The sequence below is a fragment of the Polaromonas aquatica genome, assembly GCF_050626995.1.
Taxonomy (GTDB): domain Bacteria; phylum Pseudomonadota; class Gammaproteobacteria; order Burkholderiales; family Burkholderiaceae_C; genus Polaromonas; species Polaromonas aquatica_A.
The window spans coordinates 2,729,321-2,784,626 of record NZ_CP192467.1 but is presented as its reverse complement, the minus strand read 5'-3'; the positions used below and the strand labels follow the sequence as shown (position 1 = coordinate 2,784,626).

Annotated in this window: 53 protein-coding genes (2 of these 53 cut by a window edge); 19 read left to right on the top strand and 34 right to left on the bottom strand. The window is 64.3% G+C overall.

What is annotated here, in order from left to right; translation table 11 throughout:
* Positions 1-511 carry the 5' portion of a 7-cyano-7-deazaguanine synthase QueC gene (gene queC, locus ACQ4MS_RS13250; protein WP_431095077.1) on the bottom strand. The gene continues 230 nt to the left of window position 1, outside the view, so 511 of the gene's 741 nt are visible here — the first part of the coding sequence; the start codon lies at positions 509-511; its stop codon lies beyond the left edge, outside the window.
* A gap of 15 nt (positions 512-526) precedes the next feature.
* A complete protein-coding gene (locus ACQ4MS_RS13245; RefSeq protein ID WP_431095076.1) occupies positions 527-1,705 on the bottom strand; it encodes a fumarylacetoacetate hydrolase family protein in 1,179 nt (392 codons plus the stop codon).
* A 238-nt stretch (positions 1,706-1,943) separates the two neighbouring features.
* Here ACQ4MS_RS13245 and ACQ4MS_RS13240 point away from each other — a divergent pair, with 238 nt between their 5' ends.
* The 4 genes from ACQ4MS_RS13240 to ACQ4MS_RS13225 all read left to right on the top strand — a co-directional run bounded on the left by ACQ4MS_RS13240 (position 1,944) and on the right by ACQ4MS_RS13225 (position 5,220).
* Positions 1,944-2,711: a fumarylacetoacetate hydrolase family protein gene (locus tag ACQ4MS_RS13240; RefSeq protein ID WP_431095075.1), complete on the top strand. Its 768-nt coding sequence runs from the start codon at positions 1,944-1,946 to the stop codon at positions 2,709-2,711.
* 152 nt (positions 2,712-2,863) lie between these two features.
* The gene (locus tag ACQ4MS_RS13235) at positions 2,864-3,670 is read left to right on the top strand and encodes an isocitrate lyase/PEP mutase family protein (RefSeq protein WP_431095074.1); all 807 of its coding nucleotides are present in this window, start codon (positions 2,864-2,866) and stop codon (positions 3,668-3,670) included.
* A gap of 179 nt (positions 3,671-3,849) precedes the next feature.
* Positions 3,850-4,305, top strand: coding sequence for a carboxymuconolactone decarboxylase family protein (locus tag ACQ4MS_RS13230; protein ID WP_431095073.1), 456 nt, complete (start codon positions 3,850-3,852; stop codon positions 4,303-4,305).
* A gap of 21 nt (positions 4,306-4,326) precedes the next feature.
* Entirely contained in the window at positions 4,327-5,220 is an 894-nt protein-coding gene (locus ACQ4MS_RS13225) for a sigma-70 family RNA polymerase sigma factor (protein ID WP_431095072.1), read from the top strand.
* Between the two features lie 115 nt (positions 5,221-5,335).
* Here the strand turns inward: ACQ4MS_RS13225 and ACQ4MS_RS13220 are convergent, their stop codons facing one another.
* Positions 5,336-5,740, bottom strand: coding sequence for a DoxX family protein (locus ACQ4MS_RS13220; protein ID WP_431095071.1), 405 nt, complete (start codon positions 5,738-5,740; stop codon positions 5,336-5,338).
* Between the two features lie 49 nt (positions 5,741-5,789).
* Entirely contained in the window at positions 5,790-6,740 is a 951-nt protein-coding gene (locus ACQ4MS_RS13215; RefSeq protein ID WP_431095070.1) for a LysR family transcriptional regulator, read from the bottom strand.
* A 188-nt stretch (positions 6,741-6,928) separates the two neighbouring features.
* Between ACQ4MS_RS13215 and ACQ4MS_RS13210 the strand changes: the two genes are divergently transcribed.
* The 8 genes from ACQ4MS_RS13210 to ACQ4MS_RS13175 all read left to right on the top strand — a co-directional run bounded on the left by ACQ4MS_RS13210 (position 6,929) and on the right by ACQ4MS_RS13175 (position 15,498).
* Positions 6,929-7,840, top strand: a complete 912-nt coding sequence (locus ACQ4MS_RS13210) for an alpha/beta hydrolase (RefSeq protein WP_431095069.1) — start codon at positions 6,929-6,931, stop codon at positions 7,838-7,840.
* Positions 7,841-7,876: 36 nt separating this feature from the next.
* A complete protein-coding gene (locus ACQ4MS_RS13205) occupies positions 7,877-8,821 on the top strand; it encodes an ABC transporter permease (RefSeq protein ID WP_431095068.1) in 945 nt (314 codons plus the stop codon).
* Positions 8,818-9,639: an ABC transporter permease gene (locus tag ACQ4MS_RS13200; RefSeq protein ID WP_431095067.1), complete on the top strand. Its 822-nt coding sequence runs from the start codon at positions 8,818-8,820 to the stop codon at positions 9,637-9,639. The genes ACQ4MS_RS13205 and ACQ4MS_RS13200 overlap by 4 nt, the downstream gene beginning before the upstream one ends.
* Positions 9,636-11,315, top strand: coding sequence for an ABC transporter ATP-binding protein (locus ACQ4MS_RS13195; RefSeq protein ID WP_431095066.1), 1,680 nt, complete (start codon positions 9,636-9,638; stop codon positions 11,313-11,315). The genes ACQ4MS_RS13200 and ACQ4MS_RS13195 overlap by 4 nt, the downstream gene beginning before the upstream one ends.
* A 17-nt stretch (positions 11,316-11,332) precedes the next feature.
* Positions 11,333-12,892 carry an ABC transporter substrate-binding protein gene (locus tag ACQ4MS_RS13190; protein ID WP_431095065.1) on the top strand — a complete coding sequence of 520 codons (1,560 nt, stop codon included), beginning with the start codon at positions 11,333-11,335 and terminating at the stop codon, positions 12,890-12,892.
* A 130-nt stretch (positions 12,893-13,022) separates the two neighbouring features.
* Positions 13,023-14,162, top strand: a complete 1,140-nt coding sequence (locus tag ACQ4MS_RS13185) for a C45 family autoproteolytic acyltransferase/hydolase (RefSeq protein ID WP_431095064.1) — start codon at positions 13,023-13,025, stop codon at positions 14,160-14,162.
* A gap of 113 nt (positions 14,163-14,275) precedes the next feature.
* Positions 14,276-15,103: a hypothetical protein gene (locus tag ACQ4MS_RS13180; protein WP_431095063.1), complete on the top strand. Its 828-nt coding sequence runs from the start codon at positions 14,276-14,278 to the stop codon at positions 15,101-15,103.
* Positions 15,103-15,498: a hypothetical protein gene (locus ACQ4MS_RS13175; RefSeq protein ID WP_431095062.1), complete on the top strand. Its 396-nt coding sequence runs from the start codon at positions 15,103-15,105 to the stop codon at positions 15,496-15,498. Before ACQ4MS_RS13180 ends, ACQ4MS_RS13175 begins: the two co-directional genes overlap by 1 nt.
* Before the next feature lie 286 nt (positions 15,499-15,784).
* Here the strand turns inward: ACQ4MS_RS13175 and ACQ4MS_RS13170 are convergent, their stop codons facing one another.
* From ACQ4MS_RS13170 to ACQ4MS_RS13160, 3 genes are all read right to left on the bottom strand, one after another.
* On the bottom strand, positions 15,785-17,038 hold the full coding sequence (locus ACQ4MS_RS13170; RefSeq protein ID WP_431095061.1) for an ABC transporter substrate-binding protein: 1,254 nt from the start codon (positions 17,036-17,038) through the stop codon (positions 15,785-15,787).
* A 74-nt stretch (positions 17,039-17,112) separates the two neighbouring features.
* Positions 17,113-18,984 (bottom strand): hypothetical protein, encoded by a 1,872-nt coding sequence (locus tag ACQ4MS_RS13165; protein WP_431095060.1) that lies wholly within the window; start codon positions 18,982-18,984, stop codon positions 17,113-17,115.
* A gap of 390 nt (positions 18,985-19,374) precedes the next feature.
* On the bottom strand, positions 19,375-20,280 hold the full coding sequence (locus tag ACQ4MS_RS13160; protein ID WP_431095059.1) for a LysR substrate-binding domain-containing protein: 906 nt from the start codon (positions 20,278-20,280) through the stop codon (positions 19,375-19,377).
* A 130-nt stretch (positions 20,281-20,410) separates the two neighbouring features.
* Between ACQ4MS_RS13160 and ACQ4MS_RS13155 the strand changes: the two genes are divergently transcribed.
* Positions 20,411-20,857, top strand: coding sequence for a VOC family protein (locus ACQ4MS_RS13155; RefSeq protein WP_431095058.1), 447 nt, complete (start codon positions 20,411-20,413; stop codon positions 20,855-20,857).
* A 39-nt stretch (positions 20,858-20,896) separates the two neighbouring features.
* On the opposite strand, the gene ACQ4MS_RS13150 is transcribed toward ACQ4MS_RS13155, so the two are convergent.
* On the bottom strand, positions 20,897-21,742 hold the full coding sequence (locus ACQ4MS_RS13150; protein WP_431095057.1) for a YhjD/YihY/BrkB family envelope integrity protein: 846 nt from the start codon (positions 21,740-21,742) through the stop codon (positions 20,897-20,899).
* 258 nt (positions 21,743-22,000) lie between these two features.
* On the opposite strand from ACQ4MS_RS13150, the gene ACQ4MS_RS13145 reads away from it, so the two are divergent.
* Both ACQ4MS_RS13145 and ACQ4MS_RS13140 read left to right on the top strand, forming a co-directional pair.
* Entirely contained in the window at positions 22,001-22,285 is a 285-nt protein-coding gene (locus tag ACQ4MS_RS13145) for a hypothetical protein (protein WP_431095056.1), read from the top strand.
* 282 nt (positions 22,286-22,567) lie between these two features.
* Positions 22,568-26,854 (top strand): Lhr family helicase, encoded by a 4,287-nt coding sequence (locus ACQ4MS_RS13140; RefSeq protein WP_431095055.1) that lies wholly within the window; start codon positions 22,568-22,570, stop codon positions 26,852-26,854.
* Positions 26,855-26,934: 80 nt separating this feature from the next.
* Here the strand turns inward: ACQ4MS_RS13140 and ACQ4MS_RS13135 are convergent, their stop codons facing one another.
* Together ACQ4MS_RS13135 and hemN are read right to left on the bottom strand one after the other, a co-directional pair.
* Positions 26,935-27,615, bottom strand: a complete 681-nt coding sequence (locus ACQ4MS_RS13135) for a sulfite exporter TauE/SafE family protein (RefSeq protein ID WP_431095054.1) — start codon at positions 27,613-27,615, stop codon at positions 26,935-26,937.
* Positions 27,616-27,639: 24 nt separating this feature from the next.
* Positions 27,640-29,022, bottom strand: a complete 1,383-nt coding sequence (gene hemN / locus ACQ4MS_RS13130) for an oxygen-independent coproporphyrinogen III oxidase (RefSeq protein ID WP_431095053.1) — start codon at positions 29,020-29,022, stop codon at positions 27,640-27,642.
* Positions 29,023-29,220: 198 nt separating this feature from the next.
* On the opposite strand from hemN, the gene ACQ4MS_RS13125 reads away from it, so the two are divergent.
* Complete coding sequence (locus ACQ4MS_RS13125) at positions 29,221-30,324, top strand: fatty acid desaturase (protein ID WP_431095052.1); 1,104 nt, start codon at positions 29,221-29,223, stop codon at positions 30,322-30,324.
* Here ACQ4MS_RS13125 and ACQ4MS_RS13120 read toward each other — a convergent pair.
* The 14 genes from ACQ4MS_RS13120 to ACQ4MS_RS13055 form a co-directional block, all read right to left on the bottom strand.
* Positions 30,318-31,073: a helix-turn-helix domain-containing protein gene (locus ACQ4MS_RS13120; RefSeq protein ID WP_431095051.1), complete on the bottom strand. Its 756-nt coding sequence runs from the start codon at positions 31,071-31,073 to the stop codon at positions 30,318-30,320. The two genes, ACQ4MS_RS13125 and ACQ4MS_RS13120, sit on opposite strands and share 7 nt — an antisense overlap.
* Before the next feature lie 17 nt (positions 31,074-31,090).
* Positions 31,091-31,510, bottom strand: a complete 420-nt coding sequence (locus tag ACQ4MS_RS13115) for a response regulator (RefSeq protein ID WP_431095050.1) — start codon at positions 31,508-31,510, stop codon at positions 31,091-31,093.
* A gap of 128 nt (positions 31,511-31,638) precedes the next feature.
* On the bottom strand, positions 31,639-32,472 hold the full coding sequence (locus ACQ4MS_RS13110; RefSeq protein ID WP_431095049.1) for a universal stress protein: 834 nt from the start codon (positions 32,470-32,472) through the stop codon (positions 31,639-31,641).
* Positions 32,473-32,575: 103 nt separating this feature from the next.
* Complete coding sequence (locus ACQ4MS_RS13105) at positions 32,576-33,211, bottom strand: response regulator (protein WP_431095048.1); 636 nt, start codon at positions 33,209-33,211, stop codon at positions 32,576-32,578.
* Positions 33,208-34,482: a PAS domain-containing sensor histidine kinase gene (locus ACQ4MS_RS13100; RefSeq protein ID WP_431095047.1), complete on the bottom strand. Its 1,275-nt coding sequence runs from the start codon at positions 34,480-34,482 to the stop codon at positions 33,208-33,210. The genes ACQ4MS_RS13105 and ACQ4MS_RS13100 overlap by 4 nt, the downstream gene beginning before the upstream one ends.
* A 28-nt stretch (positions 34,483-34,510) precedes the next feature.
* A complete protein-coding gene (locus ACQ4MS_RS13095) occupies positions 34,511-34,762 on the bottom strand; it encodes a hypothetical protein (RefSeq protein ID WP_431095046.1) in 252 nt (83 codons plus the stop codon).
* A gap of 36 nt (positions 34,763-34,798) precedes the next feature.
* Entirely contained in the window at positions 34,799-35,068 is a 270-nt protein-coding gene (locus ACQ4MS_RS13090) for a nitrogen fixation protein FixH (RefSeq protein ID WP_431095045.1), read from the bottom strand.
* 10 nt (positions 35,069-35,078) lie between these two features.
* Entirely contained in the window at positions 35,079-36,539 is a 1,461-nt protein-coding gene (ccoG, locus tag ACQ4MS_RS13085; protein ID WP_431099589.1) for a cytochrome c oxidase accessory protein CcoG, read from the bottom strand.
* Entirely contained in the window at positions 36,514-37,431 is a 918-nt protein-coding gene (gene ccoP, locus ACQ4MS_RS13080) for a cytochrome-c oxidase, cbb3-type subunit III (protein WP_431095044.1), read from the bottom strand. Before ccoP ends, ccoG begins: the two co-directional genes overlap by 26 nt.
* A 60-nt stretch (positions 37,432-37,491) precedes the next feature.
* Positions 37,492-37,629, bottom strand: a complete 138-nt coding sequence (locus tag ACQ4MS_RS13075; RefSeq protein ID WP_431095043.1) for a cbb3-type cytochrome oxidase subunit 3 — start codon at positions 37,627-37,629, stop codon at positions 37,492-37,494.
* Positions 37,630-37,640: 11 nt separating this feature from the next.
* Positions 37,641-38,270 carry a cytochrome-c oxidase, cbb3-type subunit II gene (gene ccoO / locus ACQ4MS_RS13070; RefSeq protein ID WP_431095042.1) on the bottom strand — a complete coding sequence of 210 codons (630 nt, stop codon included), beginning with the start codon at positions 38,268-38,270 and terminating at the stop codon, positions 37,641-37,643.
* 18 nt (positions 38,271-38,288) lie between these two features.
* Positions 38,289-39,722: a cytochrome-c oxidase, cbb3-type subunit I gene (ccoN, locus tag ACQ4MS_RS13065; protein ID WP_431095041.1), complete on the bottom strand. Its 1,434-nt coding sequence runs from the start codon at positions 39,720-39,722 to the stop codon at positions 38,289-38,291.
* A gap of 65 nt (positions 39,723-39,787) precedes the next feature.
* The gene (gene ccoS / locus ACQ4MS_RS13060; RefSeq protein ID WP_431095040.1) at positions 39,788-39,925 is read right to left on the bottom strand and encodes a cbb3-type cytochrome oxidase assembly protein CcoS; all 138 of its coding nucleotides are present in this window, start codon (positions 39,923-39,925) and stop codon (positions 39,788-39,790) included.
* Between the two features lie 15 nt (positions 39,926-39,940).
* A complete protein-coding gene (locus ACQ4MS_RS13055; protein WP_431095039.1) occupies positions 39,941-42,241 on the bottom strand; it encodes a heavy metal translocating P-type ATPase in 2,301 nt (766 codons plus the stop codon).
* A 102-nt stretch (positions 42,242-42,343) separates the two neighbouring features.
* On the opposite strand from ACQ4MS_RS13055, the gene ACQ4MS_RS13050 reads away from it, so the two are divergent.
* Positions 42,344-42,787, top strand: coding sequence for a universal stress protein (locus tag ACQ4MS_RS13050; RefSeq protein ID WP_431095038.1), 444 nt, complete (start codon positions 42,344-42,346; stop codon positions 42,785-42,787).
* 36 nt (positions 42,788-42,823) lie between these two features.
* Positions 42,824-43,246, top strand: a complete 423-nt coding sequence (locus ACQ4MS_RS13045) for a universal stress protein (protein WP_431095037.1) — start codon at positions 42,824-42,826, stop codon at positions 43,244-43,246.
* A gap of 55 nt (positions 43,247-43,301) precedes the next feature.
* Here the strand turns inward: ACQ4MS_RS13045 and ACQ4MS_RS13040 are convergent, their stop codons facing one another.
* The 3 genes from ACQ4MS_RS13040 to ACQ4MS_RS13030 form a co-directional block, all read right to left on the bottom strand.
* Entirely contained in the window at positions 43,302-43,691 is a 390-nt protein-coding gene (locus ACQ4MS_RS13040) for a nuclear transport factor 2 family protein (protein WP_431095036.1), read from the bottom strand.
* A gap of 4 nt (positions 43,692-43,695) precedes the next feature.
* Positions 43,696-44,595 carry an MBL fold metallo-hydrolase gene (locus tag ACQ4MS_RS13035; RefSeq protein WP_431095034.1) on the bottom strand — a complete coding sequence of 300 codons (900 nt, stop codon included), beginning with the start codon at positions 44,593-44,595 and terminating at the stop codon, positions 43,696-43,698.
* A gap of 61 nt (positions 44,596-44,656) precedes the next feature.
* Positions 44,657-45,295 carry a DsbA family protein gene (locus ACQ4MS_RS13030; protein WP_431095033.1) on the bottom strand — a complete coding sequence of 213 codons (639 nt, stop codon included), beginning with the start codon at positions 45,293-45,295 and terminating at the stop codon, positions 44,657-44,659.
* Positions 45,296-45,392: 97 nt separating this feature from the next.
* Between ACQ4MS_RS13030 and ACQ4MS_RS13025 the strand changes: the two genes are divergently transcribed.
* Positions 45,393-46,334 carry a LysR family transcriptional regulator gene (locus tag ACQ4MS_RS13025; protein ID WP_431095032.1) on the top strand — a complete coding sequence of 314 codons (942 nt, stop codon included), beginning with the start codon at positions 45,393-45,395 and terminating at the stop codon, positions 46,332-46,334.
* 87 nt (positions 46,335-46,421) lie between these two features.
* On the opposite strand, the gene ACQ4MS_RS13020 is transcribed toward ACQ4MS_RS13025, so the two are convergent.
* From ACQ4MS_RS13020 to ACQ4MS_RS12990, 7 genes are all read right to left on the bottom strand, one after another.
* Positions 46,422-47,138 (bottom strand): enoyl-CoA hydratase/isomerase family protein, encoded by a 717-nt coding sequence (locus ACQ4MS_RS13020; protein ID WP_431095031.1) that lies wholly within the window; start codon positions 47,136-47,138, stop codon positions 46,422-46,424.
* Between the two features lie 115 nt (positions 47,139-47,253).
* A complete protein-coding gene (locus ACQ4MS_RS13015; protein WP_431099588.1) occupies positions 47,254-48,603 on the bottom strand; it encodes a D-amino acid dehydrogenase in 1,350 nt (449 codons plus the stop codon).
* 55 nt (positions 48,604-48,658) lie between these two features.
* Complete coding sequence (locus ACQ4MS_RS13010) at positions 48,659-50,110, bottom strand: NAD-dependent succinate-semialdehyde dehydrogenase (protein ID WP_431095029.1); 1,452 nt, start codon at positions 50,108-50,110, stop codon at positions 48,659-48,661.
* Between the two features lie 130 nt (positions 50,111-50,240).
* Positions 50,241-52,079 (bottom strand): ABC transporter ATP-binding protein, encoded by a 1,839-nt coding sequence (locus ACQ4MS_RS13005; protein ID WP_431095028.1) that lies wholly within the window; start codon positions 52,077-52,079, stop codon positions 50,241-50,243.
* Positions 52,079-52,948: an ABC transporter permease gene (locus tag ACQ4MS_RS13000; RefSeq protein WP_431095026.1), complete on the bottom strand. Its 870-nt coding sequence runs from the start codon at positions 52,946-52,948 to the stop codon at positions 52,079-52,081. The genes ACQ4MS_RS13005 and ACQ4MS_RS13000 overlap by 1 nt, the downstream gene beginning before the upstream one ends.
* 58 nt (positions 52,949-53,006) lie before the next feature.
* Positions 53,007-53,963 (bottom strand): ABC transporter permease, encoded by a 957-nt coding sequence (locus ACQ4MS_RS12995; protein WP_431095025.1) that lies wholly within the window; start codon positions 53,961-53,963, stop codon positions 53,007-53,009.
* Positions 53,964-54,063: 100 nt separating this feature from the next.
* Positions 54,064-55,306 carry the 3' portion of an ABC transporter substrate-binding protein gene (locus ACQ4MS_RS12990; RefSeq protein WP_431095024.1) on the bottom strand. It continues 383 nt past the right edge of the window, so 1,243 of the gene's 1,626 nt are visible here — the last part of the coding sequence; its start codon lies beyond the right edge, outside the window — the gene reads right to left on this strand; the stop codon is at positions 54,064-54,066.

The following is a 55,306-nucleotide window of genomic DNA, read 5'->3' as shown; positions in this document are numbered from 1 at the left end:
TGTCGATCCACATCAACGGCGTCTCGATCAAAAAGCGTTTGTCCATGCCCAGCGACAGCGCCAGCTGCATGGCTTTCATGGTGTCGTCGCGGCAATCGGGGTAGCCCGAAAAATCGGTTTCGCACACGCCCGTGACCAGCACCTGCAAGTCGCGCCGATAGGCCAGTGCGGCCGCGAGTGTGAGAAACAGCAGGTTGCGGCCCGGCACAAACGTATTGGGCAGGCCCGAGCTTTCCATCTTGAAGGCGACGTCACGCGTCAATGACGTGTCGCTCACCTGCCCCAGCACCGCCAGGTCCAGCAAATGGTCTTCGCCGATCTTGTGGGCCCACTGTGGAAACTGCGCCTTGATCTCGCGTAGCACATTCAGGCGCGCGTCCAGTTCCACCTTGTGGCGTTGGCCGTAGTCGAAGGCGACCGTCTCGACGCGTTCGTATTTCGACAGCGCCTGTGCGAGGCACGTGGTCGAATCCTGCCCGCCGGAGAACAGCACCAATGCAGAGGTATGCATTCGCCTTATCCCTTCCTACAGCAGCTTGCGTTTGGCCAGGCTTTGCATCAAGGCCGAGATGCCAAACGTCCACGGCGCAGCCTTGTCGGAAGTGGTGATGCGGTTCACCAGGCTGCCCAGCTGCGGCGTGGCCACCGTCACGATGTCACCCACGACATGGGTAAAGCCCTGGCCCGGACCGTGGCGGTCTTGCGTGGGGGCAAACATGGTGCCCAGGAAAAGCATGAAGCCGTCCGGGTACTGGTGGTTGGGGCCAATGGCTTGCGCCACCAGGTCCAGCGGGTCGCGACTGATCTTTTTCAGGGAGCTGCCGCCCTTCATCACAAAACCTTCAGGGCCCGTCACGGTGATGCTCAGGTCGCTGCTGCGCACATGGTCGATGGTGAAGCGTTCGTCAAGCAGGCGAATGAAGGGGCCAATCGCGCACGAGGCGTTGTTGTCCTTGGCCTTGCCCAGCAGCAGTGCGCTGCGGCCTTCAAAGTCGCGCAGGTTCACGTCGTTGCCCAACGCCGCACCCACCGTCTCGCCGCGCGAGTTCACGGCCAGCACGACCTCGGGTTCCGGATTGTTCCAGTCGCTGCCCGGGTGTATGCCCACTTCGGCGCCCGTGCCCACCGCACTCATCGGCTGGCTCTTGGTAAAAATTTCCGCGTCGGGGCCAATGCCTACTTCCAGGTATTGCGACCACATTCCCTGGGCGATCAGCACGTCTTTGAGTTGAGCAGCTTCGGGCGAGCCCGGCTTGATGCTGCCCAGGTTTTCGCCGATCACGGCGATCACCGTCTTGCGCGCTCCATCGGCCTTGCTGGCGTCGCCGCCCGCGTGTTCTTCAATTACGCGCTCGAGCATCGACTCGACAAACGTCACGCCCGAGGCTTTCAGCGCCTGCAGGTCGCAAGGCGCCAGCAGCCACGGCAGTTTGGGGTCCTGCGCGTCGGCCGAGGAATTGGCCAGCACTTCGGCCGTGCCCGCCAGGCGCGGCAGCTTGGCCGCAGCAGCGCGCACCACCTTGGCAACGCCCGGCAGCTCCAGCAGCTGGCTGGCCGTCGGCGCAACGCTGGAAAGGTCATACACACCGTCGGGCGTGACCAGGACCAGCACGGGGCCGGTGCCTTCCATCCAGACACGCCCCACCAGCAAGGCGTCAGCGGCATCAACAGGCAGGGTGGAAGCGGGGCTCAGGGTATTTTTCATGGTGTTGGAATGTTGCAGGAGTGACAGCGCACAAAACGCACAAAGCGGGTTGAAGCTGTCAATAGTACAAGGAAGTACGAGGAGCCCAGCGGTCCTGCAGAGGGTTGAAGAGAAGCGCATGCACGCGCCGGTTTCAGGCAAGACCGCTACACTGAAACACACCCGCTTGCGGCTACCACCCTCAAGCAATCGCGCGGGTGGCCAGGCCCTTCACCCATCCCTGCTTTTTAAGCCAAATATGCCTCTAGCCCCTGAACAACGTGCGCAAGCAGCTATCGAATTGATAGCAAGACGAACCACGGGCAAGCCAGGCCCGCGCCTGCATGAGAGCTGCCGTCCTGTCGACCTGGAAGACGGCTGGTGGATACAACAGGAAGTCACCCGCCGGCTCGGCCTGTCCGTGGCCGGCTGGAAGGCCTCACCGCCCAGCCCCGGCAAGCTGGTGGCCGCGCCCATTTACCAGCCGGCCCTCAGCCGCGCGGCGGCCTGCGCCGTGCCCTTTCCCGCAGGTTCCGGCACCGTGGTGGTTGAGCCGGAACTGGCCTTCGTGCTGGCCAAGGACCTGCCCCCGCGCCAGCAGCCCTACACCGGGGTCGAGGTCGATGCGGCGATTGGCTCTGTCCATGCCGCACTGGAAATATGCGCCAGCCGCTACACCGATCACAGCAGCCTGCCCTTTCCCGAACTTCTGGCCGACGGCATTGTCAACAACGGCCTGTGGCTGGGACCTGAACTGGGCGCCCCCGACGTCGCCACGTTCCAGCTGACCTGGCAAATCGCCGGAGAAACCACGCAAACCGCCGAAGCCAGACACCCGAACGGCGACCCGCGCACGCCGCTATATTGGCTCGCCAATTTCCTGCGCGAACGCGGCATCGGACTGCTGGCCGGCCAGGCGGTGATCACAGGCTCCTACGCCGGCGTGCTGAAGCTGCCCCTCGGAAAGCGCACGCAGTTTGACTACGCGGGCCTCGCCCGGTTTGAGGTGGAATTTCGCGGCGCGTAAGGCCAGGTAACGCCAGGTAAATAGGGCAGGAAAGGTCCGGAACCGGCCAGCCATGTCAGCCCAGATTGCTAAGCTGATGCCTTCACGGTTTCCGCGCAGCCCTGCGCACCCAGCCCTGCATCACCCTGAATGATTCAACGGAGCCACGCACCATGCCCAACCTTCACCATCCACAGTTCCTGCAACTCCACCAGTCGCCCAGCAGCATCCTGCTGTTGCCCAACGCCTGGGATGCCGCCAGCGCCAAGCTCTTTGAAGCCTCCGGCGCCGCAGCCGTGGCCACCAGCAGCGCGTCGCTGGCCTGGGCGAGCGGCTATGCCGACGGTGGCGCCCTGCCGCCCGATGAACTGCTGCATGCCGTCAGCAACATCACCCGCGTCCTGAAGGTACCGCTCACGGTCGACATGGAGGACGGTTACAGCGACGACCCGGCCGAGGTGGGCCGCCTGGCCGCCGCGGTGGCGTCGGCCGGCGCCGTGGGCATCAACCTTGAAGACGGCAGCGGTGCACCCGCACTGCTCATTGAAAAAATCCACGCCATCCGCGCGGCGCTCAAGGGCACGCCGCTTTTCATCAACGCCCGCACCGACGTCTACCTGCGCAAGCTGAAAGTCGATAGCACCCCGGCCCACGCCAGCATCGCCCGCCTGAAGCTGTACCAGCAGGCTGGGGCAGACGGCGTCTTTGTGCCCGGCCTGACCGCCTTGCCTGACGTGCGGGATATCTGCGAGGCTGTCGCCTTGCCGCTGAACCTGATGGCCATGCCTGGGCTGCCGCCCATTGCCGAGCTGCAGGCTGCCGGTGTGCGGCGCCTCAGCGTGGGGCCGGCGCCTTTCCAGGTGGCGTATGAACACGCCCGGACCAGCGTCGAGGCCTTGCTGAAACAGGACCTGTCGCCGCTACTCGGCCCCAAGCTGGACTATTCGGCGATGAATGCCTTGCTGGGCAGCAAGTCCTGACGCGCACCGGTTTTCGTCCCGCCGTCGCCTGAATCCCTTGAGGATCAGGCGATTTTTCATTTATTCCAGCTTTTTTTTGGAGGCACGCGTCACAACACGTCACAAACGGCAATGCTCAATCGTCAATATGGTGTGACATCCAACTTTTTGAACTTTTGAACCTCTTTCAAGGAAACACCATGACTGCTACGACTGCCGCAAGCACTGCCAACACCGCCCCCGTCCGTGTCGACCGCGCGATCCCCGATGTCTACCCCGCCTTGCTCAAGGTCAGTGAAACCATAGGCGCCCAGGGCCTGGACAAAAAACTGCACCACCTGATTCACCTGCGCGCCTCTCAGATCAACGGCTGCGCCTTCTGCGTGAAGATGCACCTGCGCGAAGCCCGTGAGGACGGCGAAACCCAGGACAGGCTGGACCGCGTCGTCGTCTGGGCACACGTCAACGATTTCACTGAAGCCGAAAAGGCCGCACTGGCCTGGACGGAAGCGCTGACCACGCTCGACCACAAGACTGACTACGCCAACCTGCGCGGCCGCCTGCGTCAGTCATTCAGCGACAAAGAGATTGGCGCACTGACCGCTACCATCGGCATGATCAACCTCTGGAACCGCATCCAGGTTTCGGCACACTGATCCAGACCGAGGCGAACGCACATGACAGGCATCGACCCCACTGCCGTGTTTGAAGAAAGGCGCAGGCATTTGTTCGGCCTTGCCTACCGCATCCTCGGCTCGCGGGCCGATGCCGAAGACGCCGTGCAGGACGTCTTCATCAAATGGCTGGCCGCCGACCACGCCAGCATCGCCACACCGGCCGCCTGGCTCACGGCCATCTGCACGCGCCATTGCATCGACATGTTGCGCGACGCCCAGCGCAGCCGGGTCGACTATGTCGGCACCTGGCTGCCCGAACCCATCCATACCCAGACTGAAGACACGCCCGAAACACACGCTCTGCTGGCCTCATCGCTGAGCATGGCTTTCCTGCTGCTGCTCGAACGCCTCACGCCCAGGGAACGCGCCGCCTACCTGCTGCACGAGATTTTTGAAACGCCTTATGCCGAAGTGGCTGAGATGCTGGACATAAAAGAAGCCGCTTGCCGCAAGCTCGTCTCGCGCGCCAGCACCAGCATCGCCCAGGGCAGGGTCCGGCACGTCACGCCGCCCAAGGTGCAGGACGACCTGCTCACTGCTTTTCGCGAAGCCATCACCGCAGGCAGCACCGAGTCGCTGGCGAATCTGCTCTCGGACGACATCGCCTTGAGCACCGACAGCGGCGGCAAGGTTGCCTCGGTGGAAGGCATCTTCCAGGGCAAGGGCAGCGTACTCACCCTGCTGACGACGCAACTGGCCCGCTACTGGGCCCACTACGAATGGGTGCCCTGCGAGATCAACGGCGGCCGCGCCATCCAGCTGCGCATGAACGGCGAGATCGCCGCCGCCATCACCTTTGCCTACAACGATGAGGGCAAGGCCAACAACATCTTCATCATTCGCAACCCCGACAAACTTGACGGGCTGGCTTTTGGCCCGGAGGCCGTGGCATGAATGCCGCGCCCACAGACAGCGCAACCGACAACACGGCATAAGCCGGAAGGTGAGGCATGAAAAAGCCGGCGTATCCCAAGGATGCACCGGCTTCGCGCTGACGCGGGTATCTTGCTTACTTCCGCGAACGAAGCGCGTCCACGCTCCACACACCACCGCCGGCAGCGGCAAAGAACAAAAACACAAAGCAGAACAGTACGGCCGACTCGCCACCGTTCAGCATGGGCGCCGCCACAAAGCCTTTGGATGCATGGCCGATGAAGTAGGCAAACGCCAGCAGACCCGACAACACAAACGACACAGGACGCGTGAACAGGCCAATCAGCAACAGCGCGCCGCCAACCAGCTCCAGAATGCCGGCAAAGCCGATCAACGACAACACCTGCAGACCGTCGAAATAAGCCACATGGGGGAAACCCAGAAGCTTGGCTGTGCCGTGCTGAATAAGCAAATAAGCGGAAACAATGCGAAGCACTGAGAGTGCGCGTGAAGTCAGTTGGTCGTTTTGGGCAAAAACCATGGGATTCCCTCCGTTAAAAGGAAGTCTGAGATGCCCGCCGTGAAAAAGTTCAGCGGGAGCGCGCAAGTTTCTGCCGGGGCTTGTGCGCCTTCGTCGCAGAGCTTGCGATGTCCACCGAGCTTTTCTCGGCCAGCAGCTGAACCACATGCTGCCGAATCACCGAGGTGATGTGCTCGCGCTTGCCTTGCTCAAGCATGCCGATCAGGCGTGTCGCAGGCCGCCCTGGGAGCGGCAGAACGCGCAGCAAGGCGTCGTTGGCCCAATCGGCGTTCTTGACATGCGGCACGATGGTCACGCCCACGTTCTGGCGCACCAGGTCAATGATGGCCGAGAGCGAGCTGAGTTCGAGGAAGTCCTGCGGAGCCAGACCCAGCTTGCGCAGCGTCTGCTCAATGCGTATGCCGCTGGGCGTGCGCCTGTCGAAGCGAAGGAAAGGTTGCTCGCGCAGCAGTTTTTTGAAATCGCTGCCCGGCAGCGCGACCTGCGAGCTCGCCACCACCGTCAGCGGCTCCGTGTACAGGGGCGTCCAGCGCATGCCCTTGCGCTCCTGCGGCGAGTCGTCGACGAAGATGGCGGCGTCCAGTTCACCGCTCTGTACGCTGCGCGCCAGGCCGCTGGACTCCTGCATGACCAGCCGCACATTGAGGCGCGGGTACAGCGGTTTCATCCTGACCACGGTGTTTGAAAGCAGCCCCATGGCGGTGACGATGGAACCCACCGTCACCGTGCCGGCGATCTCGCCCTCGCCTTCGAGGCCCTCACGCATCTGGTCGTAATAGCCGATGATTTTTTCGGCATGGGCGATCAGCGCGCGGCCGGCGTCCGACAGCACGACCCCGCGCCCTGAGCGCTCGAAGAGTACGGCCTTGAGTTCGGTTTCCAGCGCGCGCATCTGCAACCCGACCGCGGCCTGCGTGAGCGCGACGCGATCAGACGCCGCGGCAAAAGAACCGCCTTGTGCTACAGCGAGAAAGGTCCTCAGAAAGCGGATGGTGCTCACGCGCGATTCGTCTCAATACAAAAGAATAACTTTATCATCTCACAACATAATATAGATATATTTTTTAAACTGGATGGAGAACAATCCGCCCTAACAGGGTTGTGTGACGGACCGATGTCTCTCACCACCACGTGCAACGCGCGGCCTGGAACAAGCCGCTTCGAGTTTTATTTTGTGGGTGGTGACGTATGTCTGAAGTGCTCTCATCGAATGCCGCTACGGCGTCAAACCCGTCTTTCGGCGACAAGCGGGCGGCCGCGATCTACGACCTGGGCCACAGCACGATTTTTGCGTCGCGCACCGACCCGCGCTTTTCCTACTGCACCTATGTTCCGCCGCACCTGGGCAGGGCCAAGCAGCCCATGCAGCTGGTGGTCGTGGTGCACGGCACCGGCCGCGCCTTCACAGAGTACCGCGACGCTTTCGCCGCCTTCGCCAAGTGGAACGACTGCATCGTCCTGTGCCCGCTGTTCCCTGCAGGCCCGCAGGGCGACGGCAACCGCGACGGCTTCAAGCACCTGCGCGAAGCCGACATCCGTTACGACCAGATCCTCCTCAGCATGGTCAATGAGGTGGCCGTCAAGTTCGGGTGCGATTTCTCCAGGTTCGCGCTCTTCGGTTATTCCGGTGGCGGCCAGTTCGTCAACCGCTTCGGCCTGCTGCACCCCGAGCGCCTCTGGGCCTTATCCATAGGCGCGCCGGGCTCGGTCACGCTGCTGGACTTCCAGCAAGACTGGTGGGTGGGCGTGCGCGACTTCGAAAAGCGCTTCGGCAAGCCCCTGAACCTGCCCGCGCTCAAGGCGCTGCCAGTGCACATGGTGGTCGGCAAGGCCGACATGGAAACCTGGGAGATCACCCACCGCGAAGGCGGCAAGTTCTACATGGCCGGCGCCAACGACGCCGGGCGCACACGGCCCGAGCGGCTGGAGACTTTGCGCCAGTCCTTCGTGCAGGCCGGCGTCAGCGTCACCCTGGACCAGGTCGACAACGTCCCGCACGACGGCCTGGCCTGCGTCGGCACGGTGCAGGACTTCTTCGCGGGCGTGCTGGCAGACATGCGCAGCGAGAGCCGCCAGGCGGTCGACCAGGCCCGGTCTTGAGAATGCGTTCCGCGCCCCAGCCCTGAAAGCCCCACCATGCTACGTTTCGCGCTGGCCCGCCTGATGATGGCGATACCGACCCTGCTGATCGTGGCGGTCGCGGTGTTTGTGCTGATCCGGCTGATCCCCGGCGATCCGGCCCAGCTGCTGCTTGGCGACCTCGCCGACCCGGTGCGCCTGGCCGACCTGCGCGCCCAGCTCGGTCTTGATAAAAGCTGGCCGGTGCAATTCGGCATCTGGGGCAGCCACGTGCTGGGCGGCGACCTCGGCGTGTCCATCAACACCGGCGAGCCCGTGCTGCGGCTGGTGCTGGGCCGCTTCCTGGTCAGCGCGCAGATCGTGCTGGTGGCGGTGCTTTTCGCCACCCTGGTCGCGGTGCCGGCCGGCATGATCGCCGCCTGGAAACAAAACCGCCTGCCCGACCTGATGCTGGTCGGCACGGCCACGTTGCTGGTGTCGATCCCGACCTTCTGGCTGGGACTGTTGCTGCTGCTGTTCTTCGGCCTGAAGCTTGAATGGTTGCCGGTGGTCGGTTATGTCTCCATCATGAGCGACTGGAAGTCCGGCCTGCTTTACCTCTTGATGCCCATCCTCACGCTGTTCCTGCACGAGATCGGCGTGCTGATCCGCATGGCCAGGGCCAGCACGCTGGAGGTACTGCGGCTGGACTACATCACCCACGCGCGCGCCAAAGGCCTGTCGGAGCGCGCCGTGCTGGTGCACCACGCGTTCCGCAATTCCTTCGGCCCGACCTGGACCTTGATCGGCCTGGTGCTGGGCAACCTGCTCGGCGGTGTGGCCGTCGTGGAGACCGTGTTCACGATTCCCGGCCTGGGCCGCCTGCTGGTCGACGCGATCTTCGCGCGCGACTATCCGGTCATCCAGGGCTGCCTGCTGCTGGTCGCCGTGATCTACGTCGTCACCAACCTGGTGATCGACCTCTGCTATCCGATCTTTGACCCCAGGGTGCTCGCAGAATGAAAAAGTTTCTCACCCCGCAGGCCCTGATCGGCCTCTTCATCGTGGGCCTGATCCTCGCCGCCGCCGTGCTGGCCTTTTTCTGGACGCCGCACGAGCCGCTCAAGATCAACTTCCTGGCGCGCCTGAAGCCACCCAGCGCCACCTACTGGCTGGGCACCGACGAGTTCGGCCGCGACGAGCTTTCGCGCCTGATGGCCGGCGCCTCCAACAGCGTGTGGATCAGTTTCCTCACGGTACTGTTCTCCATCACGGCAGGCACAGTGATCGGCGTGCTGACCGGCTTTGTGCGCGGCTGGACCGACCGCATCATCATGGCCTTCACCAACGCCTTGCTGGCCTTCCCCGGCCTGCTGCTGGCGCTGGCGCTGCTGGCGGTCTTCGGCGCCAACAAGTACGGCATCATCCTGGCGCTGGGCCTGGCCTACACGCCCTCCGTCACGCGCATCGTGCGCGGCACGGTGCTGTCGCTGCGCGAAAAGGAGTTCATCGAATCCTCGCGCGTGCTCGGCAACTCGGAGCTCTACACCATGTTCCGCCACGTGCTGCCCAACTGCGTGGCGCCGCTCACGGTGCTGGCCACCTCCATGTTCGGCTGGGTGATCCTCGCGGAAAGCTCACTCTCCTTCCTGGGCCTGGGCGTTCCGCCGCCCGCGCCCACCTGGGGCAATATGCTGGCCGCGGCCCGGCCCTTCATGGCGCAGGCGACCTATCTTTCCATCTTCCCGGGCCTGTGCATTGCGCTCACGCTGCTGGGCATCAACTTCCTGGGCGACGCGGTGCGCGACCTGCTGGACCCGCGCATGAGGGGCATCGAATGACACAGCTGGTTGATGTCTCGGCCTTAAGCCTTTCCATCGGCAAGGGCGGCCGCGAAATCGTGCGCAATGTGTCCTTCACCGTTGCGCCGGGCGAAATCGTCGGCATCGTCGGCGAATCCGGCAGCGGCAAGACCCAGGCGGCGCGCGCCATCATGGGCCTTACGCCGCCACCGCTGGTGCGCAGCGCGGGCCGCATCCTGTTTGAAGGCGAAGACATGGCAACGGCCGGCGATGCGCGTTTGCGCAAGCTGCGCGGCGCACGCATTGGCATGGTGTTCCAGGAGCCCATGACCTCGCTCAACCCGTCAATGACGATCGGCCGGCAGCTCGACGAAGGCCTGGCCTTGCACCGGCCCGAGCTCTCGCCAACCGCGCGCCGCGACAAGGCGCTGGCCATGCTGGCGCGCGTCGGCATCACCGACCCGCAGGCCGCGCTGGCTGCCTGGCCGCATGAGTTTTCAGGCGGCATGCGCCAGCGCATGATGCTGGCCTCGGTCATGCTGCTGGAGCCCGCGCTGCTGATCGCCGATGAGCCGACTACGGCTCTGGACGCGCTGGTGCAGCGCGACGTGCTGGAGCTCATGGTTGGCCTCACGCGTGAGCACAACACCGCCGTGCTGCTGATCAGCCACGACCTCCCAATGGTCGCCCGCTACACCCAGCGCATGATCGTCATGCAACAGGGCGAAGTCGTGGAGGCCGGCGACACGGCTTCCCTGCTGGCAGGGCCAAAGCAGGACTACACGCGCAAGCTGCTTGAAGCCATCCCGCGCCGGCAGGCCGCACGCGTGATTGCCGACGGGCAGCCCGTCATCGAAGTGCGCAAGCTGGTCTTCGACTATCCCGGCAAGCGCAGGCTGTTCGCCAGGACCGAGGCCAAGCGTGTGCTGCACGGCATAGACCTGGTGGTGCGTCCGCGCGAGGTCGTCGCGGTGGTGGGTGGCTCCGGTTCGGGCAAGACCACGCTGGGCCGCGCGATTGCCGGCCTGATCAAACCCACCGAAGGCGATATCCGCTTTCGCGGCCATTCGATCGCGCGCAGCGACGCAGGCTGGCTGGACTACCGGCTCAATTGCCAGATGGTGTTCCAGGATCCTTATTCTTCATTGAACCCGCGCATGAGCATTGGCCAGCTGGTTGGCGAAGGCCTGCGGCTGGTGCCCGGCCTCTCATCGGCTGAGCGGCAGACGCGCGTGGCCAGGATGCTGGACGAAGTCGGGCTGGAGCCCCGGCATGCGGCGCGTTATGCGCATGAACTTTCGGGCGGCCAGCGCCAGCGCGTGGCGATTGCCCGCGCACTGATACGCGAACCGGCCTTTGTGATCGCCGACGAGCCGGTGTCTGCCCTTGACGTGACCGTGCGCGCCCAGGTGCTGGCACTGCTGGCCGAGCTGCAGGAGCGCCACGGCTTCGCCTGCCTTTTCATCAGCCATGACCTCGGTGTGGTCGAGCAGGTCGCCGACCGCGTGATCGTGATGCAGGCCGGCCGCATCATCGAGCAAGGCAGCCGCGACGAAGTTTTTGACCACCCGCAGCACGCCTATACACGCAAGCTGCTGTCGGCGATTCCCGCACTGACGCCCACCGGCCAGGGCGGCATGCAGCTCAAGTGGCGTTTTGATGAACCCGATGCGCCGGCCGGCGCGTTCAACCCAGTACACCCCCTTCCAGCCTGATTTTTAAGGAGCCTCCCATGCTTTCGATGCGATTGACATTCCTCAGCGCCGCCGTCATGGCGGCCTGTTCCGCGGCCCAGGCCCAGGCGCCCGCGCAGATCGTGGTCGCGCAGCCGGCCGACATCCGCTCGACCAACCCGGGTGTGAATCGCGACAACACCACCGACGGCGTGATGCTCAACATGGTTGAAGGCCTGGTGGCCTACCACGAGAACGGCACAGTCGGCCCGCTGCTGGCGCGCACCGTCGTCACCAGCCCCGATGGCCTGACGTATATCTTCAAGCTGCGCACCAACGTCAAGTTCCACAACGGCGAGCCCATGACCTCGGCCGATGTGCTCTGGAGCTGGAAGCGTTATACCGATCCCAAGACCGACTGGCGCTGCCTCAGCGAATTCGACGGCCGTTCCGGCGTCAAGGTGACCTCGGTCACGGCGCCCGACGCGCAGACCGTCGTCATGCAGCTGGACCGCCCCTCGGCCGTCTTCCTCGACAACCTGGCGCGCACCGACTGCGGCATGACGGCCATCCTCCACAAAAAATCCGTCAAGGAAGACGGCAGCTGGGACAAGCCCATCGGCACCGGCCCCTTCAAGTTTGAGGAATGGAAGCGCGGCGAGTACGTGACGCTGAGTGCCTTCGCCGATTACCAGTCGCCCCCAGGCACCAAACCCGATGGCTATCTGGGTGTCAAGAAACCGCTGGTCGATCAGGTGAAGTTCCTGACTGTGCCCGACATGTCGACCTCCAAGGCAGGCCTGCTGTCCGGCGCTATCGACGCCAGCCAGATCACCTCGTCCGACGTGCAGGAACTCAAGGCCAACAAAAATCTCAGTGTGGTCGCCGCCGTCGATGCCGGCAAGAATACGCTGCTGATACAAAACAACGACCCGCTGCTCAAGGACGAGCGCATTCGCCAGGCCATCGCACTGTCGCTGGACATGAACCAGCTTGTCGCGGCCGCGTCCGAAGGCCTGGCCCGCGTGAACAACTCGGCCATCCCGGACACCTCGGCCTTCTACACCGCGGCCCAGAAAAAAGGCTACCGCCACGACCCGGCCAAGGCCAAGCAGCTGCTGCGCGAAGCCGGCTACAAGGGCCAGCCCATCGTGATCCAGGCCAACAAGCGCGCCCATGTACCCAGCTTCTCGGTCGCGGTGATGAGCCAGGCCATGATGCAGGCCGTGGGCATCAACGCCCAGATCGAAGTGCTCGAATGGGCAACCCAGCTGGACCGCTACAACAGCGGCAATTACCAGATGAGTTCCTTCACCTATTCCTCGCGGCTTGACCCGGCCTTGAGCTACGAGCAGTTCTCGGGCTCCAAGGCCAAGCAGCCGCGCAAGGTGTGGGACGACCCGGCCGCACAGAAGTTGATCGACCAGAGTTTTACCGAGACCGACCCGAAGAAGCGCCAGGCCCTGTTCGACCAACTGCACGCGTTGATGATCACCAGGACGCCGCTGGTCATCCTCTACAACGTGACCGACTCCTGGGCCGTGCGCAAGCGCGCGTCCGGCTTCACGGTGTGGGAAGGCAAGCCGCTGCTCTGGAATACCAAGCTCGCCGCCAAGTAAGCGGTCTGCGTTTCCTTTTTTCATCGCCTTGGTGCGCAGGCAGCGCACCAAGGCAGGGACAGCCACGCCTTGCGGCGGCCGTCATTTAACTTCCCGGCACCTTTTACTGCCGCCTTCACAGCAACACAGCATGGCAAACATCGAGCAGTTCCCCTTTATCTCGGTTTCCGGCAGCCCGCATGAGCGCGGCCTGCAGTACGGCCGCCAAGCCGCCGACCGCGTGCGGGGCAGCGCGCGCCTGTACGGCCAGACCCTGGTCAACCTGGGCTACGGCGAGCAGGCCCGTGCACGGCTGATCGATTTCTTCGCCAAGGAAATCGGTGACTTCGCACCCCACTACATCGACGAGATGCGCGGCATCGCCGAAGGGGCGGGTGTTGACTTCCAGGACATCGTGATGATCAACGCCCGCACCGAGGTGCTGGCCAAGGCGCGCGCCGAGAAGTCCAAGCAAGCCGACGCGGAGCCGGGCGACGGCTGCACGGGCGCGCTCATCCTGCCCGAGAGATCCGCCAACGGCAACCTGCTGCACGGGCAGAACTGGGACTGGCGCGCCGAGTGCGCCGAGACCTCCGTGGTGCTGCGCGTGCGCAACGACAACGGCCCCGACTTTTTGACCTTTGTCGAGGCCGGCGGCCTGGCCCGCAGCGGCTTCAACAGCGCGGGCGTGTCCATCACCGCCAACTACCTTGAGTCGGACCGCGACTTCAAGCAACTGGGCGTGCCGCTGTCGCTGATACGCCGCAAGGTATTGGAACAAGAGATTTTTTCGCTGGCCATGAAGGCGGTGGCCGCCACACCCAAGTCCTGCTCCAACAACATCATGCTGGGCATGTCACAAGGCTTCGGCATCGATTTTGAATGCACGACGAACGAATCGTTTCCGATCTATCCCGGCGCCGACAACCTCATCGTCCACGCCAACCACTGGATGAGTCCGGTCGCGCTCAGCAAGCTGGTGGACCTGGGCATATCCCAGTCACCTGATAGCCACTATCGCGACTGGCGCGTGCGCAAGCTGCTGAACCAGCAAGACAAGCTCGGCCGCCAGGAATTGAAGAACGCGTTTTTTGACAACTTTGGCCTGCCCTACTCCGTCTGCCGCCCGCCCCGCATCGGCAGCCACGACAACCTGTCGGCCACAGTCGCCATGGTCATCATGGAGCCCGCCGTCGGCGAAATGGAAGTCGCGCCCCTGCCGGCGCTGAACCGCGTGTTCACCTGCTACAGCCTGACAGCGGAGCCGCGGCTGGTGGCAAGCGCCGATTAGGAATCAGTCACCCAAACAGGAGTGCCGCCAAGGCAGGCGCTACTGCTGGAATAGTCCTACAACACGGCGCGCCGGTGCGGCCTACGATGATTCCATCGTCGAACTCCCGGGCCATGAAAGTTCCACCTCGTTTTCTTGTCAAATGGTTTTCCCTGGCGGCCATCTTTTCGGCCGGCATGAACGCGGCCGCGCAAGACAAAAGCATCGGCACGCTGCCGCAAGTCACCGTCTCCGCCCAGGCAAACCGCGACCCGGTCGAAAAGTCCTACCGCAAGATGGTCCGCGGCATGGACCTGTTCGAGAAGCAGCGCGCCGCCATGGCGCCCAACGCATCGCTGCGCTTCAAGCTGTTGCCGCGCAAGCGCGAGACGAACATGAACCGCATCGAGATGGAAGTCATCGGGACGAACGAGGCGTTTGGCGTGGCGGTGGCGCCGGACCATACCTTCACACTGGAGCGCAACCAGAAGGCGTTTGACGAAAACGCGCTGGTGATCCCGAACCGGAAGGCGCAGACCATGACGTGGCGCACCGAAATCCGCACGCCGGGCCTGCCGCCCAACACGCGGCGGCTGGGGGACTTGCGGCTGGAGTGCCAGGTGGGCATGGAGGCGGGCCTGGTCTCGAACACCACCAACGTCGTGGGCCGGCTGGCCCGGGTGATTCTGGATACGCCAGCCTATTGCGACAGGAAGGCGCCGCTGTACCTCTTCTTTGCGGACCGGCCCCTGTTCAGCGTGGCCATGGTCAATGGCCCGCGGCGGCAGATTCTTTCCATTGACAAGCTGTATGCCGCCGCCAGCGACGACCCCAACCTGAACAGCGACCTGCCGTATTGCGACTGTGAGGTGCTGGTGGACCGTACCTATGTGTTGCCGCTGGGTGACCGGAGCTGGCCGGACGACACGCTGGTGGAGTTTGAGTACATGGACGAGCCGTGATGAACACCTTGAGCTTGCGTCAAACCCTGCCGCATGCCGGCATCTTGCTGGCCGCCTGCCTGTGGCTGGCCGGTTGTGCGGGGCCGGGGGGATTGTTTGGCGCACAAGAGGCGCCGCCGCCTTTTCGAGACCCGGCCATGACGATGGAAAGCGCGCAGGGCGCCATCGTGGCCGGGCAGTCCACCAAGGCGGACGTGGCGGCGGCATTGGGTGCTGCCCCGGTGGCAACAGTCGTGAAGTTCGACAGCGGGTGGGAAGTATGGGTCTACCGGAAAAAGGCGCCGCAGCCTGCGGTGACCAACCCGGAGCTGGTGATTCTGTTCACGCCTGACGGAATCGTGAAAAAGACGCGGATTCGCCCGGCGTACCCGGCGGGGGAAGAGCGCAGGGATTGACGGCGCAAGTGCCGGACCCGGCCGGGCGCAGGTCCAGGCGTAGGTATCAAACGCATTTGCTATCAATTAAATAGCAGCTTGCGCCTATTTTTATTGGGCTGAAGCCACTTTTGATGCCTGAAAAGAGCTCTTCAAGGCTGGTTTGACATGCAAGGCGGGCTACGGGGCTGCGAAGGCCCCTGCACCTCCATTTTTTGGCATCAAAAAGGCCTATAGGTCAATAAATATAGGCGCAAGCAGCTATCTTTTTAATAGCACCCTATATCAGCAGCCCGGGCAGCAACCGCTACGTCCTGTCCTTCCAGCGCTGCATCTCCCATGACGGCAGGCCGCGCAGGTCGCCAGCCTTCGCGCTCTGGAATTCGGCGATCGCGGGTTTCGCGCCCAGCCTGTCGTAGGCCTGTTTGGCGATTGGCGCGGTTTTGACGAACACGCTTTTGATCTGCGTCCAGCTCAGCGGCTGCGGGATGATTTTTGCGCCGGCGATCATTTTGGACGTCGCGAGCAGAGCCAGCGCATCGCCCTCGGTCGACCAGGCCCAGCCGCGGCGGAACACCACCTCGTCGCGAACCACCTTGGCGCCGTCCGCCGGTGAGAGGCCCCAATAAGACTTCACCAGCTGCGACACGGTGGTGGGGTCGGCTTCGCTGAGCACACTCACGGCCTCCTGCTGCGCGAGCAGGAAGGCCAGCACGAGGTTGGGGTGTTCGTCCACCAGCTTGTTGTGCACCACCCGGAAGGAGCGGTGCAGGTAGTAGCCGTCCGGATAAAAGGGCGAGTTTTTCACCGAAGGCAGCAAGAGGCCGGCGCCCTTGCCGGCCGGCCCGTCGTAATGGGATTCCGTGTACCCATAAGAATTCATGATGGCGACCGTGCCCGTGCCTTGCGCCTTCAAAAAGGCGGGATAGATGGCCAGGGTGGCATCCACGCCGCTGGGCACCTGCGCGGCCTCCGGCAAGGTCGACAGGTGCACCATCCGGATTCCGTGCGCGGCGGGGTCCGGGTTGCCAAGTTCATAACGCAGGATCTGCGTCAGCGCGTTGTAGGGGTCCGCACCCACCAGGGTGCCGATCACCTTGCCCTTGAGATCCTGCACATTGCGGATGGGCGAGTCTTTGCGGGTGCACAGCAGGAAGCGCAGGCGCCCTTCCGCCACGGAGGCCAGGCTGAACGGCTGCTGCGCGACCAGGGCGCGCAGCGTCGGTGTATTGCCCCACATGGCCATGTCAAGGTCGTTCCGGGCCATGGCCTCGACCTGCGGGGCGGCAGCAGGATAGCCGCGGTAGTCCACCGTGAGGTCGTAGCCGAACTGTGCAGCATGCTTTTCAAACAGCTTTTTGCCGATCATGTATTGGGTAACCGGCGAGTTGCCCGCAGCCAGGGGGACCCAGCCGTAAGAAAGCGTGAAGGGCGTGAGCGGCGTGCCCGCCTGGGCACGGGCGATGCTTACCCCATCCAATCCACCGCCAAGCACGCCGCCGGCCAGGGTGGCGGTTTCGCGGAGCCAATGCCTGCGTGTCAGCGTCGATCTGCCAGTCATGGAGGACCTTCCTTTCGGCCTGGGGTTAACTGAGGATTAACTGAGGACTAACTGAGGGTTAAACGACAAAGCCTTTAAAGGGCCGCCGGCATGCTCACTTTGCTGTGGTGCGCATCGCTCTCATGCGCCAGCCGCTCCACCAGTTCATACACCTCCTGCAGCGCTCCGTTCAAGCTCAGCGGCACCGTGGCGGCCAGCCGAAACCGGAAATACTGCCCAGCCGCAATAGCCACCGCGCGGCTGGTAGCGATGCGGATGTTGAGGGCGTGCGCCTGCTGCGCGAGGGCCCGGGCCTGGTCCAACGGTGCCCCCACCGCCGTGAATGTGAGGTGGTCCCAGGTGCCGAAGTTGCCGACCATGGCGCTGCCCAGGTCCAGGCCAAAGTGCGGCGGCGCGACCATCGCATCGCGCCCTTCCGCGAGGGTCTGCATGGCTTCCAGCGCCCGCAACGCCACATCGCAGGCGTGCCCCGCGGGATTTGAAAGATTCAGGGGCGTGTTCCACAAGGCAACCGCAGTCCGGCTCTCGTAGCGGTCCATCATGCCTTTGCCCTGCGCCACTTCCACGGCCAGTACTTGCAGGTACTGGTCGGCATGGGGTGACCAGGTCACGGCGGTTGCCTGCTGCTCGTCCAGCGCGGCGCACAGCACCGCCAGCTCACGCTTTTCCGCCCCGAGCTGGGGTGTCAGGCGGTTGGCAATAAAGTGCTGCACCAGCGGCCGCGGCACATAGCGGGCAAAGCCCTGCAGAGCGATCCTGGCCAGGGCCAGCGACTCCTGCAGCCGACGGACTTCGGCGATACCGCTGTCCTGCGGGATGTCGCTGTCGAACTCGAACTGGCGGATGTGTCTGGCCGTCCGCACGAGGTTCTTCAGCGGCCTGGCCAGTAAATTGGCCATCCAGAAAAGCATGGGCAAGAGCAGCAGCAGGCCCGCCACGCCCACCCCGAGCAGCATCCAGCGCATTTTTCTTACCTGCGCCAGCAGCAAATTCTGGTCCGACACCAGGGCCACATAAGCCCTGCGGCTGAAGACACCCTCAATAGGCATCACCACGGCCGCAAACTGCTGGCCCGCTGCGCCTTCCACGGAATGGATGGGCGTGTCTTTCAGGGACGCTTGCGCCACCAGCGGCGGTAACGCGGCATAAAGGGGGTCATTCAACGCCGTGAGGCTTACCGGCCTGCCGGACGCCAGCAGGCGGCGCAGCCGGTTTGCGTCAGACCAGCCCCAGATGCGGCCCTGTTCGTCGAAGACGATCAGCTCGGCATGGCTTTCCTCACCCCGCGCATGCAAAAAATCAGACAGGCCTGCGACCGTGAACGTTGCTGCCGCGACGCCGCCTTTCGGGCCGCTCAACGGCCGCGACAACGCCATGCCAAACTCCGCCGGGAGCTGCAGCATAAAGGGATCGGTGGCCTGAAAGGTCCCCAGGTTCAACTCGCTCGCCCCCTCATACCAGGGCCTGCTGCGGGGGTCATAGCGGTTGCCCCAGGGACGCCGCTCACTGGCAATGGCGGTCATCTGCTGGTCGTAAAAAACCCATTCCTCCACCCGCTTTTCGCGTTCATCCACCCGGATGATCTGCTGCGCATAGCGTGCCTCCGGCAGCGACTTGGCCCAGGCGCGGTCGCGCTCGGTCCGCAGCACCATGCTTTGCTGGTAACTGCCGTCGGGATAACCAAATACCAGCGAGCCGATCTGGGGATAGCGGTTTTGCATCGACATCTGCATGCGCAGCACGGAAATGTCGTTCTCTCCTTCAAGGCCGGCGCGTGGGTCATTCCCGGTGGCCTCCAGCCAGGCCCGCGCCGGCTCCTGAAAGCGCAGAAACTGCTCCTGCGTGCGGCGGCCCAACTGCTCCAGCTCACGCTGCGCACCGTCAAAGACGATGCGGCTGGCCGCCATTTCCGCCAGCGACATGAGCGTGATGACCAGCACCGTCACCAAAACGGCGTACGTCCAGAACAGGTGGGCGCGAATCGACCTTGCGCGAAAAGTCAGGGTCTTCAGAGCAGTCTCCCCGCAGTAGTTCTTTTCACTACAAGATACTCTTGGCCCCTATCTTTGACAAGCTGACTGCTACTGCCTCGGGACTTTGTTACCCGGAAAAATTTGCTTCATGCGAGCGAAGAAATACTCCTGTTTTGTAGCGGGAATTGCTATCTTCTATTGACTGTCATCACAAAAAATAAAACCAAAGACATCTAAACGGATCTCACGCAGTGGCATCGCGGCAAAGCTGAAAGTGAAACGAAACGTGTACGCCTTTGTTCAGACGCCAAAGTCCGAGGGGAAAGCTGCAGCGAGTCAGCCGGGATCCAGATCCCCCGGTGTTTACCGGGCGGCCGTGCCTCGGCGCCGAGAGGGCTTAACCTCGCTCGCTGCATCACGCAGGCATTGCGCCAGCTGCTGGACCACGGCCGGACCCTGTTTCTTGCCCCGAAGAAGAAGCCCTATTTCGCGGTAGAAGGTCTGCTCGCCAAGCGCCACGGCCCGAACGGATGGCGGAATGGGCAGGCAAGCCTCGGCCATGGGCACGAGTGCCACACCGAGGCCTTGGGAAACCAGATTCATCAAGCCCGTGATCTCATCGAGTTCAATGGCTTCCTGCACGGTAATGTTCTCGTCGCGCAAAAACCGCGTCACCAGCCGCCCGCCAAATGAGGTGCGCTCATACCTCAGGAAGGGGTGCGACGCCAGCATCCGGCGCCAATCGCGCCCCTTGACGTCCTCTGGCACCAGCAACACGAAAGGCTCGGAAACAAGCGGTTGCCAGGTCATTTCGGGCAAGAGGCCAAACGGTGGCCGGATCATGATGGCGGCATCGATTTCCCCGGCATCCAGTTCATCCATTAGCCGCATGGAAACCCCAGGGACGATGTTCAGGCGCAGCTTCGGGTGTTTTCGGCGCATCGCTGCAAGCGCCCTGGGCAGCAGGGCTGACTGCACCGAAGCAATCGCGCCGATACGCAGTGTGCCGGTGAGGTCTTCATCCACCGGCAGGTCACCCAGCCTCGAATACATCGCCACGATTTCCTCGGCCCGGGCCAGCGTCTGGCTGCCGTGGGTGTTGAGGACCGCAGTCCGCCGCGTCCGGTCGAAAAGCTCGAATCCGAGGGACGCCTCAAGCCGCTTGATCTGGCTGCTCACGGCGGACTGGGTCAGGCCTATCCGGGCGCCGGCGGCAGAAAAGCTGCCGTGGCGGACAACGGCAATGAAGGTTTTCAGTTCAGTGATCAAGACAACTCATCGATTTTATTACTGCTCAGATTCAATATATATCGTTTTTCAGAATCTCCCAAGCATCCTAAAGTAGGGAGATCCTTTCTCCTTTTCTCCTTTTCTCCAGATATTCACCTCCGAGGCCCCGATGAGCACAGCAACCACGACCCCACAAGCCACCATGCCCCCTTTTCACCTCGCCTTCCCCGTCCACGACCTCGCCGCAGCGCGCAGGTTTTATGGCGAATTGCTCGGGTGCGCTGAAGGCCGCAGTTCGCCGGAATGGGTGGATTTCAACTTCTATGGCCACCAGATCGTTGCGCACCTGGCGCCGGACGAATGCGGACATAAGGAAACCAGTGCGGTCGATGGGCACAACGTGCCTGTGCGCCATTTCGGCGCCATTCTTTCACTGGAGCAATGGGAAACGCTCGCCACGCGGCTGAAGGCAGGCGGAACGAAGTTCGTGATCGAGCCCTATGTGCGCTTCAAGGGTGAGCCCGGCGAGCAACGCACCATGTTTTTTCTCGACCCGTCGGGCAACGCCATCGAGTTCAAGGCCTTCGCATCGCTTGACAAGTTGTTCGCCAAGTAAGGTCAGGAACCCAGGGCTACCAGCGAAAGGCTGGATTGGCTAGGCACGCGACAGACGCCGCGCCGGCTGCGCACCGGCACGGGGCAGGCTGGCGCTGACCAGCGCCGCGGCCAATGTGACAAACCACGAGTAGTACACCCACACCAGGAAAGCCAGCAAAGGCGCGAAGGCACCGTAGATCGTGCGATAGGTGGGCACATTGGCGAGATAAATCGCAAAACCGTATTTACCCAGTTCAAACGCGATGCCGCCGAGCAGGCCGCCGGCGATCGCATCGCGCCAGCGTACGACGGTGTGCGGCACAAAACGGAACAGGCAGGCGAAGCCGGCAGCGCTCAGAACCGCAGGCCCCAGGTTCAGCGCATGCGGAAGCCAGGCGGGCCGCGTCCCCATCAGCCCGCTGGAAGCGGCCACCAGATAGGACACAGCCCACAGGCTCGCGCCGATGATCACCGGGCCGGTGAGCAGCATGGAAACATACAGGGCCATCCGTCGCAGCACCGTGCGCGGTTTTTTCACCTGCCATATCCTGTTGAGCGTGTTCTCCACGCTTAGGAGCAGCGTCAGGGCCGATATCAGCAGGATCGCAAAGCCCACCTGGGTGAGTCCGCCGGCATTGCCCGCGAACTGCGCCAGGTGCTTGAGCACCGTCTTGGCGATGTCGGCCGGCAACAGGCCGCGCAGCAGATGCTCGCGAATCGCTTCCCCGGCCCCGCGCAGGGCCGGGATACGCGCGAACAGCGCGAAGCTCACCGCCAGCAGCGGCACCATGGACATCACCATCGTGAACGTGAGCCCACCCGCTGCCTGGGCGAGGCGTTCTTCCCGGCCGCGCCTCAGGATGAGGCCGATCAGGCCGCCCTGGTTTCGACTTGTATTGGCCATGGAAGCAATGAATCTTCGCCCCTGCCGGGACAGCACGGTTCGTATTCAAGCCCGAAGAAAAGCGTTGGCATTTGCCGGGCTCAACCCAACAGACGAACCAGGCCGTAGAGGGAAAGTATTCCCGATAGCACCAGGAACGCGGTCTTTGCTGCGCGAGCTCCGACCAAGGTTCCAATTACGCTGCAGGCCAGGATGGCGCCAAGGATGTAGGTTGTTTTCATAACCCCCAATCGTAAGGCCTGGCTTGACCCAATAGGGATGAATAGTGATGAATTGATACGGGTGATCGGCCGGCTATTCCGGCGGCTCAACCCGGACTCGCGCGCAGCGCGCCTGCTGGCATTTGCACTACTCGTCGAGAAAATCACCCCGGTAGAAACTCCACGCGGTTCCGTCGTGGAGATAAAAATATCCATCGGCACAGAAGTCTTTTCCAGGAAAGAACTCCCGGTACGCCTTGGGAAGGAGCCGGGCCAGCTGAGCGTCGGTGAGTTCGTCGAACTGCTCGGGCGTGATCGGTTGGCCGACTTTGAGTTTGGGTGAGTCCATTGGCAACAGGGAGGCTGGGGATTTGCCTCAGGATACCAGCGTCTCCCAGACCGACGGAGCGGGAATACACGCTGCAGCTTCTTTCCCAATGGGTGGCAGGCTGGTCCAGCTCACCGCTTTTTGAAGAAGGGGCACGATACCCGCATGCCGGGAGGGGGACCTGCCGGCGCCATGTTTGTGCGGGCGCGCCGCGACGCAACCGGGGTTCCCTTTCGTCGTGGCGGGACTATGCAAAACCCCGCCTTGTGCCACATCAAAAACCACGAAAATAAGGAGGTGTCCCACTTACCGTTCCACCCGGCTGTTTCCGCCTGGCTAGAAGGCCGGTTCGGCCGCGCCACCGAGGTCCAGGCCCAGGCGTGGGCCGTGACCTCGCAGCGCCGCCATGCGTTGATCGCCGCGCCCACGGGCTCTGGCAAGACGCTGGCGGCCTTCCTGTCGGCAATTGACGAGCTGGTACGCGAAGGGCTGGACAAAGGACTTTCCGACGAAGTCCATGTGCTCTACGTCTCGCCGCTGAAAGCACTCTCCAACGACATCCGCAAGAACCTGGAGGAGCCCTTGGCCGGCATCCAGGCCGCGCTGGCCGCAATGGGGTTGCCCGACCCCGGCATACGCGCGGCGGTGCGCACGGGCGACACGCCGACAGCCGAGCGCGAACGCATGCGCCGCACGCCGCCGCATATTTTGGTGACCACGCCGGAGTCGCTGTATATCCTGCTTAGCTCCGACTCGGGCCGCGCAATGCTGAAGTCGGTGAAAAGCGTGATCGTCGACGAGCTGCATGCGGTGGCCGGCGTCAAGCGCGGCTCGCACCTGATGCTCTCGCTGGAACGGCTGGAGGCGCTGAGCGAAAAACCCCCGGTGCGCATAGGCCTGTCGGCCACCGTGAAACCACTCGATGAGATGGCGCGTTTCTTGATCGGCCAACGCAGTGAGCCCGTAAAAATCATTGACGCCGGCCACGTGCGCGAGCGCGACCTGGCGATCGAGATGCCGCGCTCGCCGCTGACCGCGGTGATGCCGATCGAGGTCTGGGACGAACTCTACGACCGGCTCACCGAGTTGGTGGCCCAGCACCGCACCACGCTGATCTTCGTGAACCAGCGCCGCATCGCGGAACGGGTAGCGCGCCACCTGGCCGAGCGTCTAGGCGAGGAGCACGTGACCGCGCACCACGGCAGCCTGGCGCGCGAGCACCGCCTGAACGCCGAGCAGCGGCTCAAGCAGGGTGAACTCAAGGCGCTGGTGGCCACCAGTTCGCTGGAGCTGGGCATCGACATCGGCGACATCGACCTGGTGTGCCAGATCGGTTCGCCGCGCGCGATCAATGCCCTGCTGCAGCGTGTGGGCCGTGCCGGTCACGCCATTGGCGCGATCCCCAAGGGGCGGCTGTTCCCGCTGGCGCTCGACGACCTGCTGGAATGCACCGCCCTGCTGGCCGCGGTGGACCGCGGGGAGCTGGACCGCATCCGCGTGCCGGCCAAGCCGCTGGACGCGCTGGCGCAGCACATCATCGCCGAGACCGCCTGCCGCGAATGGCCGCTGGACGCGCTCTACGAATGCCTGCGGCGCGCGCAACCTTACCGCGAGCTCACGCTGCGCGAGTTCGAACAGGTGGTGCAGATGCTGGCCGACGGCTACAGCACGCGCCGGGGCCGGCGCGGCGCCTACCTGCATTACGACGCCGTCAACCGCGTGCTGCGCGCACGCCGCGGCGCGCGCATGGCGGCCGTCACCAATGCAGGCGTGATCCCCGACCAGTTCGATTACGAGGTGGTGCTGCTGCCGGACGGGCACCGCGTGGGCACGCTCAACGAGGACTTCGCCTTCGAAAGCCTGCCGGGCGACATCTTCCAGCTCGGCAACGCGTCCTACCGTATCGCCAAGGTGGAGACCGGCAAGGTGATGGTGGAGGACGCCCGCGGGCAGCCGCCGTCCATGCCCTTCTGGCTGGGCGAAAGCCTGGGCCGCACCGATGAACTGAGCGAAGCGGTGTCGCGCATCTGCGAGACCGCCGACACCCTGCTCGACGACGGCGTGCAGGCCTGCGAGCGCTGGCTGCGCGAAGACCTGCGGCTGCCGGCCGCAGCGGCGCAGCAGCTCGCGCTCTACCTGGCGGCCTCGAAGGCCGCACTCGGCGTGCTGCCGAGCCGGCGGCACATCGTGTTCGAGCGCTTCTTCGACGAGGTGGGCGACACACACCTGGTGATCCACTCGCCCTACGGCTCGCGCATCAACAAAGCCTGGGGCCTGGCGCTGCGCAAACGCATGTGCCGCAAGTTCAACTTCGAGCTGCAGGCCAGCGCGCTGGAGGACAGCATCGTGCTGTCGCTGGGGCCCACGCACAGCTTCGCGCTCGATGAACTGCGGCATTACCTGAAGACGGCCAGCGCGCGCGAGGTGCTGGTGCAGGCGCTGCTGGACGCGCCCATGTTCGGCACGCGCTGGCGCTGGAACGCCACCGCCTCGCTCGCGGTGCGCCGCATGAACGGCGGCCGCAAGGTGCCGCCGCAGTTCCAGCGCTCCGACGCGGAAGACCTGCTGACGGTGGTGTTCCCGGACCAGCTCGCCTGCGCCGAGAACCTGGTGGGCGAGCGCGAGATTCCCGAACACCCGCTGGTGGCGCAGACGCTGCACGACTGCCTGAACGAGACCATGGACGCCGACGGTTTTGTGCGGCTGCTGGCCGGCATCGAGGCCGACGAGGTGCGCATCAGCACGCGCGACCTGGCCTCGCCCTCGCCGCTGGCGCATGCCATCCTGAACGCCAAACCCTATGCCTTCCTGGACGGCGGCGAGGCCGAGGAGCGGCGCACCAAGGCGGTCAGCACCCGGCCGCTGATGGACCCGCAGACCGCGGAAGACCTGGGCAAGCTGGACCCGCAGGTGATCGCGCAAGTCTGCGAGGACGCCAGGCCCGACATCCGCAGCGCCGACGAACTGCACGACGCGCTGGTGGTGCATGGCTTCCTCACCACCGATGAAGTACCCTTCCCCGAATTCATTGCATCACTTGCACAGCAGCAGCGCATAGGCCGGCTCAGCCTGCCCGCGGGCGCAGGGATTTACGTCGCGGCGGAACGCCTGCATGAGTTCCGCGCCGTCTTCCCCGATGCGGTGCTGTCCCCGGCCATAGCCCCGACGTCTGGCATAAAACCCGAAGCCGATGCAGCGCTGCGCGAGATCCTGCGCGGGCGCCTGGACCTGCTCGGCCCCGTGACAGCTCAAGCGCTGGGCGCACCACTTGACATGGACGCTGACGTTGTGCTGCCGGCCTTGCTGCAACTCGAAGCCGAAGGTGCGGTGATGCGCGGCACCTTCACCGCCGCCGGCACGCAGGAGTGGTGTGACCGCCGCCTGCTGGCGCGCATACACCGCGGCACACGCGAGAAGCTGCGCGCCGAGTTCCAGCCGGTGCCGCCGGCGCAGTTCATGCGTTTCCTGTTCCGCTGGCACCAGCTGGGTAGCGACGAGGATGCCGGTGAAGGCGACGAGCGCCGCGAAGGTGAAGGCGGGCTGGCCGAGGTGCTGCGCCAGCTTGAAGGTTATGCGGCGCCGGCCGCGGCCTGGGAAGAAGAACTGCTGGCGGCGCGCGTCAGCCATTACCTGCCCTCCATGCTCGACAAACTCTGCGCCGTGGGCCGCGTGGCCTGGTGGCGGCCGGTGGATGCCGGCGACGCGGCAGGCCGCAAGTCGGGGCCCGTGCGCGGCACGCCGGTGCTGCTGTGCGAACGCGATGCCCTGCCCCACTGGCAGCAGGCGGCCGGCGCGGCGGCGGCAGCCGATGGCACGGTGGGCGCGGAGCCGGTGCTGTCCAGCGCGGCACGCCAGGTATTGGAATCGTTGCGTTCTCATGGGGCCAGCTTTTTTGCAGACCTGCGGCATGACGCCCGGCTGCTGGGCACGCAGGCCGAGCAGGCGCTGGCCGAGCTGGTCGCGCACGGCTTGGCTACGTCCGATTCATTCGCCGGGCTGCGCGCCCTGGTGATGCCGGAAGACAAACGCAACAAGCTGCGGCGCAGGCCCGGCGCACTGGATCCAATGGAGGATGCAGGCCGCTGGTCGCTCACGCGAAGGCCCCGGCCGGTAGAGCCCGTGCCGGGCGCGCTGGCCGAGCCGCATGTGGAGCACATCGCGCGTGTGCTGCTGCGCCGCTACGGCGTGGTGTTCCGCAAGCTGCTCGAACGCGAGGACGGGCTGCCGCCGTGGCGTGAACTGTTTTACGTGCTGCGCCGGCTTGAGGCGCGCGGCGAGGTGCGCGGCGGCCGTTTTGTCAGCGGATTTTCAGGCGAGCAGTTCGCGCTGCCGGAAGCCGCCACAGCCCTGCGCAGGATCGCCAGGGAGCCCGGCGGCGAGCGCGTCGCCATCTCGGCCGTCGACCCCCTGAACCTGGCCGGCATCCTGACGCCGGGCGACAAGGTGGCCCGCCTGCCCGGCAACCGCCTGCTCTTCGAAGGCGGCGTGCCGGTGGCCGTGCAGTGCGGGGGAGAAGTCCGCTACCTGCGGGAGCTGGAAGCTGGCGCGCAGTGGGAAATGAAAAGGCTGCTGATTCGCCGCTAAAGAGTTTTTGAGCCGGGAAATCATGCCGCGCGCAATGCACCCACGCCACCGTAATCGCCACCCGGCTGGCAAAGGCACCATCAGGCAAGACCACACCATTGGGCCAGGCGGTGCGCCATATCGCCCCATAAACCGAACAACGCTGACAGTATCAGCACCACTCCAGCCAACCGCACGCCCAACAGCCCGCCCCAACCGTTTCCGATTTTCCGCACCCCGGCCAGCAGCCGCGGTGCGAGCAGCAAGGAAACGGCGCTACCTGTCGCAAAAGCCGCCATGACGAGCGCTCCCTGCAGCACTCCACCGCTCAGGGACGCCACCAGCAGCGCTGAATACAGCAGACTGCAGGGCATAAAAGCCCAGAGCGCACCGGCCGAGAACATGCCACCTCGCGATGTCGCCAGGGCGCCAATTCTTGACCAAGCCGAACGTCCCGCCGTATCCGCCCAGGCCGGCTGGCTCGCCTTCACCAGCAGCATCAAGCCCCAGCCAAGGACAGCCAGGTGAAACAGCATCCAGATGGGCCGGAATAGGGCCGCCTGCTGCGTCATCCATGCAAAACTTTGTACCGCAGCCGCGGCGGCTGCCCCCGCGATGGAATAGCCGGCCAACCGACCGGCCTGGAAGAGCAGCGGCGAATGCGCCTGCTGCCGGCCACCGATTCGCGCCAGACCGCCGCAGGCCGCGCCGCACATCACGGCGCAATGCGGCCCTCCGGCCAGGCCCATCAACAGGGCCGTTGTAGCAAGTGCATAAGTCATGCTGTCGGGGTGGCCTGAGAAAACCTAGATGATTCGCGAGAAACGACTGCGGTTGAGGTCGGACTGCAGGTAACGGTCAAATACCATGGCGACCGCGCGCAACACGAACCGGCCTTCAGGCGTCACCTCGATGCCGGCTCCCGAAAGTACGACAAGGCCGGCGCTTTCCAGTTCGCGCAGGCGCTCCAGTTCCGCCGCGAAGTAAGCCTTGAAGTCCAGCATCCAGGCGAGTTCTATTGATTCAAACCACACCTGGCCCTGACACATGATGGCCATGATCACCGCGCGGCGCGCCAGGTCGTCCCGACTCAGCGCCAGGCCGCGTGTGACCGGGAAACGCCCCTGGTCCAGCAGGTCGCAGTATTCCTCCAGCGTCTTGGCGTTCTGGCTGTAGCTGGCGCCGACTGCGCCTATGGCTGACACGCCCAGGCCGATCAGGTCGCGATCGGGCTGGGTGCTGTAGCCCTGGAAGTTACGGTGCAGCCGGCCCTCGCGGCAGGCCACGGCCAGCGCATCGTTCTCCAGCGCGAAATGGTCCATGCCGATGTAGCGGTAGCCCGCACCCTGGAAGCGCTGCATGGCTTCGGCCAGCATGGCGGCCTTGTCCACGGCCGCAGGCAGCAACGCCGGCGCGATATGCCGCTGCGGCTTGAAGCGTTCCGGCAGATGCGCATAGGCGTAGAGGGCGATGCGGTCCGGCCTGAGATCCTCGATCTGGCGGATGGTGCGCGCAAAAGACGTCTGCGTCTGCCGCGGCAGGCCGTAGATCAGGTCCACATTGATGGATTCAAAGCCGAGCGCGCGCGCCTGCGCGACCAGCGCGAACACCTGCTCCGCCGGCTGGACGCGGTGCACGGCCTTCTGCACATCGGCATCAAAATCCTGTACTCCGAAGCTCAGGCGGTTAAAGCCCAGGGTTGCCAGCGCGGCCAGACGTTGCTGGTCCACGGTGCGCGGATCCACCTCGATGGACATCTCCGCGCCGGCGACGATGTCGAAGTTGCGCCTGAGCATATCCATCAGTTGTGCGAGCTCCGCGTCGGACAGGAAAGTCGGCGTGCCCCCGCCAAGGTGCAGCTGGCTGACGGGCTGGCCGGGGCCCAGGCGCGCCGTGTACAGGGCCACTTCGCGCTCCAGGTAGCCCAGGTAGGCCGCGGCGCGGCTGTGCTGCTTCGTGATGATCTTGTTGCACGCGCAGTAATAGCACAGCGATTCGCAAAAAGGAATGTGCACGTACAGCGACAGCGGCGCAGCCGACGCGTCGGCCCGGGAACGCCTGTCGTCCAGCGCGCGGCCGTGGTCGCCCGCACTAAAGGCCTCGACAAAGCGGTCCGCTGTGGGGAAGGAGGTATAGCGCGGCCCGGAGATGTCGAAGCGCTTGAGGGCCTGGGGTAATACAGCGGGCATGGAATGGTGGAGAAATGTGAGTCCTCCACTGTGCCGCCCCGCCGCCCCGGCCGCGTTGATATGGATCAACGGGGGCGCTAGGTAGCTGTGTTTGCCTTGTGCTTGACCTGCGTCAAATCGCGGGAAGGGGTGCGCCGTAAGCTGGCGGCTTCGCTATCGCCCTGGGTTCAAGGGCTCCGGCGCCAACCTTCATCCCTCATGTCCATCGCTCAAGCAACCCAAGCAATCCCCACAACACCGGCAAGCGCAGCAGCGCCCCTTCCCCACCGGAAAACTCTCCGTTCCTGGCTTCTTCCCATCTCGGCCAAAAACACCGGCATCGCCCTGCCGCTGGCGCTGATGGACCTTGCCCTGCTCGCCGCCTGCATGGCCGGGGCGATGCTCGCGCGCCATTCCGCCGTGCAAGTGCTCATGTCCGTGCTCGCCGGGTTCATGATCGCCAGGCTGTTCATCCTGGGCCACGACGCCTGCCACCAGAGCTTCACGCCGCACCGCAAGCTCAACCGCTGGCTGGGCCGGCTGCTGTTCCTGCCCTCACTCACGCCCTACAGCCTGTGGGATGTCGGGCACAACATCGTGCACCACGGCTACACCAACCTCAGCGGCTTTGATTTCGTCTGGCAGCCGTCGACTTTGCAAGCCTACGAACGCATGCCCGCCTGGCGGCAATGGCTGGAGCGCGCCTACCGCAGCGGCTGGGCGCCATGGCTTTATTACCTGCTGGAGATCTGGTGGAAGCGGCTGTATTTCCCATCCAAGGCGGTGATGCCCACGCGGCGCGGCATTTTTGTGGCCGACAGCCTGCTGGTCAGCGCGGCGGCCGCGGCCTGGGTCGGCGGACTGCTTGCCGCAGCATCGGCGACCGGCCAATCGGCGCCCTGGCTTCTGGCTGTCGGATTTTTCCTGCCGCTGCTGGTGTGGAACGCCCTCATGGGTTTTGTGGTCTACGTGCACCACACGCACACCCGCATCGCTTGGTACGACAACAAAAAGAGTTGGTCAGACGCCAACCCTTTTGTCTCGACCACCGTGCACCTGAGCTTCAACTCGTTTTTTGGCGCGGCGCTGCACCACATCATGGAGCACACCGCCCACCACGTGGACATGGGCGTGCCGCTGTACCGGCTGAAGCAGGCACAGGCCATGCTGGAAGCCAGGCTGCCTGGGCACATCGTGGTGCAGCCGTTTTCATGGCGCTGGTACTTTGACACCGCGCGCCGCTGCAAGCTGTATGACTTCGAACGGCGGCAGTGGACGGATTTCTCGGGAAACCCAAGCTCCGAGCCGGCAAACGTTCAGTGAACCCGCGTGTCGAAGACGCGCTTGAGCGCCGCGTGGTCGACGATGCGGATATGGCGTTTGTCGACCTCGAGGATGCCCTGCTGCTGGAACGCGGAAAACGTGCGGCTCACGGTTTCCAGTTTCATGCCCAGGTAGCTGCCGATCTCGGCGCGCGACATGCGCAGGTGGAATTCGCCGGCCGCATAGCCGCGCAGCTTGAGCCGCTGCGACAGGTTGAGCAGGAAGGCGGCCAGGCGCTCTTCGGCATTCATGCTGCCCAGCAGCATCATCAAACTGTGTTCCCTGACGATTTCCCGGCTCATCAAACGGCTGACGGCTTGCTGCAGGTCGGTGCTGGTGGCGGCCAGGCCGCTGATCTGGTCGTAGGGAATGGCGCAGACTTCGGTGTCTTCCAGCGCGGTGGAGTTGCTGGCATAGGCGCCGTTGGCGATGCCGTCCAGGCCCATCAGTTCACCGGCCATCTGGAATCCGCTGACCTGCTCGCGCCCGTCGGCCAGTGTCAGGCTGGACTTGAAGGTGCCCATGCGCACCGCGTAGATGTTGCGAAAGGGCTGGCCCTCGTGGTAGAGCGCCTCGCCCGCCTTGACCTTGCTGCGGTTGAAACCGAGCCCGTCCAGTCCGTTTACGTCGGCGGGCGTCATGCCGCAAGGCAGGCAGATGTCGCGCAGGTTGCAGTTCGAGCAGCGCGTCTTCAGCGGCGGGATGGCGGCGGCGGGTGAATGGGCGGCGGATGAACAGGCTGGGGTCATGACGGCTCCTTTTGGAATCAAGAGAAAGAAACGGATTGGCCAACAGGCCGGTAATGCGTGAGCCCGGCCACGGCTTTCACCTGGCCGGCGAGCTGGTAAAACTCGGCGTGTTTGTCGAGAAAGCAGGCGGCGCCCGCGGCCAGGTAGCGCGCGCGATAGGCCGGCTCGGCATGGTTGCTGAGGATGATGAACGGGATGTGCGGCGCGGCCTTGTGCACGGCCTGCAGCACCTGCATGCCGGTGCCCTTGACGAATTGCACGTCGAGCACCACGACGTCGGGCCGGCTCTCCAGGATGTTGCTGGTCGCAGCTTCCGGCGTATCGGCCTGGCCGGCGATCACCATGCCCTGGGCCGTGAGCATCTCGGCCACGCGGCGGCGGCTCAACGCGGAGTCGTCGGCCAGAAAGACCCGGGTGGGTGAAGCGGTGTGTTGCATGCCCCTACTGTCGCGCAGGCGGCGCTTTCGGCACATCGGCTTTTGCTGAAACGCCGGCTCGGATACGGCTGGTTTGCCGGCACCGGCACTCCTAGCCCGGCTCGGAATTTTCCTAGGGTCCCAGACGCCTAGTGCGCCATCAGCACCGGCAGCGTCATGCTTTTGAGCACGGTCCGGGATACTCCGCCCAGCACCCACTCATGCGCGCGGGTACGGCCGTAGCAGCCCATCACCAGCAGGTCCGCCTGCAGGTCGAAGGCGCGCGAGAGCAGCAGTTCGCCGAGCTTTTCGGGTTCCGCATCCTCCCGCTGCCAGCTGGCCTTGACGCCATGGGCCTGCAGGTGGGAAACGATGTTCGGGCCTCCGGCGGTGGCCGCCGCGTCCGCGCCCCAGCTCAGGATGTGCACCGCGCTGGCCTGGCGCAGCAGGGGCAGCGCCGCCGCCACGGCGCGCGCAGCCCCTGGGCTGGGCTTCCATGCGATCACCACACGGCCCGGCAAGCCGGGTCTGGCCGAGGTGTAGGGAAGGACCAGCGCGGGCCGGCCACTCAAGGCGATCACGGTTTCCGGAAAATCCGCCGGCATCAGCGTGGACCAGCCTTCGCCCGGGCCGTGCTGGCCCAGCACCAGCAGGTCCGCGTACAGCGCCTGCTCCGCAAAAGCCGGGGCCAGCGGGAATGAATGGATTTCAGCCCAGGCGGCCGGCTGCCCTGCGGGCCTGAGCTGCTCGAACACCGATTTCGCGCGCGCCAGTTCGGTGTCCTGGGTGTTGTCCCGCCTGACAGCGAGACCCGGTCCCATGCCGGAAGCTACGGGAAGCGCCTCGGAAGCCGAGGGCGAGGCATAGAGCGCCGTGATGCCGGCGCCGTGCAGGGCTGCAAGCCGGCAGGCAAATTCAAGGCGTTGCGCGAATTGCGGCGTGGCATCGGCATGGACCAGCAGTTGTTTGAGTTCATTGCCCATGGCACCCCCGGTTCAGAGTTTCAATGCCCTGACTCTACGGAAATGCCCACCGTCCGTATTGACCCTGGTCAACACCATGCAATTGCGAGGAAGGCTCAGAGTCTCAAGGCTCCGCCAGTCCGTGCTTGAGCGCGTAGCGGATCAGTTCGCTCTGGTTTTGCAGCCCCATTTTTTGCATGAGGTTGGTCTTGTGGGTGCTGACGGTCTTGACCGACAGGTTCAGCCGGGTGGCGATGTCCGTCATGGAAACGCCGGTCACCAGCAGTTGCAGCACCTCGAATTCGCGGTTGGAAAGGCTCTCGTGCGGAACTGCTTCGCTTCCTGGCATCGCGCCCAGTGCCAGTTGCTCAGCCACCTCGGCGCTGATAAAAGCGCCGCCTGAAGCTACCTTGCGTATCGCCTGCTCCAGCTGTGCCGGCGCGCTTTCCTTGGTCAGGTAGCCACTGGCGCCGTTCTTGATGGCGCGTACGGCATATTGCAGTTCCTGATGCATGCTCAGGACCAGGATACGCAGTTGCGGTTTTTCGTTACGGACCAGTTTGATCAGTTCCATGCCGCTGCGCCCCGGCATTGAGAGGTCCAGCACCAGTACATCGAAAGCCAGTTCGCGCACCCGCTGCATGACTTCCGTGCCATTGCCGGCCTCACCTATGACTTCCATGCCCTCAATGGACGACACGATGCGCTTGAGCCCTTCGCGCACGATGGCGTGGTCGTCGGCCATCACAATCTTGATCACTCGATGTCTCCTGTTTCGGGTACCGGGATGCTGACCTTGATATGGGTGCCGCGGTCCGGGGCGGTGGCTATGTCCACCGTCCCCTGCAACAGCCTGGCTCGCTCGCGCAGGCCCATGAGACCAAGCGACCCAGTCTTGCGCGGCGCATCCAGGGAAAAGCCCGAGCCGTTATCTACCACCTCAAGGATCACGGCCGCGGGTGTCCTTTCGATGCGCACATCGACTTGCGATGCACCAGCATGCTTGGCCACATTCACCAGCGACTCCTGGACGATACGAAACACCGCAGTGGCATAGGGTTCGCCGAGTTCCAGTTCCTCATCAAGTGACAGCCGGCACGGCACACCGTGACGCTGGCTGAAATTGTGCGTCAGCCATTCGACGGCCGGCACCAGGCCCAGATCGTCGAGCAGCAACGGCCGCAAGTCCGAGGCGATGCGGCGCGTGGCGGCCACGGTCGTGTCCAGCAATCCCAGCATTTCGTCGAGCTTGGCCCGAACCGCATCCGCATCCCGAGGCATGGCTCCGCGGATCCAGGTGGCGTCCATCTTGATCGCTGTCAGCGACTGCGCGAGTTCATCATGCAGTTCGCGCGCGATCCGTGTCTTCTCGCTTTCACGGATGGCGTGGGCCGCTGAGGCGAAGGCGCTCAGTTCCTCGCTGGCGCGCACACGCTCGGTCACGTCGCGCAGGATGACGGTAAAAAGCTTGCCGTGCGCAGTATCCAGGTGCGAGATCGAGGCTTCCAGCGGGAACTCCTCCCCGCTGGACCTTAGCCCATACAGAACCGTGCCGTCCCCCATGCGCCGCGAGGTCGTTCCAGTCATGCCGAAACGCCTGACCTGCTCGCCGTGCTTGCTCTGGTGACGCGGGGGAATCAGGCGCGTGATAGGTTGGCCCAGCATTTCAGGTGTGGGCCAGCCGAAAATCTTCTCAGCGGCCTTGTTGTAGAGGATCACATTCTGCTCGCTGTCCACGGTGATGATGGCGTCCATGGCGGAATCGAGCAAGCCAGCGAGCCTGGCATCTGCACCTTCAAGAGCTTGCTTGCCTTTCAACTCCCTGGCCGCATCACGCACGGCCAGCACCCACGCAATACCGCAGGTCGCAGCGGCCAGTACCGCGACAAGCTGCGGATCAACCGGGGACTGGGTACTCAATGCAAGATGGACAGCGGCCAGCAATGTCAAGGTCGCCATCGTGGCCAGCACGATGGCCATCGAACGCCGGCCCGTTGGCACAGCGTTGCCGACCTGGGAAAGAAGAGACATGGGGCAGCTTCGGGAGTGAAACCCGATCTTACCGCCCTGCCCTTTCCGCGGAAACCGGCGCAGGCCCCATCAATAGCACCGTCAAAGCACTGGAGGCAGCACAGGCGAGCCAGAACACAAAAAAGGCGATCGTCTGCAGGGCCAACCGGGACAACCCTGCGGGTTGCCCGTAGCGCAGCATTTCCTCAGGATCGAACAACCCGAACAGCAGCAATTCCAGCAGGCAAGCTGACAGGAAAGCAGGCCAGGCAATGCCCAGTATCTTGTTGGCTGAGATCATGAGGCCTCCTTTTTTGTAATGGGCGTGTGGCACTGATCAGGGGCGCCGCACCTTGTCAGGCGTCGCCGCGTGATTGCGGCCTTCCAGGGCCGGAGCCAGCGCCCTGTCCCCAGGCTGGGGCGAAACACCAGCCCGCAATATCCGCGTGGGCTCCTGGCCTCCCAACACGGCATCGGGATAGCGGATGGCGAGAAAGACCGTTGCCACGCTGGCCACCACCACTATCGCTGGCCCCGAAATCACCAGCCAGACGTGGCCATGCGTCCACCACGGAGCCGCTTGGGTTGAAATTGAAGAAGCATTCATGAAGAGCCTTTCATCGCGGAACCAGAAACACGGATTTTTCTTCGACGTGGGCGCGCCCGCTTTCATCACTGACACGGAAAACGATGGCGTGCGAACCGGCAGGCGCCGACCTATAGGGAATCTGCAGACGCACGGCAACCCAGCGCGACTCGGTGGGGCCGACGGTCGCCTCGGCCTCGGAGGCGACCATCAAGCCCTCCAGCCCGTCAGCCGCAATGCTGTAACGCTGCGATTGCTCGGTGGCATTCATGACCTGCAGGCGGTAAACGTTTTCGAGTCGTCCACCGGCCACGATGCGGGAGAGCGCCGCCCTGTCTCGCACGACGTCTACTTTCAACGGCATGCGTGCCATGAGACTCCACAGCAGTGCCAGGCACAACACGCACAGCAGGGTTGTGTAGATCAGCACACGTGGGCGCAGCACCTGGCGGAGCATGCGCGGCGCGCTCCACTTCCCGGCCAGAGCGTTCTGGGTGGTGAAGCGGATCAGGCCGCGTGCGTAACCCATCTTGTCCATCACACCATCGCACACATCCACACAGGCAGCGCAGCCTATGCACTCATATTGCAGCCCCTCCCGGATGTCGATACCGGTCGGGCAAACCTGCACACAGAGCGTGCAGTCCACGCAGGCACCCAGGGATAGCGCGCCGATATCGGCATGGCGCGACCGGGCGCCGCGCGGCTCTCCACGCACAGGGTCGTAGCTCACGATCAGCGTGTCCCTGTCAAACATCGCGCTCTGAAAGCGTGCGTAAGGACACATGTACTTGCACACCTGCTCACGCAGGAAACCGGCATTCCCGTAGGTAGCAAAGCCGTAGAACAAAACCCAGAAGATTTCCCAACCGCCCATTTTGGTCTGCAGGAATTCCATGAACAACTCGCGGGCCGGCACGAAGTAGGCGACAAAAGTGAAACCCGTCCACATTGCCACCCCTATCCAGAGGATGTGCTTGAACCATTTTTTGACCAGCTTTTCCAGTGAGAACGGCGCGCCGTCCAGGCGCAGTCTTGCGGTGCGGTCACCTTCCACCTTGCGCTCTATCCAGAGGAAGATTTCGGTGTAAACCGTCTGCGGGCAGGCAAAGCCGCACCACAAGCGGCCTGCCACCGCCGTGAACAGGAACAGCGACAAGGCGCTGGCCACCAGCAGGCCGGTGAGGTAGATGAAGTCCTGCGGGTACAGCACATAGCCGAAAAGGTAGAACCGCCGCGCGCCAAGGTCAAACAATACAGCCTGGCGCTCGCCCCATTGCAGCCACGGGAGGCCGTAAAAAAACAGCTGGGTCAGGATCACGAAGGCCCAGCGCCAACGCGCGAACAGCCCGCTGACCGAGCGCGGGTAGATCTTCTTCTGCGCCTCGTACAGGGACTCCCCGGCCGGCTGGCCCGCCGGCACGATGGGAATGATTTTGCGCACGGCCGGCTGGGTCACCGCTGTCTCAAAACTTTGCGGCGGCGGCTTTATTGGAAAGCCCCCATGTATAAGCCGTCAACACATGAATCTGCGCTTCTGTGAGTTTGCCGGCCTGCGCTGGCATCTCGCTGGTCTTTCCCTTGTTGACAATGTCCACGATGGCCCGCTCTCCCCAACCGTGAAGCCAGATGTCGTCGGTCAAGTTGGGTGCGCCCATCGCGGCGTTTCCCTTGCCGTCCATGCCGTGGCAGGCCGCACAGGCCGTGAACTTCGATTTTCCGAGCTGGGCCCGCACCGAATCGTGCGGGCCACCCGAAAGGCTCAGCACGTACTGCGCCACATTCTTGACATCGTCAGGCGTACCCACCGCCGCGGCCATAGGCGGCATCTGGCCCTTGCGGCCCATGGTCAGCGTCTCCTTGATCTTGTCGGCTGAGCCGCCGTGTAGCCAGTCGGTGTCGGCGAGATTGGGAAAGCCTTTGCTGCCGCGTGCATCCGAGCCGTGGCACTGGGCGCAGTTATTCATGAAAAGACGCTCGCCCACCGCCATCGCATTGGCGTCGCCCGCGAGCTGCTCGCCGTTTTTGGCGGTGAAGCCGGCATACAAAGGTGCCAGCTCCTTGTCGGCGCTGGACATCGCGGCGTCGTATTCGCCGCGCGTGCTCCAGCCCATTTCCCCCGGGTAAGCCCCCAGCCCCGGATACGCAACCAGATAAAGCAGCGAATAAATCACCGTGAATACAAACAGCCACATCCACCAGCGCGGCATCGGGTTGTTGGACTCACGCAGGTCTTCATCCCAGACGTGGCCCGTCGTGTTGTCGCTGCGTTCGGGCATTTTCTTTCGGGCCGTGGCCCACAACAACACGAGTGCGCCGATGATGCCGATCAACGTCAGCGCGGCCACATACCAGGACCAGAAGTTTTCGGTGAAATCGCTCATATGCCGCACCCGATGCGTTGTGGTTTAAAGAAAGGAACGGTGGAGATGGCGGGCATGGCGCTAGTCCTGAAGGAAGGGGATTTTTGCGTCCTCTTCAAAGCGCGCGCGGTTGCGCCTTGAATAGGCCCACACCATGAGGCAGGTGAAAGTGGCAAAGCACAGCAGGGTGGCGATGATGCGCAGCGTGTTGACGTCCATGGCGCTCTCCTTTATTTCAGGGCCTTGCCCAGCACTTGCAGATACGCCACGAGGGCATCCATTTCCGTTTTCCCCTTCACCTCGGCCGCGGCCTCGGCGATTTCGGCGTCGGTGTAGGGGACGCCCACAGTACGCAGCGCCTTCATGCGCGGCGCCATGTCGGCGGGATTGACCGTCTTCTTCTCAAGCCAGCTGTAGGCCGGCATATTGGATTCGGGAACCAGGTCGCGAGGGTTGTTCAGGTGAATGCGGTGCCATTCGTCCGTGTACTTGCCGCCCACGCGGTGCAGGTCGGGTCCGGTGCGCTTGCTACCCCACTGGAAGGGATGGTCATACACAAATTCGCCTGCCACCGAGTAGTGGCCGTAGCGCAGCGTCTCCGCGCGGAATGGCCGGATCATCTGCGAATGGCAGTTGTAGCAACCTTCGCGCAAGTAGATGTCGCGGCCGGCCAGCTGCAACGCGCCGTAGGGTTTGACGCCTTCCAGCGGCATGGTGGTCGACTTCTGGAAGAACAGCGGCACGATCTCCACCATGCCGCCTACGGCGATCACCAGCAGGATCAGGATGATCATCAAAAAGTTGTTCGTCTCAATCTTCTCGTGCGAGAAGCCGGCCGCCGTTGTGTTGTCGTCTTTCATGGGATCTGCTTTCTCTTGTTAGGCGTGAACCAGCACCGGTACAGGCACGCGGACGGGGCGGCCCTTGGCGACTGTCATGCACACGTTCCAGGCCATCAGCACCATGCCGCCCAGGTACAACAGCCCGCCGAAGAAGCGCACCACGTAGAAGGGATAAGTGGCCTTGACCGATTCAACGAAGGTGTAGGTCAGGGTTCCGTCGGTGTTGATGGCGCGCCACATCAGGCCCTGCATCACGCCGGCGATCCACATGGCCGCGATGTACAGCACGATGCCTACGGTGGCGGTCCAGAAATGCACCTCGATGGCCCGCACCGAATACATCTGTTTTTGCCCGAACAGGCGCGGAATAAGGTAATACAGCGTGCCCATGGAGATCAGCCCCACCCAGCCGAGTGCGCCCGAGTGCACGTGGCCGACGGTCCAGTCTGTGTAGTGCGACAGCGCGTTGACGGTCTTGATGGACATCAGAGGACCCTCAAAAGTGCTCATGCCATAGAAGGACAGCGACACGATCAGGAAACGCAGGATGGGGTCATCGCGCAGCTTGTGCCAGGCGCCCGACAAGGTCATGACGCCGTTGATCATTCCGCCCCAACTCGGCGCGAGAAGGATCAGGGAGAACACCATACCTACCGACTGCGTCCAGTCGGGCAAGGCCGTGTAGTGCAGATGGTGTGGGCCTGCCCACATATAGGTGAAGATCAGCGCCCAGAAGTGGACGATGGACAGGCGGTAGCTGTAAACCGGCCGCTCGGCCTGCTTGGGGATGAAGTAATACATCATGCCCAGGAACCCGGCAGTCAGGAAAAAACCGACGGCGTTATGGCCGTACCACCACTGCACCATGGCATCCTGCACACCGGCGTAGGCCGAATAGGATTTCATCCAGCCGGCCGGCACTTCTGCGCTATTGACCACGTGCAACACCGCGACCGCCAGGATGAAAGCGCCATAAAACCAGTTGGCCACATAGATGTGCCTGACCTTGCGCACGCCCAGCGTGCCGAAAAACACCACGGCGTAAGCCACCCAGACCAGGGTGATCAGGATGTCGATGGGCCATTCCAGCTCCGCGTACTCCTTGCCGGTGGTGTACCCCAGCGGCAGGCTGATCGCTGCCGCCACAATGACCAGTTGCCAGCCCCAGAAGGTAAAGGCCGCCAGCCTGGGCGCAAACAGCGGCACACTGCTGGTGCGCTGGACCACGTAGTAGCTACTGCCGATCAAGGCGCAGCCGCCGAAGGCGAAGATGACTGCATTGGTATGCAGCGGCCGGAGACGGCCATAGCTGAGCCAGGAAATACCGAAATTCAGTTCAGGCCAGGCCAGCTGGGCGGCGATGAACAGGCCCACCAGCATGCCGACTACGCCCCAGAGCACGGCCGCCAGTGAAAACTGGCGAACCACCGTGTCGTGATAGGCGATCCCTCGCGTCGTTTCTTGGTTCATGAAGCACCTTTTGTCTTGATGCTTCAAAGTGTCGGCGCGGAGGCCTCCGCGCTATTTGATACAGATCAATCAGTGTGAAGAATGCGCTCGGCTTCCTGCTCAAGCGCCTCAAACTGCCCGCGCCACACCGCCCAGCCCAGCGCGCCAATGATGAGTAAGGCCAGCACGACAGACAGCGGGATCAGCAGGAAGAGAATGTCCATATCAGAATGTCCACATCAGTTGTCAGGCACAGCGCGCGCCAGCCTCGCGGAATTGGCGACCACCAACAGCGAACTCACCGCCATGCCGAAGCCGGCCAGCCAGATCGGCATATAACCAAAAATTGCCAGCGGTACGCAGGCCGCGTTGTAAATCGCCGCCCACAGCAGGTTCTGGCGGACTACCGTCCTCGTCCGACGGGCTTGCGCCAGTAGCGCTGCCACGGTGAGCAACCGGCTGCCGGTCATGATGAAATCCGCCTTGGCTTGGGCCAACGGGACGGCTTGCCCCATGGCCACGGAGACATCGGCAACGGCCAGCACCGGCCCGTCATTCATGCCGTCGCCCACCATCATGACGCGGTGTCCCTCGCGCTGAAGGCTGCGCACATGCGCCAGCTTGACCTCCGGCGTGCATCCTCCAAAGTGCCATTCAATGCCGGCGCGGCGCGCCAGACGTGCAACGGCCCTGCCGGTATCGCCCGAAAGAATCTGTACGCGAATACCGAGCCCAAGCAAGGCCGTCACCGCCTGCGCCGCGTCGGGTCGCATCGCTTCGTCAAGCTCGAAACCCGCCAGGTAGCGCTCGCCGTCAGACAAGTGCGCTTGCAAAATCGGCATGCCGGGCTCCAGCATTGGCGCGCGGCAAAATACGGCCGAGCCCAGATAAAGGTATTGCCGACCACTCCCATCCAACCTGGAGACCTTGCCGCACAGGCCGCGGCCCGCGATTTCCTCCACCTCACTGGCAACCCAGTCCGCCCCCGGGAAACGCGCGGCGATGGCACGGGAGACCGGATGCAGCGAATGCCTGGCCAGCGCACCCGCCATTTCACAAACCTGGCCCGGGTTTACATTGGCGGGCAGATGGGCCATGACGACTTGCATGCGGTCCTCCGTCAACGTGCCGGTTTTGTCGAACACCACGGTATCTACGGCCGCGCAGCTTTCCAGCGCCTGCAGCTTGCGCACCAGCACACCGCGCCTTGCCAGCGAACCGGCACTGGCAAGCATGGCCGCCGGCGTTGCCAGCGACAAGGCACAGGGGCAAGTCACGATCAATACCGAGATCGCGACTGCCATCGCATGCGCCTGCCCGAAAGGCCACCACCACACGGCTGCGGCGACGCTCGCGACCAGCACAGCCAGCAGGAAAGGGCTGGCGATGCGGTCGACCAGCTGCACCAGGCCAGGTTTTTCAATCGAGGCCTGCTCCATCAAGGCGACAATTTCGGCATAGCGGGTTTGCGGCCCGACGCGCTGCACACGCACGAGCAACACGGCTGTGAGATTGTGGCTCCCGGCAACGACACTCTCGCTTACCCGCCTCAGCAAGGGCTTGGATTCACCGGTCAGCAGTGCCTGGTCGACGCGGCTTTCCCCGGCCTCCACAGCTCCGTCGGCGGGAAACGCCTGGCCGGGCAGGACGCGGATCAGGTCGCCAGGAACCAGGCGGCGCACGGGCACCGGGCGGAAACTGCCGTCTGTCTCCTGACGCTCCACACTGTCCGGAAGCCGCCGCATGAGTGCTTCCAGCGCGCCAGCGGTGCGATCACGCAGGCGCTGCTCCAAAAGGCGGCCCGAGAGCAGGAAAAACACGAACATCGGCACCGAGTCATACGAGGCATACGCGTTCCAGGGACCGGTTGGATCGAAGGTCGCGGCCGTGCTCGCGCCGAAGGCAATCAGCACCCCCAGCGCTACAGGAACGTCCATGCCGATACGCAGGCTTCGTACGTCGCGCAGCGCCGCCGAGAAAAAAGGCCAGCAGGAAAACAGCAGCACCGGCAGCGTCAGCACCCAGGAGGCCCAGCCCAGCAGCGCCTGGATATCGGGGGTAATCTCACCGGCCGGCGCCAGATAGGCCGGTGCCGCATACATCATGACTTGCATCATGCAAAAGCCGGCCACCAGCCAACGCCACAGCATCACGCGCTGGGCCTGAATACGGTGGCCCGCCAACAGCAAGTCGCCCGCCGGCAAAGCGCCGTACCCGGCTTTGCGTAGCGCTGCCATCCATAAAGAAGGCCTCGTAGCCTGCGGATGCCATTGAAGCCGTGCCGTAGCGGTAACGCCGTTGACCTGAACCGTGTCCACACCTGGCAGCTTGCGCAAAACCTCCTCGACCGTGAGGGCACAGGCCGCGCAATGCATACCCTCAAGCGCCAAACATGACTCCCACCAGCCCTCGCGGCCCGCAGCGGGCCGACTAAAGCCTTCCCATTCGCCCGGCTCGTCCAGCGCGCACCATGCGGTGGACTGACCGGCGTCGGATGGCAGAAGACTGGCAGGGGAATCCAGTGCGGTGGCGATTTGCATGACACAAGCGTAGCCAGCACAGAGTGCTACGCCCTTGACATGGATCAATCCCGGGCCTTTACCGCACTCCTAGACTGCGGCTCATCAACACAGGAGAACACCATGTACAAGCGCATTCTTGTTGCCACCGACGGCTCCGCGCTTTCCAGAAAAGCGGTCAAAGAGGCCATCGCCCTTGCGGCGTCGCTGGGAGCCGGCCTGGTGACGCTCAACGTCGTTCCGCGCTATCCCCTGGGTTACTTTGAAGGCGGCTCTTCCGTGTCATCGGAAGACGTCGGGCGCATCGAAAAAGACTGGTCGGACAAGGGGCAGATCATCGCCGACGCTGCAAAAAAACTCGCAGAGACCGCTGGTGTCAATGCCAAGGCGGTGATCGCCAAATCCGACCTCGTCGCCGCCTCCATCCTGGCCGCGGCCAAGAAGAACAAGTGCGACCTCATCGTGATGGCCTCGCACGGCCGCAAGGGGATTTCCCGCATCCTGCTCGGAAGCGAAACCCAGCAAGTGCTCACGCACAGCGGCATTCCCGTCCTGGTCCTGCGCTGAGCACGCACCGTTCACTTTCTTTTTTTGGAGAACAGCATGAGAGTCCTTCTGGCCGTTGACGGCAGCAAATTCACCAAGAAGGCCCTGGCCTTCCTGGCCACCCACGAGACGCTGATGGGGCCCGACGCGGAACTCATCGTGCTCAATGTGCAGATGGCCGTTTCCCCCCGCGTCAAGGCCATGCTGGGCGCCGCCGCCGTGCGCGCCTGGCACCAGGAAGAGGCCGAAAAAGTGCTGCAGCCGATTGAGCGCTTCCTCACGCGCCATGGGGTGCAGTACCGGGCCTCCTGGGTAGCCGGCACGCCGGCCACACAAATCGTTCAGGCGGCGAAGCGCGAAAAAGTTCACATGCTGGTCCTGGGCACCCACGGCCATGGCCTGTTCGGCCGCGCCTTGCTTGGCAGCGTTGCCCAGCGCGTGGTGGCGGATATTGACGTGCCGGTGCTGCTGGTCCAGTAGCTTGGCGCACCTTCTTCCATTACCTCGGGCGTCTTCGTTTGTAGACCTTCGCCGCTCAGCGCATCGCTTGATGAACGAGCAGCGTATCCGTGAACTGCTCGAAGGCCACGATTTTGCCTTCCTGTAACTTCCAGACGTGGGACACGCGGGCCTGCATGTCCTTTCCCGTCGCACGGTACGAGCCGTGATAGGTCCCCACCCCAACGATGTGGTCGCCACCGTCGATGAGGCTTTGCAACTCAAAGCGATAGCCGATCCACTCTTTGCCCAGCACGACAAAGACGTTATCAATCACCGCTTGAGGCCCAACCCACGTACCCGCGCAGGGAAAGCCCGCCATTTCGGTCCAGCGTACCTGGGGCGAGACATGGGCCATCATCCCGTCGACGTCTCCTTGGGCGGATGCCGCGTAGTGGGAACGGACGATGTCGAGATTCGGCGTCATGGCTTCAGCCCCACTTCATCTCGCCCTTGGCGACCTTGGCGCCGATCTGCAATGCCACGCCCATGCCGGCGTTCGGGTAACGCCGGGTCATGGCCGCGATGAGGGCACCGCTGTCAGCGGCCTTGGCCAGCACTTCCTCGAAGGCTATGAGATAGTCGCGGGTGTATTTGATCGCGCTTGCATCCACCGCAGCCGTGGTCGCCATGTGACCGGGGATCACCACGGCGGCTTTACGCGCAGCCATGGCGTCAAGTGCCTTTACCCATGCGGCGCGGGCCTCGGCGCCCTGCGTGTCGGCGGTCCACACATGGACGCCGGAGAACAGCAGCACGCCACCAAAAATGGCATTCAGCGAAGGCACCCAGATGTAGCGGCGATTGGCCAAGCCGTCCGCATCGGCGATCTCGATTGCTTGCCCTTCCAGGCTGAGGCTCCGGCCGTCGAAGGCCTCGGGCATTACGATGTCCGCCAGCGCCTGCGGGCCTTTCTCCTTGAGCTGCGGGCCCCAAGTGGCCAGCTTCTTTTCCACGTTGCCCTTGATGGCCGCGATCGTGGCCGATGCCGCGATCACTTTGGCGTCGGGAAACGCCGCCTTGATGGGCGCCAGGCTGAAGTAGTAGTCAGGATCGCTCTGGCTGATGTAGATGGTCGTCAGCTTTTTGCCGGTGGCCTTGATAGCCTCGGCCAGCGCCTTGCCGTCGGGAAGTGTAAAACCTCCGTCGATCAGCACGGCTTCGCGTTCGCCGGAGATCAGTACTGGTGCACGGAAGAATCCGTGTTCGCCGGCGGGGAAATGTTTCCAGGACAGGTTGGTATTTGCAGCCATAGCGTCTTTCACTCCCAGGATGGCCGTCGCGACAGCCGCGCCGGCTACAGTTTTGATTGCTTCTCTTCGTGTCGTCATGATTTTTCCTTCTTCTTGATGAACAGTTAATTGAAAGGGGTTGCGGGGAAAGTGGTGGGGCTCAAGCCGCCTCAAGCGCGCCGGCCAGCGCGCGCGGGTTGGAATAAAAATCGGTGTGGTTCACGACCCAGCGCTTCGTGCCAGATTCGGCCACCAGGGTGGGCACACCCCGCGCGCCGAACTCCCGCATCAAGGCCTGTGCGCGATCCATGCGAGCCTGGTTGGCGGCGAGAAGATCCTCATCGGGTTGCGCCACCATGGCGGTGGCCTGTTCAAGGCCGAGCCCACGCAGAATGCCGGCCAGCGTTTCCAGCGAGGTCGTGTCCTTGCCGTCCACGTAGCGCGCATGCTGTATCGCCTTGAGGGTTTCCAGTTCCCGGGTCGGTGCTGTCAGTGACACGGCTGTCAGCGCCACCGTGGCCGGGCCGCTGTCAAACAGTCGCTGGCGATCCCCGAGAACCTGCTCGCGGTACCGCTCGCTGAAGCGCTGCCCTGTCAGGCGCTCGATACGCTGGTCGTTGGACCAGGCATAGGCGGCGAATTCAGCATTCATGGGCCGTGCGCCCTCGCCGGCGAACAGCCCGGTCGGCAGCAATGCGATGCTGACAGCGGGAACTTCGCTCAATGCCGAGAGCGCCGGAATGGCGCCGTAGCACCAGCCGCATAGCGGATCGAACAGGTAATGGAGGGTCTTGGGCATAGGGTTCTTTAGGAATTCTTTGCTCACTGGCAGTGAACGTAGGCAATCGTAGGCACTCTGCATTGACTGTTAAAGACATCTCTGATAAACACAATGTATGTTTAAAGCAAACAATCAAGACGAAGGCAGCCTCGGTGGGCTGGGAAACCTGAGGCGCCTGGCCTACTTCGCGGCAGTGGTGGAAACCGGCTCCTTCACCGCGGCGGCGGACCGCCTGGGAATCACCAAGGCGGTGGTCAGCCAGCAGGTGGCCCGGCTGGAGCGCGAGTTCCGGACATCGCTGCTGGTGCGCACCACGCGCAAGGTACAACCCACCGAACTGGGCCAGGCTTTTTACCTGCGTTGCGCGCTGATCCTGCGGGAAGCTGGGAATGCCTTCGACGACCTAGCCGAAACCTCGGCGGAGCCGTCCGGCATGCTGCGGCTCACCGCGCCCTTCGACTACGGTGTCGGCGTGGTGGTGCCGGCCATCGCTGCCTTCACCCGGCGTTATCCCGCGTGCAAGGTCGATGCCGTGCTCACCGACCAGACGCTGGATCTCATGTCGGGCAACATCGAGCTGGCGATCCGCGTCGGCTGGCTGGCGGAGACCAGCCTGCAGGCGCGGAAGATCGGCGCCTTCCGGCAATTGCTCGTCGCGTCGCCGGCCATGAAGGCGCAAGTGGCTCGGCTCAGGGGCCCACAGGACATCGCCGGCCTGCCCTTCATCGCCAACACCGCCTTGCGCGACCACCTGACCTGGAATTTTTCGCGCAACGAAACCGAACGACAGACCGTACATGTGCAGGCCTCGATTTTTCTCGACGCCACGCTCGCCGTGCGCGAAGCCGTGTGCCAGGGCGCGGGGCTGTCGGTGCTGCCGGACTATGCGGCCGCGAGTGATCTCGCGGCCGGCCGCCTCATCGAGGTGCTGCCGCAGTGGCAGCTACCTTCGGGCGGCATCCATGCGGTGTTTCCGGCCGCGCGCTTTCGCCCGGCGAAGGTCCGCGCCTTTGTCGACCTGCTGGCAGAGAGGGAGCAACAAGGGCGGGGTGATTGACGTGTGAATGCCGTCGAAATCCGGCCCGGTGATTAACTAAATACCTTGAGCACAGCCGGCGCCGTCAACACGCTCACCGATAGCTCTTTACAACCGGGTCTCCGTACGGCCCCCCAGCGCTCGCTGGGCCTCGTTTTCAAGCGCGATCGCATCGTCGAAGTGGCGAAGGCCGACTTCGTTGAGGATCCGTTTGAAGCTTGCTGCGACCGCAGACTGAAGCGATGCCAGCCTGGCGCTGATCTGCAGGGACACCGATTCGAGGTCCGGGTCAGGAACAACTTTCCAGAGCAGCCCCCACGCCTGCGCCTGCGCGGGTGAGAATTCTTCGCCCAGAAGCATCAGCGCCTTGGCGCGTGCAACACCCACGTAGGCCGGCAGTGTCGCGCTTAGTCCGCCGGTCACAAAAACCCCAATGGAGGCCTCCGGCAGCTTGAAGCGGGCGCTTTCCCCCGCGACCACGATGTCGGCATTGAGCATCCATTCGAAGCCGGCGCCGACAGTCCAGCCATGGACCGAAGCAAGCACTGGTTTTGGCAGGGACACCAGCGCCTTGGAAACGGCCTGCACCAAGACGAGGTCCTCTTCAGTGGGTGGCGCACTGACGTCCCTCCCCGCACAGAATGCCCGGCCGTTGCCGCGCAGCAGCAACACCCTGACGGCATCGTCGCGCGAGGCCTGGTCAATGGCAGCAAGAAGCGCGCGGGCCAGCTCGTTGTCAATCGCATTGAGTTTGTCGGGTCGGTTCAGGAACACGGTCATGATGCCGTCCGCGGACTCGACCAGCAGCTTGGGAGTGGTTGTCATGGGTGTGATTCTGGACCGGGAAGCCATTAGCGGACGGATAAATTTCCGGCTCAATGGTTTTCCCCGGGCCGTACGCACGTCACCCCCGAGGGAGCGGCGGTTTACCGCGCCGGCTTCAGGTCCGCAGGCTGGGTTCGGCCAAGGGGATGGTCGATGGCCGTGGTTGGGGCTGTGCATAGCGCTCTACCGACAGGTCGTCGGCGCGGATCTCGGGCGCGTGGCCGCTCATGACGTCGGCCAGCACGCGCGCGGAGCCGCAGGCCATGGTCCATCCCAGCGTGCCGTGGCCGGTGTTCAGGTACAGATTGGGCAGCGACGTGCGGCCCACCAGCGGCGTGCCGTCCGGGGTCATGGGCCGCAGGCCGGTCCAGAAGGTGGCGGCCTGGGCATCGCCGGCCCCGGGGAACAGGTCGTTCAGGCACAGCTCCAGCGTGTCCCGGCGCCGCGGATTCAGCCGCAGGTCAAAGCCGCGCAACTCCGCCATGCCGCCCACGCGGATGCGGTGCTCAAAGCGCGTGATGGCGATCTTGTAGCTCTCGTCCAGCACGGTCGACACCGGCGCGCGGCCCGCGTCGGCAATGGGCACGGTGATCGAATAGCCCTTGACCGGATAGACGGGGATCTTCACAGCCTCGGGCAGCATGGCCGTGGAGTACGAACCCAGCGCCATCACGTAGGCATCGGCCGTGCGCAGGCGGCTGCCCTGCAGCACGCCGGCCACGCGGCCGCCACAGACCTCTACGCCATCGATGGCCTCGCCGAAACAAAAGCGCACGCCCATGGACTGGGCCAGGTGGCCGATGCCGGTGGTAAACAGGTGGCAGTCGCCGGTTTCGTCGCCGGGCAGGCGCAGGCCGCCGACCAGCGGCCCTGTGGCGATGGCCGGTTCCGCGCGCACCAGATCGTCAGGCCCCAGCAGTTCGTAGGGAACGCCCGCGGCGCGCAGCACGGCCACGTCCTTGCCGACGGCGTCGAGTTGCGCCTGGGTGCGGAACACCTGCAGCGTGCCGCCCTCGCGGCCCTCGTAACGCAGGCCGGTGTCTTCGCGCAGCTGCGCCAGGCAATCGCGGCTGTATTCGGCCAGCCGCAGCATGCGCTCCTTGTTGACCGCATAGCGCCGGGGGCTGCAGTTGCGCAGCATCTGCCACATCCAGCGCAGTTGGTCCATGCTGCCGTCCAGGCCGATAGCCAGCGGCGCATGCTTCTGGAACATCCAGCGCAGCGCCTTCAGCGGCACACCGGGCGCGGCCCACGGCGCCGCGTAGCCCGGCGACACCTGGCCGGCATTGGCGAAACTCGTTTCCCGCGCGGGGCCGGGCTGGCGATCGACCACCGTCACCTCGTGGCCCGCCTTGGCCAGGTAGTAGGCCGTGGTGGTACCAATGACGCCGGCACCGAGGACAAGTACTTTCATGTCGAAGTGCCGAGCAAGAGCACGCGCGGAACCGGCTTTGCCGGGCCGCAGAGTGCGCCCCCTTGAGGGTGGAGGCGCCGAAGGCGCTTCGGGGGTGCCGGGAATGTCATGTCAAGTTGCCTTGGCAGAGGTATTTTGTGTGCAGGTATTCGTCCAGGCCCCAGTGCGAACCCTCGCGGCCGTAGCCCGATTCCTTGACGCCGCCGAAGGGCGCGGCCTGCGCCGCGATGGCGCCCTCGTTGATGCCGACCAGGCCGGTCTCAAGCGCGGAGGCCACGCGCCAGACGCGCTTGATGTTGTTGGAGAAAAAATAACCGGCCAGGCCGAATGGCGTGTCGTTCGCCTGCGCGATCACCTCCTCTTCAGTGCTGAAGCGGAATATGGGCACGACCGGGCCGAAAGTTTCCTCGCACGACAGCTCCATGTCGGGCGTCGCGCCGGTCAGCACCGTGGGGGCGTAGTAGTTGGGGCCGTTGGCGACATCCGTGCGCACGCGGCTTCCGCCCACGACCGCCTTCGCGCCCTTGGCCACGGCGTCGTTCACGTGGCGCTCGATCTTGTCGACCGCCCGCCCGTTGATCATCGGGCCGATCTCGGCCTCCGCCCAGCTGGCCGGGCCGACCCGCAAGGCGCCCACGCGGGCCGCCAGCTTGTCGACGAAGCGGTCATGCACGGACTCGTGCGCGAAAACGCGATTGGGGCTCACGCAGGTCTGGCCGCCGTTGCGGAACTTGGCGGCCATCAGGCCTTCGACGGCAGCGTCAAGGTCGGCATCCTCGAACACGATGAAGGGCGCGTTGCCGCCGAGTTCGAGCGAAAGCTTCTTGACCGTGCCGGCCGACTCGCGCGCCAGTATCTTGCCCACCGCCGTGCTGCCGGTGAAGCTGACCTTGCGCACGCGGCCGTCGCGCAGCCACTCGCCCACCACCTCCGGCGTGCGATCACGCGAGGCGGGCACGATGTTCAGCACACCGGCGGGCACGCCGGCTTCCTCGGCCAGCTTCACCAGGGCCAGGGACGTGAGGGGCGTGTCTTCAGCGGGTTTCGCCACCACCGTACAACCGGCAGCCAGCGCGGGGGCGATCTTGCGCGCGATCATCGCCGCAGGGAAATTCCAGGGCGTGACCACAGCCACGACGCCGACGGCTTCCCTCAGCACCAGGTAGCGTTTGCTCGATACCGGCGCGGCGATGATCTCGCCGTGGGCGCGCACGCCCTCTTCGGCGAACCACTCCACATAACCGGCGCTGTAGGCGATTTCACCGCGCGACTCCGCGAGCGGCTTGCCCTGCTCGCGCGAAATCAGTTCGGCCAGCGGCTCCACGTCACGCTCGATCAGCGCCTGCCATTTCTTCAGGATCAGGCAGCGATCGCGGGGCGAGCGGGCCTTCCAGGCGGGCAGTGCCACTGCCGCCGCGTCGGCGGCCAGCCGTGCGTCCGCAGCGCCGCCGTCGGCCGCCAGGGTGATCAGGCTGTCGTCGGCAGGATTGCGCACCTCGAATTGACGGCCGTCCTGGGCAGCTTGCCAGCGGCCTGCGATGTAGTTGAGTGTTTGCATGTCAGTTCAATCTGTTCGGTTAAGTTCAATACAGTTCGGTTCAATTCGACGAAGAAATTCCCAATGGCACCCTGGGGTGCCAATCTTTATTGCGCACGCGGCGCTCCCCGAGGTCGGCCGTCCGGATGGATCAGGCCGTGCATTCGCGCGGCGGCGCCTGGATCTGCTGCAGTTGCAGCAACTCGTCGGCACTGCGGTGACAGAAAACCTCCACACCGCCTTCGAGTTCATGCCGCGGCGGCGTCTTGCTGTCGCACAGACCGGCCACGCGCAAGGGACAACGGTCCAGGAAGCTGCAGATACCCGCGCGGTCGACAGGCGCCTGCACCAGCGGCAGGGCCGCACGTTGCGCCGCCCCGACCTCGTCCAGCCACCCCGGACGCAACTCAGGGACGGAATTGGCCAGCAAGTGGAAATAGGGATGGCGCGGCGCATGCGCGAAAGCCGAGCGGGTCAGCGACTCCACCTTCTGGCCGGCGTACAGCACCACGATTTCGTCGCACACCGCACGCACGGTGTTCATGTCGTGGCTGATGAACATGTACGACACACCGAGCTCTTTACGCAGCTGCGCCAGCAGGTCCAGGATGGCGGCGCCCACCACCGTGTCCAGTGCAGAAGTGACTTCGTCGCAAAGGATCAGGTCAGGGTCGGCGGCCAGCGCGCGCGCCAGGTTGACGCGCTGCTTCTGCCCACCGGACAGCCCGGCAGGCAGGCGCCGGGCGCAGGCCTGCGGCAGCTGCACGAGGTCGAGCAGTTGCGCGATGCGCTTGTTCAGGGCCTCGCCCTTCAAACCGCGGTACAGCTGCAGCGGCCGAGCGAGGATGTCGGAGATGGTGTGCGCAGGATTAAGCGCCGTGTCCGCCATCTGGAACACGATCTGTATGCGGCGCAGTTCCTCGGGCGAGCGCTGCGACACCAGGCGCGGCAGCGGTTTGCCGTCGAACATGATCTGGCCGCCGGCGGGGCCAATCAGGCCGGCGACGGCGCGGGCCAGCGTGGTCTTGCCGGAGCCGGACTCACCGATGACGCCAATCGCCTGGCCGCGGTACAGCGTCAGGCTCACATCGTCGAGCACCGGCGAGGCGGGGCGGCCGTGCTTGTCGAGGGGCCCGTAACCGGCGACCAGGTTGCGCACCTGCAGCAGCGGCGCGGCACCCTCGGCCACCGTCTCGCCGCTGCGCGCCTTGAGATTGGCCGCGGCGATCAGGCTGCGCGTGTAGTCGTCCTTCGGCGTGTTGATGATCTGCGCCGTGCTGCCGATCTCGCGCTCGGCGCCGTCGCGCAGCACCAGGATGCGGCCGGCCATCTGGGCCACCACCGCCAGGTCGTGCGTGACGTAAACCGCCGTGGTCTGGCGCTCGCGCACTACGCGGCGGAAGGCGTGCAACACCTCGATCTGGGTGGTGACGTCAAGCGCCGTGGTGGGCTCGTCGAAGATCACCAGGTCCGGGTCGCTCATCAGCGCCATCGCAGCCATCAGGCGCTGCAGCTGCCCGCCCGAAACCTGGTGCGGATAACGCTGGCCGATGGTGTCGGGCTGCGGCAATGCCAGCTCGCGGAACAGCGTCACGGCTTTTTTCTCGGCCTCGGCGCGCGGCATCAGCGAATGGATGTGGGCGGTTTCCACCACCTGGTCCATGATGGTGCGCGAGGGGTTGAAGGAAGCGGCGGCGCTCTGCGCGATGTAAGAGACGCGGCGGCCGCGCAGGCGGCGCCGTTCGGATTCAGACAGGCCCAGCACCTCGGTGTCGCCGATGCGCACGCTGCCGCCGGAGATGCGGCAGCCGTGCCGCGCATAGCCCATGAGCGCCAAGCCGATGGTGGTCTTGCCGGAGCCGGATTCGCCGATCAGCGCCAGCACCTCGCCGGGCTCGATCCGGAAGGAAACGCCTTTGACGATCTCTGTATCGCCGCCGGCGGCTTGCGCCACGACGCGCAAGTCGTTCACGAGGACAGTGGCACCCATTAATGTTTCTCCCGGTCGGCGTCGGTATGGCCCGGCAAGTTGTCGATCACAAGGTTGACGGCGATGGTCAGCGTGGCGATCGCGAAGGCCGGGGCGAGCACGGAGACACCGCCCACCGGCAAGGCACCGAGGTTCTCGCGCACCAAGGAGCCCCAGTCGGCCATCGGAGGCTGCACGCCCAGGCCCAGGAAGCTCAGGCTTGCCAGCAGCCGCAGGGCGTAGACGAAGCGCAGGCCCATGTCGGCCAGCAGCGGGCCGGTGATGTTGGGCAGGATCTCGCGGCGCATGATGTAGGCCCGGCGTTCGCCGCGGGCGCGCGCCACCAGCACGTAGTCCATGGCGTTGATGTTCACCGCGAGCGAACGGATGATGCGGTAGCTGCCCGGCGTGTAGACAATCGTGGCCACGGCGATCAGCAGCGTCACGGAGGACCCGAAGCCCGCGATCACCACCAGCGCGAACATCTTGCTCGGGATCGAGATCAGGGTGTCGAGCAGCCGGCTCAGGGCGGAATCCACCCAGCCGCCGGCGACCGCCGCCAGCAGGCCCAGCACCGCGCCCAGGCCGCATGCGAGCAGCGTAGCCACCAGCGCGACGCCTATGGTGTAGGGTGTGCCCGCGACGATTCGCACCAGCATGTCCCGGCCCAGGTAGTCGGTGCCCAGCCAATGCTGCGCGCTCATGGCCTGGAACACCCCCGCGTCGGACATCTCACCCAGGGATTGCTCGGACAGGAAGGGCGCGAACAAGGCCACGGCGATCCAGAAAGCCAGCACGGCCAGGCCCAGTTTGCCGGCGCGCGACCAGCCGGCCAGCAGCCTGCGTTTTCGGGTGGGCACGGCGGAAGGAGAGAGTGTGGCAATGGTCATATGGAAACCTCCGCGCTGCGCGCTACCGCGCGGGCGCCTTCGGATGGAAGGATGGCGTTCATTGGTGCCTCAGCTTGGGATTGGAGACGATGCCGCAGACGTCGGCCAGCATCACCAGGATCAGGTAGGCCGCGCAGAAAATCATGGCGCAGGCCTGTACCAGCGGCATGTCGCGCTGGACCACACCGTCGACCATGAGCTTGGCGATACCCGGGTAGTTGAAGATCACCTCAATGATGATCACGCCGCCCAGCAGGTAAGAAAGGCTCAGCGCCACCGCGTTGGCAATCGGGCCGACGGCATTGGGCAGCGCATGGAACAGCACGGTGCGGGCGGCCGACGCGCCCTTCAGGCGCACCATCTCGATATAGGCCGCGGCCAGCTGGTCGATCACCGCGGCGCGCGTCATGCGCATCATCTGCGCCATGATCACGCTGCCCAGGCTGAGCACCGGCAGCGCGAACGAATACAGCATCTGGCCGGGCGAAGACAGGTTCACCTCGTAGGAGAGCGCCGGCAACCATTTCAGCTGGACGGCGAACACCAGCACGGCCAGTGTGGCGACCAGGAACTCCGGCACCGAGACCACGGCGACCGCGGACATGCTGGCAAAGCGGTCGAAAGCCGAGCCGCGCCACAAAGCGCACAGGATGCCCAGCCCCAGGGCCAGCGGCACCGCAAAGGCGGCCGTGACGGCGGCCAGCAGCAGCGAATTGGGCAGGCGGCTGGCGATCGCCTCGCCGACCGGCATGCCCGTGACCACGGACTTGCCCAGGTCGCCGGTGGCCACCCCGCCCAGCCAGTCGAAGTAGCGCAGCACCGCGCTGCGGTCCAGGCCCATCTCGGTGCGCAAGGCCTTCACGGCCTCGGGCGTGGCATCCTGGCCAAGCCTTTCTTCCGCCGCGTCGCCGGGCAGCACGGCGGTGATGGCAAACACTACCGCCGACACCGCCAGCAGCGAGCCCAGGCCCGCAAGGATGCGGCCGCCGACCAGTTTCAGAATGGTGAGGTTCATGGCATTTTTTCCGTATCAAGTGCCGGCGCGGAACCGGCTTTGCCGGGCCGCAGAGGGCGCCCCCTCGAGGGGGGAGCGCCAAAGGCGCTCCGGGGGGGAGTCATGCCTCTATCCAGACGTGTTCGGCGAAGCTCGAGCCCATCATCCCGCCCAGCGGGATGGGACTGAGGCCCTTGAGCTTCTTGCTGTGGCCGTCCAGGCTGGAGAGGAACATCGGAATGCCGATGCCGCCTTCACTGTGGATCATGACCTGCATGTCGGCGTACATCTGGGCGCGCTTGGCCTGGTCGGTTTCGCCGCGCGCGGCCACCAGCAACTGGTCGAACTTCTCGTTCTTCCAGCCGGACTCGTTGGTGGGGGAGTCGGACTTGAAGAACAGGGTCAGGGCCAGGTCGGCCGTGGGGCGCGTGTTGATGTTGCCAAAATTGACCGGGTGCTTCATCCAGTGCTGCGACCAGTAGCCGTCGGCCGGCATGTTGCGCACGTCCAGGTTCAGGCCGGCCTGCCGCGCCGCATGCTGCAGCACCAGCGCCATCTCCACCGAGCTGGTGGCGGCCGTCGAGGCCACCACGGGGATCGTGGCGCTGCCCAGGTTGGCCTTTTGCAAGTGCCACTTCGCCTTCTCGGGATCGTACGGGCGCTGCTTCAGGCCTTTGAAGAAGAAGCGGTTGGCCGGATTGATGGGCTGGTCGTTTGCCACGACCCCACGGCCCAGCTGGATGGACTTGAGCATCTGCTCGCGGTTGAACAGCAGCTTCATGGCCTGCACGAAGTCCGGGTTGGCGCCTGGGCCGCTGTCGCGCCGCATGATCAGGTCGGTATACGAAACGCCCTTGGTCTCGAAGATGGCGGCCTTGCCGCTGGCGTTGACGCGGTCGACCGAGCGCGGGTTGACCCGGCCGATCAGGTCAAGTTCGCCCGCCAGCAGCGCATTCACGCGCGCCGTTTCGTCGCTGATGCCCACGTGCTCGATCTCGTCCAGGTAAGGCCGGTTGGGCTTCCAGTAGTTCTCGTTGCGCACAGCGAGCGCGCGCACGCCGGGTTTGAATTCCTTGACCTTGTACGGCCCCGTGCCGATGCCCGCGTTGAAGTCAGTTGTGCCGTCCTTGACGATGTGGAAGTGGTACGTTCCCAGAATCGCCGGCAGGTCGGCGTTGGGGGCCACCAGGCGGATGGTGACTTCATTGGGGCCGGTGGCCGTCACGTCTTCGATCTGGTCAGCCAGCACCTTGGCCTTGGAGCCGATGGCCGGGTTCTTGTGGCGCATGATGGAGAACACCACGTCCGCCGGCGTGAACGGCTTGCCGTCGTGGAAGGTCACGCCCTTGCGCAGCTTGAAGATC

What these genes read in the sequence shown, in the direction of transcription:
- ACQ4MS_RS13100 (WP_431095047.1), bottom strand. Translation starts at nt 34,482, where the DNA reads ATGTCTCTTCTTTCCCAGGTCGGCAACGCTGTGCCAACGGGCCGGCGT.
- ACQ4MS_RS12995 (WP_431095025.1), bottom strand. Translation starts at nt 53,963, where the DNA reads ATGAACCTCACCATTCTGAAACTGGTCGGCGGCCGCATCCTTGCGGGC.
- ACQ4MS_RS13115 (WP_431095050.1), bottom strand. Translation starts at nt 31,510, where the DNA reads ATGCAACACACCGCTTCACCCACCCGGGTCTTTCTGGCCGACGACTCC.
- ACQ4MS_RS13200 (WP_431095067.1), top strand. Translation starts at nt 8,818, where the DNA reads ATGAAAAAGTTTCTCACCCCGCAGGCCCTGATCGGCCTCTTCATCGTG.
- ACQ4MS_RS13000 (WP_431095026.1), bottom strand. Translation starts at nt 52,948, where the DNA reads ATGACCATTGCCACACTCTCTCCTTCCGCCGTGCCCACCCGAAAACGC.
- ACQ4MS_RS13170 (WP_431095061.1), bottom strand. Translation starts at nt 17,038, where the DNA reads ATGACTGGCAGATCGACGCTGACACGCAGGCATTGGCTCCGCGAAACC.
- ACQ4MS_RS13125 (WP_431095052.1), top strand. Translation starts at nt 29,221, where the DNA reads ATGTCCATCGCTCAAGCAACCCAAGCAATCCCCACAACACCGGCAAGC.
- ccoO (WP_431095042.1), bottom strand. Translation starts at nt 38,270, where the DNA reads ATGAAAGACGACAACACAACGGCGGCCGGCTTCTCGCACGAGAAGATT.
- ACQ4MS_RS13150 (WP_431095057.1), bottom strand. Translation starts at nt 21,742, where the DNA reads ATGGCCAATACAAGTCGAAACCAGGGCGGCCTGATCGGCCTCATCCTG.
- ACQ4MS_RS13180 (WP_431095063.1), top strand. Translation starts at nt 14,276, where the DNA reads ATGAAAGTTCCACCTCGTTTTCTTGTCAAATGGTTTTCCCTGGCGGCC.
- ACQ4MS_RS13245 (WP_431095076.1), bottom strand. Translation starts at nt 1,705, where the DNA reads ATGAAAAATACCCTGAGCCCCGCTTCCACCCTGCCTGTTGATGCCGCT.
- ACQ4MS_RS13045 (WP_431095037.1), top strand. Translation starts at nt 42,824, where the DNA reads ATGAGAGTCCTTCTGGCCGTTGACGGCAGCAAATTCACCAAGAAGGCC.
- ACQ4MS_RS13240 (WP_431095075.1), top strand. Translation starts at nt 1,944, where the DNA reads ATGCCTCTAGCCCCTGAACAACGTGCGCAAGCAGCTATCGAATTGATA.
- ACQ4MS_RS13050 (WP_431095038.1), top strand. Translation starts at nt 42,344, where the DNA reads ATGTACAAGCGCATTCTTGTTGCCACCGACGGCTCCGCGCTTTCCAGA.
- ACQ4MS_RS13095 (WP_431095046.1), bottom strand. Translation starts at nt 34,762, where the DNA reads ATGATCTCAGCCAACAAGATACTGGGCATTGCCTGGCCTGCTTTCCTG.
- ACQ4MS_RS13005 (WP_431095028.1), bottom strand. Translation starts at nt 52,079, where the DNA reads ATGGGTGCCACTGTCCTCGTGAACGACTTGCGCGTCGTGGCGCAAGCC.
- ACQ4MS_RS13135 (WP_431095054.1), bottom strand. Translation starts at nt 27,615, where the DNA reads ATGACTTATGCACTTGCTACAACGGCCCTGTTGATGGGCCTGGCCGGA.
- ACQ4MS_RS13110 (WP_431095049.1), bottom strand. Translation starts at nt 32,472, where the DNA reads ATGGGCAATGAACTCAAACAACTGCTGGTCCATGCCGATGCCACGCCG.
- ACQ4MS_RS13195 (WP_431095066.1), top strand. Translation starts at nt 9,636, where the DNA reads ATGACACAGCTGGTTGATGTCTCGGCCTTAAGCCTTTCCATCGGCAAG.
- ACQ4MS_RS13090 (WP_431095045.1), bottom strand. Translation starts at nt 35,068, where the DNA reads ATGAATGCTTCTTCAATTTCAACCCAAGCGGCTCCGTGGTGGACGCAT.
- ACQ4MS_RS13205 (WP_431095068.1), top strand. Translation starts at nt 7,877, where the DNA reads ATGCTACGTTTCGCGCTGGCCCGCCTGATGATGGCGATACCGACCCTG.
- ACQ4MS_RS13210 (WP_431095069.1), top strand. Translation starts at nt 6,929, where the DNA reads ATGTCTGAAGTGCTCTCATCGAATGCCGCTACGGCGTCAAACCCGTCT.
- ACQ4MS_RS13075 (WP_431095043.1), bottom strand. Translation starts at nt 37,629, where the DNA reads ATGGACGTCAACACGCTGCGCATCATCGCCACCCTGCTGTGCTTTGCC.
- ACQ4MS_RS13155 (WP_431095058.1), top strand. Translation starts at nt 20,411, where the DNA reads ATGAGCACAGCAACCACGACCCCACAAGCCACCATGCCCCCTTTTCAC.
- ACQ4MS_RS13235 (WP_431095074.1), top strand. Translation starts at nt 2,864, where the DNA reads ATGCCCAACCTTCACCATCCACAGTTCCTGCAACTCCACCAGTCGCCC.
- hemN (WP_431095053.1), bottom strand. Translation starts at nt 29,022, where the DNA reads ATGCCCGCTGTATTACCCCAGGCCCTCAAGCGCTTCGACATCTCCGGG.
- ACQ4MS_RS13025 (WP_431095032.1), top strand. Translation starts at nt 45,393, where the DNA reads ATGTTTAAAGCAAACAATCAAGACGAAGGCAGCCTCGGTGGGCTGGGA.
- ACQ4MS_RS13010 (WP_431095029.1), bottom strand. Translation starts at nt 50,110, where the DNA reads ATGCAAACACTCAACTACATCGCAGGCCGCTGGCAAGCTGCCCAGGAC.
- ACQ4MS_RS13120 (WP_431095051.1), bottom strand. Translation starts at nt 31,073, where the DNA reads ATGACCCCAGCCTGTTCATCCGCCGCCCATTCACCCGCCGCCGCCATC.
- ACQ4MS_RS13225 (WP_431095072.1), top strand. Translation starts at nt 4,327, where the DNA reads ATGACAGGCATCGACCCCACTGCCGTGTTTGAAGAAAGGCGCAGGCAT.
- ACQ4MS_RS13220 (WP_431095071.1), bottom strand. Translation starts at nt 5,740, where the DNA reads ATGGTTTTTGCCCAAAACGACCAACTGACTTCACGCGCACTCTCAGTG.
- ccoP (WP_431095044.1), bottom strand. Translation starts at nt 37,431, where the DNA reads ATGAGCGATTTCACCGAAAACTTCTGGTCCTGGTATGTGGCCGCGCTG.
- ACQ4MS_RS13035 (WP_431095034.1), bottom strand. Translation starts at nt 44,595, where the DNA reads ATGACGACACGAAGAGAAGCAATCAAAACTGTAGCCGGCGCGGCTGTC.
- ACQ4MS_RS13185 (WP_431095064.1), top strand. Translation starts at nt 13,023, where the DNA reads ATGGCAAACATCGAGCAGTTCCCCTTTATCTCGGTTTCCGGCAGCCCG.
- ACQ4MS_RS13175 (WP_431095062.1), top strand. Translation starts at nt 15,103, where the DNA reads ATGAACACCTTGAGCTTGCGTCAAACCCTGCCGCATGCCGGCATCTTG.
- ACQ4MS_RS13055 (WP_431095039.1), bottom strand. Translation starts at nt 42,241, where the DNA reads ATGCAAATCGCCACCGCACTGGATTCCCCTGCCAGTCTTCTGCCATCC.
- ccoS (WP_431095040.1), bottom strand. Translation starts at nt 39,925, where the DNA reads ATGGACATTCTCTTCCTGCTGATCCCGCTGTCTGTCGTGCTGGCCTTA.
- ccoN (WP_431095041.1), bottom strand. Translation starts at nt 39,722, where the DNA reads ATGAACCAAGAAACGACGCGAGGGATCGCCTATCACGACACGGTGGTT.
- ACQ4MS_RS13040 (WP_431095036.1), bottom strand. Translation starts at nt 43,691, where the DNA reads ATGACGCCGAATCTCGACATCGTCCGTTCCCACTACGCGGCATCCGCC.
- ACQ4MS_RS13020 (WP_431095031.1), bottom strand. Translation starts at nt 47,138, where the DNA reads ATGACAACCACTCCCAAGCTGCTGGTCGAGTCCGCGGACGGCATCATG.
- ACQ4MS_RS13145 (WP_431095056.1), top strand. Translation starts at nt 22,001, where the DNA reads ATGAATAGTGATGAATTGATACGGGTGATCGGCCGGCTATTCCGGCGG.
- ACQ4MS_RS13030 (WP_431095033.1), bottom strand. Translation starts at nt 45,295, where the DNA reads ATGCCCAAGACCCTCCATTACCTGTTCGATCCGCTATGCGGCTGGTGC.
- ACQ4MS_RS13230 (WP_431095073.1), top strand. Translation starts at nt 3,850, where the DNA reads ATGACTGCTACGACTGCCGCAAGCACTGCCAACACCGCCCCCGTCCGT.
- ACQ4MS_RS13190 (WP_431095065.1), top strand. Translation starts at nt 11,333, where the DNA reads ATGCTTTCGATGCGATTGACATTCCTCAGCGCCGCCGTCATGGCGGCC.